A 57,671-nucleotide genomic window follows, 5' to 3' on the forward strand; every position below is an offset into this window, starting at 1 on the left:
CCATATCTGAACAATCCATTCTCATTTTTTCTGGACTTAATTCGGGTCAGCGACTGAAAATCCCCGGTGATAAACTTTCATCTGCAATCAAAAGACTTTGGAGTTCGAAACTGTTTTCGAACGTGGATGTTTTTGTAACAAAAATGGATGGTGATGCCGTATATCTTGAAATTGTTGTCCGCGAATTAGACAAAGTTGGCACGCTGACCATCACGGGACTTAAAAAATCAAAAATTGAAGACCTTAAAAAGGAAATTGAGTTCCAGGCTGGCTCAATGCTTACTGAAAACCTTATCACGACAACCGAAAACTTTATTAAAGAAAAATATCGTGAAAAAGGATATCTAAAAACCAAAGTAACAATCAATACCAAAAAAGATACCAGTTTCCCTAACACTCAAAACGCCCTGATTGCAATTGACAAGGGGAAAAAAATCAAAATAAAAAACATTAGGTTTTATGGCAATACAGCCTTGTCTGACAAGAAGCTGAAAAAAACCTTGAAGAAAACCAAGGAAAAAGGGATCACGAGACTTTTTTCACCTTCCAAATTTGTTGAAGATCTTTATGATGAAGACCTTGAAAAGGTAGTATCACTGTTCCAGGAAAAAGGATTCAGGGATGCTTTAATCGTAAAAGATTCACTTTCGTGGAACGATGACAATACAATCAATCTCGATATCTTTTTGACCCAGGGAGAACGCTATAAATTTGGCCAGATCGATTTTCTTGGAAACACTGTTTTTACAGATGAACAATTACAAACTATCCTAAGAATAGATAAGGGCGTTACATACAATGGCAAGGCTCTGAATGAAAGGGTATATGGAGACGGAACTCCTGATTCAAGGGATATCACCAACACTTATCTCGATAACGGATATCTGTTTTCGAGGGTCAATGCGGTTGAAACGAGTGCCGCCAACAATACCATCGATCTTGAAATCAGGATCATTGAAGACGAACCGGCTTCTATTAGAAAAGTGACCATCAAAGGAAATGATGTAACAAATGACCATGTACTTTACAGAGAGGTCAGAACAAAACCTGGTGATCTTTTTAGCAAAAGTGATATTGTAAGATCCATCAGAGAATTGGGACAATTAGGATTTATAGATCCCGAAAATATCGTCCCTGATGTTCAACCTAATTTTGCAGACAAAACTGCCGATATTGAATATTCTGTTTCTGAAAAAGGATCCAGTCAGATTGAATTACAGGGAGGATATGGAGGAGGGACCTTTGTAGGAACTTTAGGGCTTTCTTTCAACAACTTTTCGATAAAAAACATTTTCAATTTAGACGAATACAAGCCGGTTCCAAGGGGAGATGGCCAGAATATTGCCCTCAGGTTGCAAATCAGTAAATTTTACAGAACCTATAGTATTTCGTTTTCAGAGCCATGGATGGGCGGAAAGAAACCCAAAGGATTCAATTTTTCGATTTATAACTCCAGCCAGTTTGGTTATGATCCGTTCACAAATAGTGTTGATAAAGACCAGCTTCTTGATATTATTGGTGCCTCTGTAGGCCTGAGCCAGCGTTTGAAATGGCCTGATGATTTCTTTACCTTGTCAACGTCTTTAAACTATCAGCGTTATAAGCTTCAGAATTATAATATTTCATCCTTTGATTTTGACAACGGAATTTCAAATAACTTCAACTTTGCAGTGAATTTTGGAAGAAGCTCAGCAGGGCCTAACCCTGTGTTCCCTTCCGGGGGGTCGCAATTCAATGTGTTGCTAAAAGTTACACCGCCCTATTCTCTGTTTGACGACAAAGATTACACGGATCTCCCGGATGAAGAAAAATATAAATGGATAGAATTCTATAAGGTCGTTTTTACAGGTAAATGGTACAGTCCGGTTGTTGGGAAGATGGTATTAATGTCTAATGCCGAATTAGGGTTCCTCGGAGACTATAACGATGAGATTGGGGCACCTCCATTTGAAAGGTTTTATGTGGGGGGTGACGGATTACAACAAGGAAGGTTCGACGGAAGAACAACAATTGCCTTAAGGGGATATCCTAACTCCAGTTTATCATCTCAAACCGGTGGTACGATATACCAAAAAGTAGGATTTGAATTGAGGTACCCCATCACGTTAAAACCTTCAGCATCGATTTATGCGCTGACTTTTCTTGAAGGAGGTAACTCATGGAATGAATTTGACGAATACAGACCATTTACATTAAAAAGGTCTGCAGGTGGAGGTATAAGGGTTTTTATGCCAGCCTTTGGATTGCTTGGAGTTGATTTTGGTTACGGGTTCGATACGATCCCCGGATCCAATAATATTTCAGGGTGGCAAACACATTTTATCATAGGACAACAGTTTTAAGCTAAATTGTTATATTTGCCCAGATTTAAGAAATGGCACGATATTTTCTTGTAAACTAATAGAATGAGAGTGAACAGGGTTTTAATTATTGTCATCATAAGTGTAAACTTTATTGTGAATGCACAAAAGCCACAAAGAGTTGCATATGTAGACATGAACTATATACTGGAAAACGTTCCTGAATATGTAAATGCCCAGTCCCAGTTAGATGCTAAAGTAAAGACATGGCAACAAAAACTGGATTTACTTTCAAAGGAGATAGAGCAGATGAAAACCGATCTGAGCAATGAAAAAACGCTTCTTACAAAGGAATTAATCAATGAAAGAGAAGAAGATATTGTCATAAAGGAACAAGAATTAAGAAGATTGCAACAAGCATATTTTGGCCCGACTGGTGATTTGTTTCAAATGAGAAAGCAACTGGCAAAACCAGTTCAGGATCAAGTGTATAATGCAATTCAGGATATCGCCGGAAAAAAACGTTACGACTTTGTTCTTGACAAATCAAGTGACCTTATCCTGTTGTACAGCAACAGTAAGTATGACATAAGCGAACTCGTTTTAAATGCGATCGTAAAAAACAGAAAAAGACAGGCTGTACAGGATATGAAAACTGAACGTCTGGCCAAGGCAGGAGTGGTTAGCAGCCCTACTGTACTCGAAAACCAGGATGACGATCAAGTGTCAGAAGAAACTGTCGACGGGGATGAACCCGATGAAACAGGAGCCTTTGAAAACGTTCAGGCTGAAGAAGTAAAAACCGAGGAACAACTAAAACTGGAAGCGAGGAATGCAAAAAGAGAAGAACTCAAAGCCAGAATAAAAGCCCAGCAGGAATCCAGGGCAAGAATGAGAGATTCCCTAAAACAGGTGGCCGAAGAGAAAAGAAACGCCAAGTTGAAAGAAATAGAAGACAGAAAGAAACAGAGAGAAGCAGCAATAGATAAAAAGGATTAAAACAAAGTAAAAACAAAAAAATTATTAATAACAAATTATTTGAAAAATGAAATTATTTAGAAATTTATTCGTGGTAATTGCCCTTTTAACGGCTTTTAACACCGTGGAGGCTCAAAATGTGGCTCACATTGACAGTGAACAACTTTTAATGGCGATGCCAGAAACAAAGGCCATGGAGACAGAATTGAAAAAAGTTCAGCAGACTTATGCAGATGAATACAATGCGCAAGCGACTGCTTTACAAGCTAAATTGCAAAAATACGATCAGGAAGCTCCAACCCAAACTGATGCTAAAAATGAAGAGAGAAGGATCGAAGTTGAAGGATTGAAACAAAAAATTCAAAAATACGCACAAACTGCTGATCAGGAAATTCAAAAGAAAAGATTTGACCTTTTGAAACCTATCGTTGAAAAAGCTCAGAAAGCCGTAAGTGATGTGGCAACTGAAAAAGGCGTCAAATATGTTTTGGACTCTTCACCTGGTAAAGGATTGATCGTTTTTGAAGGCGAAGATCTTATGCCGTCTGTTAAATCTAAATTAGGTATTCAATAAAAAGAATAACACCTTTAAAAAAAACATCCTTGCTTCCAGGATGTTTTTTTTTGCCTTGTGTCCAAGACCCTAAAGCAAAGATTGAACTTACTTATAAATCGACCTGCCACTACTTATACCAACTGGCATATTTAATATAATTATTCGCAATTCTGTCGATCTCTCCTGAAATAAGTTCCTGATCAATATCCTTTATTTTTTTTGCAGGCGTACCTGCAAAAACCGTTCCTGAAGGAACAAGGCTCCCTTTTGTTACAACGGCCCCGGCCGCTATGATGCTATTACTTTCAATAACACAATCATCCATGATAATGGCACCCATACCAATAAGTACGTTGTCATAAATGGTACAGCCATGAACCAGTGCATTATGACCTATAGAAACGTTGTTTCCAATTTGAGTAGGCGACTTCTTATAAGTGGCATGAATTACGGCTCCATCCTGCACATTAACCTTATTTCCTAACCTGATATAATGTACATCCCCCCTGATAACGGCATTAAACCAAATACTGCATTGATCGCCCATGGTTACATCCCCGACAACAACAGAATTCTCGGCAAAAAAGCAATCTTTTCCGTAAACCGGTAACTTTCCGTTAAGTTCTCTTATGATCATGGCTCTTTTTTTGATTGATTTAACATATGCATCAAAAGTAAGAAAAAATACTTTCGTAAATTCGCAGCTAGAACCTTATAGATTTATGTCAAAAATTAAAATAGAATACACCCCGAACCCTGCGATCATTAAATTTGTTGCAGACAAAATGCTTACCGAAAGCAGCTTTGAATACAATTCTATCGATGATGCAAAGAATTCTGCCCTTGTGCAGCAATTATTCCATTTGCCTTTTGTCAAGAAAGTTTTTATCACGGCCAATTTTATCGCCTTGGAAAAGTTTGACATCCTTGAATGGAGTGAAGTTCAAAAAGAATTGCAAGAGATCCTTGAAGCCTATTTAGATCAAAATGATTCTCTTTTTTCAGAAGACAAAAAGGAGCAAATCGTTGAGGTTTATGCCGAAAGCACTCCTAATCCAAACGTTCAGAAATTCGTTACAAACAGGTTGCTCAGCAATCAGCACATCGAGCTTAGTGAACAAAAAGATGCCCATGAAGTCCCCTTGGCTTATGAACTCTTTGAATTTCCCTTTGTAAAGGAAGTATTTATTTCAGATAATTATGTATCCATTCAAAAATCTAATGAATTGGAATGGTTCGAAATAAACAACAGCCTTAGGGATTTCTTAAAGGAATACCTTCAAAGTGATAGGAGAATTGTAGCCGAAGGCTATTCACCGGTAAAAAAGGATTCACAGCAAAATAACATGAAATTTACCGCTACGGATGACGACATTTCCAAAGAGATCATTGCCGTTTTGGAAGAATATATAAAGCCAGCTGTCGCCGGAGATGGAGGCAACATACAATTCCTTTCGTATATAGCCGAAACTAAAGAGGTTAACGTGTTGCTACAGGGCGCCTGTAACGGATGTCCTTCATCAACGATAACCTTGAAAAACGGTATTGAAGCAACCCTTAAACAATTGCTTCCAGGTAAAATAGGAACCGTCAATGCCTTGAATTAGGACCTGGATAAATTTAATGAAACTTAGGGTGAGCATTCAACTATGTTTTCCATGTTTGGCCTTTTGGGTGGTAGCTACCCAATTCGTTCAAGCACAAAACTTAACTATGAAATTAAAATATCCCGAAACCAGAAAAGGGAAAGTATCTGAAAAATATTTTGGAACGGAGGTTAAGGACCCTTATCGGTGGCTGGAAGATGACAGGTCAAAAGAAACAGAAGCATGGGTCGGTTCCCAAAACGAAGTAACTTTTGATTATTTGAATCAAATTCCTTTCAGGGATGAGATCAAAGAAAGATTGACTCAACTTTCGGATTATGACAAATACTCTGCTCCAACCAGGCACGGAGACTGCAATTATTTCTACAAAAATGATGGCTTGCAAAACCAGTACGTACTCTACAGGGAAAAAAATGGTTCCCAAGAAGTATTTTTAGATCCTAATAAATTTTCGGAAGATGGGACAACTTCTCTGAGCCAGGTATCTTTTAGTAAAAATGGCAAAAGGGTGGCATATGCTATCTCAGAAGGAGGATCCGACTGGCAGAAGGTGATTCTCATGGATGCAGTTACCAAAGAAATTATGGAAGACACCCTGATTGATGTAAAATTCAGCGGCATTTCATGGTTTAAAAATGAAGGTTTCTATTATTCAAGCTATGACAAACCTGAAGGAAGTGAATTGTCGGCCAAGACCGATCAGCACAAACTGTATTATCACAAACTGGGTACGTCTCAGAAGGAGGATAAGATCGTATTTGGAGATACTGTCAAAAGAAGGTTCGTAGCAGGATCTGTAACGGAAGATCAAAAATACCTGGTTGTCAGCGCGGCCAATTCGACATCTGGTAACGAACTTTATATCAAAGATCTTGGTTCCCCAGAAAATAAATTGATCACAATTGTGGATAATTTCGAAAATGACCATGACGTCATTGATAGCGATGGACAGATGATTTTCATTGTCACTAACTTGAAAGCACCTAATAAAAAAGTGATCAAAACATCATTTGCAAACCTCCAGCAGGACCATTGGCAGGATTTTATCCCTGAAACGGATCATGTTTTAAGCTTGACAAAGGGTGGCGGATATTTTTTCGCTGAATATATGAAAGATGCCTTTTCGATGGTAATGCAATACGACAGAAAGGGAAGATTACTGCGAGAAATTGAACTTCCGGGCCTTGGTTCCTCGTCTGGATTCAGAGGTAAAAAGGATGATCAGTTACTTTATTATTCTTTTACCAATTATACCACACCCGGTACAATTTTTGAATTTGATCCTGATCAGGGTGCATCTAAGGTTTACAAGGTGCCAAAGGTTGGTTTTATATCAGATGATTACGAATCCAAACAGGTATTTTATTCCTCCAAGGACGGAACCGAGATACCCATGATAATTACTTATAAAAAGGGTACGGTCTGGAATGGCCAAAACCCGACAATACTTTACGGCTATGGTGGCTTTAACGTAAGCCTCATGCCTTCCTTCAATGTTGTAACAGCAACCTGGCTTGAAATGGGTGGTGTCTATGCCGTTGCGAACCTCAGGGGTGGTGGAGAATACGGTAAAAAATGGCATGATGCAGGTACTAAATTAAAAAAGCAAAATGTGTTTGATGATTTTATCGCCGCAGCTGAATACCTTATTAATAATAAATACACATCACGGGATTACCTCGCCATTAAAGGCGGATCCAATGGAGGATTACTCGTTGCCGCAACCATGACACAAAGACCTGATCTTGTGAAAGTTGCCTTACCGGACAAAGGTGTTCTCGATATGTTGCGCTATCATACTTTTACGGCTGGAGCCGGATGGTCCTATGATTACGGAACAGCAGAAGACAATAAAGAAATGTTTAATTATTTATATGACTATTCCCCCGTGCACAATTTAAAAAAAGGTGTGGCATACCCTGCAACCCTGATTACTGCAGGGGATCATGATGACAGGGTTGTTCCGGCGCATTCATTTAAATTTGCGGCTCAGTTACAGGAAAATCAAAGCAGCGACTCGCCGGTACTCATCAGAATTGAGACCAATGTAGGTCACGGAGCAGGTACCCCGGTTTCAAAAACCATTGATCAGTATGCAGATATTTTCAGTTTTACCCTGTATCATATGGGTATCACTAATCTGAATAAGTGGAACTAACTATTTCAGAATGTACAGTGTTATTCCACCGCTTGTATTCTAATTGTTTTTGAGCCAAATGATATTTGTGATCCCTGTTTCCTACCGAGAAGGCACGCCCCTATCGGTGAAGATAAAGACACGGCATAATAGCTTTTTCCTTCAGCGACGAGTGCACCTGCGCTTATGGAAAGAAAATAAATTCCTCTGTCAGTTGTGACCAGGCTACCCAATTTTATGCGTTCCGAAACTGAGTTAATCTGTATCTTCTTTAAAACATCCCTCATCTGTTTTACCGCTTCGAATTGCTGAGAAGCTTTTTCCATTTCAAGATGTAACATGGCCCTTCCCGTTTCGTGCTTGTCACCGGCCGAACTTTTTGATTCCTGCTCTAAAGCGATTTGATTGCTCCTCATTATACCTTCAATAATGGCAGATTTTTCGTTTACAAAAAGTTCGCATTGCTTAAATAAAGATTCTTTTAGCGTCATCGTTGGAAAGTTTGATCAAAAATAAGAGAAAATATATTCTGTTGCGTTTTTTTAATAAATTGATTTATCTTCGAAGTCATAAAATCAATAAATTGAAGAAATCAAGATGCAGCTGGTGTGGAGAAGACCCATTATATAGGGCATATCATGATAAAGAATGGGGCGTGCCGGTATTTTCGGATGATCAATTGTTTGAATTTCTAGTGCTTGAAACCTTTCAGGCTGGTTTAAGCTGGATCACAATTTTAAGAAAACGCGAAAATTTTAGGGCTGCATTTGATGGTTTCGATTACCAGATAATTTCCAAGTATGATGAAAAAAAGTACGAGGAACTTCTTCTGGATTCGGGTATAGTCAGAAATAAACTTAAAATAAAAGCCACCATAGGCAATGCCAAAGCTTTTATAGAGGTGCAAAAGGAATATGGAACCTTTTCCAAATACCTCTGGGAATTTACCAACGGCAAACCTGTTTGCAATCAATGGCAAAATCTCAAGCAGGTTCCTGCAACAACATCCACCTCTGATCTGATTTCAAAGGAGCTTAAAAAAAAGGGATTCAAATTTGTCGGTTCAACAGTGGTCTATGCTTATATGCAGGCGATTGGGATGGTCAATGACCATGTTCAGGAATGTTTCAGGTATCAGGAAGTAATGTATTCTTGATTTAATTGGATAATGCTTGAACTCGTAAAATCGAACCAGCCTTCTGCCAGGCAGGGATTCAGCCGAGTTAATTCTTCAAAAACCTTACAGCAACATTCTTCGGTCTACAATCAAATTTCCTGATATGATTTCAACGCAACAGGAATGTAGATTTCAGTAACTAACTCTGCCGGGTTTGGGGTGCTTTGAGCACTGTTAACATAGATTTCAAAAGGTTCGCCATTTTCCATCAGCCTGTAATCTTTCAAAGAAGATACATCAAACATTGCTTTTTCCCATGCTTCCTTTAAATTGCCATAATCACCAGTCAATACAGTTTTGAAATAAGTTCCCCGTTCCATATATCCTGTTAAAATATCTGCGTCCTGGCTAATGATACGTTCAGCAATAGGATAGGCCACAGAAAACATGGTAGTCCCATTCTCCTGATCAAACTTGTGATAAATGGTAAAAGGGCTGCCAGTCAATCGAATATGATTATCACTTACAAATTTCTCAATGGCTTCCATCATCGGTGTAAGTTTGGAATTCATATTGCTGATCTTGCTGGAAGTTGATTGATACAAATAAAATCCTCCGCTATAATCTACTACCCCAACCGAATCAATTGTGTAAACCTTCAATTTTCTCTGTAAGTTTTCATCAAATAATTCAAGACCACGCTTTTGCATTGGTCCCAATTGTTTTTCCATTCCAGACGCCATAAATCTTAAAAAAAAGGGGAATTCACCTCTCATGCCCCAGGTAAGGTCAGTTCCGGTATCGGTTTTTTCCAAGACCCAGTAAACGTCAGACATCATATCCCCAAATGGTGTTTCAAAAACAATCTCCTGATCCAGTCGCTCCGGTTTTTGAATCTTTACAGTTTTCATGCTACCGCCTCCTTCAATGTCTGAGGTCCAGGTATAGGCCCCTCCTTCTCCAATGGTATTGTCTGCATACTGAACTCTAATAGTGGAATCTTTCTCATACCATGGCCCCCATTCCTTCCAATTTTTAAAATCATTCAGATCGTTGAATACTACCATGCGATCTGCATTTATCGCTCTCGATTTTGAAACGTCATAGCTTCCGTCAAGTGTTGCCAGATAAATGGCTCCAACTACAAAAAGCACAAGTAACAGAAGAAAAATATTTTTTAAAAATCTCATTTGGAAGAAGTTTATTAAAACATGGTTTCAAATATAATAATTAAATCTTAATTAATTAGATATGAGATACTTAATTAATGCTTTTGATTTGGTCAAACTTTTGTTTTTCTATACATTTGAAAATAAAACATAACAAATACATATCTTATGAAATTTAAATATTTCCTCGTCATTCTTTTAGCTTCGACCCTGCTTTTTTCTTGTCAGAAGCAACAAAGAGAAACAGTCAAAACAGAAGTATCAAAAGTAAAGAAGGATTCATTTGAATACACTTCTGAACAATTTGCAGACGTCAAAATACTGAGGTATCAGGTCCCTGGATTTGATGAGTTGAGCAAACAACAAAAAAAGTATGTTTACTTCCTGAGCCAGGCAGGATTGGCCGGAAGGGATATCATTTATGATCAGAATTACAGGCACAATCTCAAAATCAGAAGAGCACTTGAAGGCGCATACTCAAAATTCGAAGGAGATAAAAATACAGATAACTGGAAGCATTTTGAAACCTATCTAAAACAAATATGGTTTGCCAATGGGATCCACCATCACTATGCCAATGATAAATTTGTTCCCCAATTTTCAAGGGAATATTTAGAAAGCTTAATTAAATCAACTGATACAAACCTTGAGGGGGAAGCTCTTGATATTATCTTTAATGAAGATGATGCAAAAAAAGTTAATTTAAATGCTGATAAGGGCCTTATTAAAGGATCGGCGAGCAATTTTTACGGAAAAGATATTTCTGCTGAAGAAGTAGATAGTTATTATGCCGCTATTAAAACTGATAAAAACCAGCCGATAGAGAAAGGCTTAAATTCAAAACTGATCAAAGAAAATGGCCGTTTAAAAGAAAATGTTTGGAAAAGTGGCGGTATGTACGGAGCAGCCATCGATCAAATTATCTTCTGGCTTGAAAAAGCAAAAGATGTAGCAGAAAATGAGGCTCAGGTCAAGGGATTGACTTTACTGATTAAATACTATCAGACCGGTGACCTTAAAACATGGGATGAATACAATGTCGTTTGGGCCAAGTCAACAGAAGGTGATATTGATTATATCAACGGATTCATTGAAGTCTATAACGATCCTAAAGGTTATAAAGGATCTTATGAATCTGTAGTTCAAATCAAGGATTTTGAAATGTCCGAAAAAATGGCTGCTTTGGCCGAAAACGCTCAATGGTTTGAAGATAATTCACCTTTGGATCCTGCCCACAAAAAGGAAAATGTTGTCGGTGTTTCGTACAAAACAGTAAACGTGGTGTCAGAATCCGGAGATGCATCACCTTCAACGCCTATTGGGATTAATCTTCCGAACAATAACTGGATCAGGGAACAACATGGCTCAAAATCAGTTTCTTTAGGTAATATCATTCACGCCTATAACAATGCAGGCGGAAGCGGACGTTTAAAAGAATTTGCCTTTGATGAGGAAGAAATCAAAACTGAAGAATCATACGGCCAACTTGCCGACAAACTTCACACTGCTTTACATGAGGTGATCGGACACGCGAGTGGAAAACTGAACGAAGGCGTGGGAACACCAAAAGAAACATTGAAAAACTATTCTTCAACGCTAGAAGAGGCCAGAGCCGATTTGGTTGGCCTTTATTATTTGCCTGATGAAAAATTGGTAGAAATAGGAATTTCCCCTAATGCGGACAGTATCGGGAAAGCAGCCTATGACGGATATATTCGAAATGGTTTAATGACGCAATTGATCCGGTTGAATTTGGGTGACGACATCGAAGAGGCTCATATGAGAAACAGACAATTGGTTGCCGCATGGGCCATGGAAAAAGGAAGTGCCGAAAATGTGGTTGAAAAGGTAAGCAAAGACGGCAAAACCTATTTTAAAGTGAATGACTATGAAAAATTAAGAGTCTTATTTGGAGAACTTCTCAAAGAAATTCAAAGAATCAAATCGGAAGGAGATTATGAGGCCGGGAAAGCTCTTGTTGAAACCTATGGCGTAAAGGTGAATCAGGAAATTCACAGGGAAGTACTTGAAAGAAATAGTCAGTTCAAGTCAGCCCCATATTCAGGTTTTATCAATCCGGTATTGGTTCCTGTGGAAGACGAAAAAGGTGAGATTGTTGATATAGAATTGATGCAGCCCGAAAGTTTTGCAGTTCAAATGCTAATGTATGCCAAAGACTATTCAACTTTACCCGACGAAAACTAACCTGATGTAAATCAAATAGTCAAAAGACCGTAAGGATCAATTACGGTCTTTTGCATTTTTAATAAGTATCTTTGCCTTTATGACAGGTGTTGTTATTAAATCTACTGGAAGTTGGTATTGGGTAAGAACAGAGGCCCATAAACAGGTTCAATGTCGTATCAGGGGTAAATTCAGGACCAAAGGAATTAAAAGTACCAACCCTGTAACCGTCGGGGATCATGTTGACTTTGACATGGAGTTAAATTCGAATACCGGCGTAATTACAGCCATCCACGACAGAAAAAATTATATTGTCAGAAAATCAGTCAACCTTTCAAAACAGACCCATATTATTGCTGCAAATATAGATTTGGCTTTCTTGCTTGTAACCCTCGACAACCCTCCTACCTTTACTTCTTTTATCGACAGGTTTTTAGCAACAGCAGAAGCCTACCATATCAGGGCCGTGCTTTTATTCAACAAAATGGATCTCAATGATGATGTTTTGGAAGAAAAGAAGAACAAGTTAGTAAAAACTTACACTGACATTGGCTATACCTGCCTTGAAATATCCGCCACATTACCCAGTAACATCGATGCCGTTAAAAAATTGATGTTAGGCAAGATAAGTATGTTCTCAGGGCATTCCGGGGTAGGGAAATCAACCCTTATCAACGCTATTTATCCGGGCTTGCAATTAAAAACTGCTGAAGTATCAACCCAGCACAAACAAGGCCAACATACCACTACTTTTGCTGAGATGTTTGCCATACCCACCGAACCTGAAAGTTATATCATTGATACCCCGGGTATCAAAGGATTTGGAGTGGTTGATTTTGAACCCAGTGAAATAACCGATTTTTATCCTGAATTCTTTGCTTTGAAACACCTGTGTAAGTTCAATAATTGCTTACATGTTAACGAACCAAAATGCGCGGTTAAAAAAGCTCTGGAAGAAGGAAAAATTGCAGCTTCGCGCTACAGGAGTTACTTACAAATACTTGAAGGCGAGGAAGAAAGCTACAGAACCAATACTTACGATTTTTAGAATATTTTAAAGAATATATGTATTAATTTTATTTTTTAAGAGATATTTTTGTTAATTTTTTATATTTTATTCAAATTTTTACGATAGTTATCATTTTTATTTTTAAAATAATTTGTTTTTATTTGTGAATCTGTTCATCAAAAATCATGAAATGAAAGCAGTGATTCAAAGAGTAAACCATGCCTCAGTAACAGTGGATGGTCAAGTAACAAGCAGCATAAGAAAAGGACTCCTTGTGCTATTGGGTATCACTGCGTCAGATACCAGGGAAGACTCAATTTGGCTCAGTAAAAAAATTTTAAATCTCAGAATTTTTAATGATGATAAAGGCATCATGAACCATTCCCTTTTAGACATAGACGGGGAAGTAATCATTGTGAGCCAATTTACACTTATGGCCAGCACAAAAAAAGGAAACCGACCCTCATATATCAAGGCTGCAAATGCGGAGATTGCCGTACCCCTGTATACACAGTTTATCGAAGATATTGAAATGGAATTAGGAAAAAAAGCGGGAACGGGAATCTTTGGTGCCGATATGAAAATAGACCTTCAGAATGATGGTCCTGTGACTATAGTTATTGATACAGAATTCAAGCAATAATTTTGATAAAACTTCTTAATAAATCAAATTGCATCTATGAAAAAGAACTTTTTCACGCTAACCCTATTTACACTTTTTAACCTTTTTACGTACGCGCAGAATCAAAATTTAAACATACTTCTCATTCCAGATAGCCTTAGCATTAATGCCAATGCAATCATCAGATACGACCATACTGATATTGAGGTTTTGAATTCTTCAAAAATGATCGTCAGTAAAAAAATGGCCGTGACTATTATGAACAAATAGGGAGATGAAGATGGTTATATTTATTTAAATTATGACAACCACTCCAAAATCAAAACGGTTGAAGCTAAAATATTTGACTCTACAGGCAAAGAAATCAAGAAAATAATTTGCTGAGCAAGGGACATAAGGAAAACCGGGTGACCAGGCACTTTTTTTTTTGTAATTTATCCTATTCCAAGGTAAACATATAACCCAAGGAAAATATCAGTCCGCCAACGTGGCTATCCCCAAAAACTTCATCTTTTTGAAGGCTTTTCGCACCCCATGATCCTCTGAATCCCACAAAGACTTCATGTTTATCAGCGATTTTCCTGATGAGGCCTGTGCCTGCGTGAAAACCAAAGTTTAAGGTGTTCAGCTCATCTTTTGTATCAGTTTCAGCATCAAAAGACTGAGGTGGAACGGGTACCCATAACGGACCTGATGATGGATTGGAAGGGTCGTAATTAGGATTCGCAACAATCAATGGATCCTGCCCCGCAGCATCCAGTGTTATAAGGCTTGTGCCGCTGGTGTTTTGAGAAGCGTTCACCAAAAAACCAATATACGGTCCTGCTTCTACATAAAATCTCCAGGTTTCACCCCAGCCCAGCTTACCCATAATTGGGATTTCAATGTAATTAAGATTCGAAATATTGTTGAAGTCAGCATACATTGGGTTTAAATCGTCAACCGGGCCCTTTCCCTGAAGGGAAAGCATATAATTAAGCTGATCCACTGATCCGAAATCCTCCAAGGCAGCAGTTGGTATCGGTTGCATTCCTGTTCGATCTCCTCCTCTTTGGGTATATAAAATTTCCGTTTGCAATGAAAATAAATCCGAAACAGGGAATTCGAACATGATCCCGACGTCGACACCCGACGTCGATTTATAATCTTCGGTATAGATATTATCAGAATTGTCGGTTATCCGCCCAACGCTATAGCCGACCTTAGCCCCGATTTTTACTTGAGCATAACTAAGCTCTCCCATCAGAAAAAAGGTAAGTAAAAGTAATTTTAGTGAAGTAGTTGATTTCATATATACTTGATTAAGATTTGATTTTGAATAATAATTGGAACCAGTGTTCCCTCTAACTTTGGAATAAATATAAATAAATTATGTAAATCTCCTTGATCCTTGCAAAGAAACTTCGTTAATTCTGGTCAGATAGCGCTAACAATTGCAGTCAGAATCACAATTGGAATCCTTTTTTTTTGGCTTAAAGAAGAATTTTTTAATCAAAAAAAGCAAAGCCAGCAAAACCAATAAATAAACCAGAATCTCCTGAAACATGTGTCTTAATTTAGAAGTGTAAAGGTAAGAAAAGATGCAAAATAGGCGATCAGCCCCATTCCAACTAACTGAATCATAGGCCATTTCCAACTATTGGTCTCTCTTTTTACAACCGCCAGTGTGCTAACGCATTGCATGGCAAATGCATAAAATACCAAAAGCGACATCCCAACGGGTACGTTAAAAAGTTTTTCTCCTGTATTCTCATTGATCTCTTCTGACATACGCTGTTTTATGGTCGTATTCTCTTCGTCATCATTTCCTACACTGTATATGGTGGCCAAAGTACCAACAAAAACTTCTCTCGCCGCAAAAGATGAAATCAAGGCTATTCCAATCTTCCAGTCATATCCCAAAGGCCTTATGGCAGGTTCAATTGCCTTGCCCATCACTCCAATATACGAATGTTTAAGTTTATAAGATGCAAGAGCTTCATTATAACCCACTTCCTGTCCAATTTCGGTGTCTCTTGATAAGGCGAAATCAGCCTCAGCCGAGTCAAACGAAGATGGACCGTTAGACGCCAGAAACCAAAGTATGATTGAGATGGCCAAAATAATTTTACCGGCACCGAAGACAAAAGCCTTTGTTTTTTCCACGACCGTGTAAAAAACATTTTTAATGGATGGAAGCTTGTAATCAGGCATTTCGATCAGGAAGAAACTTCTTCCTTCAACCTTAAGGGTTTTATGTAAAAGATACCCTGAAACTATGGCCATGCTAAAGCCCAGAAGATACAAGCCCAGCAAGGTTAATCCCTGAAGGCTAAATATCCCGAGTACACGGTTCTGCGGAATAATCAGGGCAATAATAATGGCATACACCGGGAGCCTGGCAGAACAGGTAACAAAGGGAACTACCAATATCGTAATAAGTCTTTCTTTCCAACCACTGATATTTCGTGCAGCCATTACTGCGGGTATGGCACAAGCCGTACCGGATATTAAGGGGACAACACTTTTACCACTCATGCCAAAGCGGCGCATGATCTTATCCATAAGAAATACTACACGACTCATATACCCCGTCTCTTCAAGGATTGAGACAAAGAGAAATAGAATGGCAATCTGAGGAATAAAGATCACAATTCCACCAATTCCAGGGATTACCCCCTGGCTAATCAAGTCAGTTATTCTTCCCTCAGGAAGTACTTGTTGAACAGCCTGGCTGAGTTCAGCAAAAAACGCATCTATATAATCCATTGGAATACTGGCCCAATCAAATATAGATTGAAAAATCATCATCAAAATGGCGGCAAAAATTATATATCCAAAGATTTTGTGAGTCAATACCCTGTCTAGCCTGCTCCTTAAGTCTCTTGCCTTTGACCGATCGACTTTATAGGCTTTTTTTAGAATAGAATTAATTTGCTGGTAGCGATAGATCGTTTCCTTATGCTGAAATTTTTTAAGTTTCGGTTTATCCTGCTTATAGCTTTTAATCAATGCTATTTCCTCTTCACTCAACCCATTGAATTCCTCTAGTTGGGTAATGCATAACCAGGTCTTGTATAGTGACATCCCGGGAAATTTCTCATCCAGTTCATCAAAATACTCTTTGTCGATCCTGGAGGATATATGGGCAATTGGCGAGGTATCAAGTTGCTTGTAATCAAGAATAACTTTCCTTAAGGCATCAATTCCAATATTTTTGCGGGCACTTACGAGAACCACTTCACTTTTCAATTCAATTTTCAGTTGTTCCAGATCGATCTCCACCCCTTTTCTGGATAATTGATCCGCCATGTTTATGGCGAGTATTGTCGGAATTTCAAGATCCTTAATCTGTGAATACAATAGAAGGTTTCTTTTGATATTTTCAATATCGGCGACAACAACAATCACATCCGGGTAATCTTCGTGTTCCTGATTGAGTAAGGTTTGTAAAACAATATTTTCATCAATTGTGGTCGGATTGATACTGTAAGTTCCGGGAAGATCAACTATTGATGCATAATATCCATCTGAAAGCTTGGCCCTCCCTACTTTTTTATCAACAGTAATACCAGGGTAATTACCCACTTTTTGTTTCAAACCGGTAAGTTGGTTGAACAGGGAAGTCTTTCCAGTATTAGGATTACCAACTAAAGCTACTTTTATGGCTTTATGTTCTGGCATGAATTACGCTTTGGTTATCAGAATTTGTGACGCAGTTTCTGTTCTGATGGCGAGATGACTGCCATTTACACGAATATACAAGGGGTCTTTCAATGGGGCCTTTTGGATCAATTCAACCGTCTCACCTGGCATGCAACCCATTTCAAGAAGTGACAAAGGAATACAATCAAGTGAGATCTCCTCAATGATCCCCGTTTCTCCAACACGTAAATTTGCGATACTGGTACTCAATTTTTATTTAGATTAAATATAAATACCATGCGAAATTACGTAAAAATATTTGTTTAAAACTGATAATTGTCACGAAACAGGAAAATATTTGAGCCTTTTCAAACTCGTGATCAATCTTCTGATTTAAGCACTTCAATATCTTTAATAATGCGTTCTATTTCTCTCGCATCTGTTCCGTCGTAAAATCCCCTGATCTGTTTTTGTTTATCCACGAGTACAAACTGTTCGGTATGAATAAAATCCTGTTCCCCGCCGTCACCTTCGTCCAAAACAGCAAAATAAGATTTTCGAGCCAGCTCATAAATATGTGTTTTCTTACCGGTGGTAATCTCCCATTTTCCATCAATGGCATTGTTTTTATCAGCATAGGCCCTGAGCACAGAGACACTGTCTATATCAGGGGTAACAGAATGGGAAAGAAATTTCAAATCATCATCTTCTTTATAATACTCCTGAAGTTCTGACATATTTATCGCCATAATCGGACAAATGGTTTGACACCTGGTAAAAAAGAAGTCAGCGATGTAAATTTTACCCTCAAAATCACTTTTACTTATCGAATCTCCATTCTGATTGATCAAATGAAAATCACCAATCCTATGGTCCCGGCTGATGTGTTTTACGGCATCATCCACCAATCTTGGGTTCACATCAACAGGGTTATAAACAGGAAGTTTACTTTTAGGTTTTACAAGAAAATAAAGAATAGGAAGAAAGATCAAAGTAAAGAAGAAAAGAAAGATAAACGTAGATTTTGACTTCTTGAAAAATTCGATTAAATACATATTTTGTATCTTTGAGATTCTTTAAAAATTGCTAACAGAAGTACAAAAGTAAGCTTTATGAAGTATTTAATGCTCCAGGGACTATTATTATTTTTCCTCTCAGGAATCGCCCAAGAGCAAGACTTTATGAATCTGGATTACCTCAAGGAGATCGCTGCTTCGGAAAAGGAAAATTCGGCCCAGAAAATTGCTTATAAAGCCAATCCAAACACCGTGAATTATGATGTGAGTTATCACAGGCTTCTTTGGGAAGTTGATCCTGCAATAGCTCAGATAAAAGGAGAAGTGACAACCTACTTTACCGCCCTGAACGATATGGAAGAAGTAGTTTTTGACCTCGCGGACAATATGACCGTATCACAGGTGATTCAGCGAGGAGAGGCCTTAACTTTTCTTCAAAACAGCAATGATGAATTAATCATCAGCCTACCTTCATCCCAGAAGCAAAATGTACTTGACTCGCTCACTGTATTTTATGCCGGCAATCCGGTTAGTTCTGGATTTGGATCATTTGAGATCAGTACACATGGTGCAGGAAACGTACCCGTATTGTGGACCCTGTCAGAACCTTATGGGGCCAAAGGATGGTGGCCGTGTAAACAGGATCTGATCGATAAAATTGATTCTATTGACGTCTTTATTAAACATCCCGAAGCTTACAAGGCTGCCTCAAATGGATTGTTGATTTCAGAAACGTCAAATGCTCAATCAACGCTTACGCATTGGCGCCATAAATACCCTATTCCGGCCTATTTGATCGCCATTGCCGTTACAAATTATTCGGTATACACTGACAATGTCCCAGGGTTGGATTTCGACATCGTCAATTATGTGTATCCTGAAGATTTAAATTCCATCAAAAATAGCACCTCCATTACACCAAGTATCATGCAACTCTATGGCGATCTGTTCGAGATATATCCTTTTGCCAGGGAAAAATACGGGCATGCGCAGTTTGGATGGGGTGGCGGCATGGAGCATACCACCATGACTTTTATGGGTGGCTGGAGCAGAGGATTGATCGCACATGAACTGGCGCACCAGTGGTTTGGCAATAAAGTTACTTGCGGGAGCTGGGAGGATATATGGTTAAACGAAGGTTTTGCAACCTATCTTGATGGTCTGGTCTATGAAAACTTTGACGGGGAAACAGCGTTTTCTCAATGGAGAAAAGCAGTCGTTATTGATGTTACATCAATATCGTCGGGATCAACTTTTGTAACTGATACGAGTTCTGTTTCCCGAATCTTCAACAGTCGCCTGAGCTATCGAAAAGGTGCCATGATACTTCATATGCTGCGCTACAAACTTGGTGATGAGGCCTTTTTTAGCGGGCTAAAAAACTATCTTTCGGATCCCCAACTCAGCTATTCATATGCGAGGACCTCTGATCTTCAAAGGCATTTGGAAACTGCAAGTGGCGAAGGACTTGATGAATTCTTTAAGGATTGGTATTACGGGCAGGGATACCCCATATATGAGGTAGTATGGAATCAGGATGCTTCTGACAAAACTGTACATTTTCAGGTGAATCAGCGGCAATCTCATACGTCTGTTTCTTTTTTCGAGATGCCCTTACCTGTGCTGGTTAACGGAACTTCGGGAGAAACAGAAAAATTGCGACTTGAAGTCTCTCAAGACAAGCAATTGTTTAGCGTTGAAGTTGATTTTCAGGTTGCGTCTATTCAAATAGACCCCGAAGCACATCTGATTTCAAGAAACAACCGAGCTGTATTAGGCCTGGATCAGGACAGCCTTAAGAATATTATTTCCATTTATCCCAATCCGGTTGCCGATGAATTGTATATTTCGGGAAATGGCGTCATTGAGATAAGAAAGATCACTATTTATAATGTGCTTGGGAAAAAAATTCTTGAACAAACTGATCCCCAAAACAGTATTGCCATGCAACAGCTTGAATTTGGCGTGCATTTAGTAGTTATTGATACTGACCAAGGCAGCCTTCACAAGACTATTCTCAAAAAATAAAACTTTTAACAACTATTTCAGAAGACTGATTTCCTAATATTGTTCATAAAGTGTACATTTGTCGTCCTTTAAAATTTGAATACTATCAATGGAAACCTATATAAAAATTACCCAGTTCTTATTGAGTTTATCACTACTCATTATTTTACATGAATTGGGCCACTTTATTCCCGCAAAATTATTTAAAACCAGAGTTGAAAAATTTTATCTTTTCTTCGACTATAAATTCTCCATATTCAAAAAGAAAATTGGGGAAACCGTGTATGGTATAGGATGGATCCCACTGGGTGGCTATGTAAAAATATCCGGTATGATCGATGAAAGTATGGATAAGGAACAAATGGCACAACCTCCTCAACCTTGGGAATTCAGATCAAAACCAGCATGGCAGAGACTGATCATTATGCTCGGAGGGGTTACTGTGAATTTTATTTTGGGGATATTCATTTATATCATGATGTTCACAGCATGGGGAGATAACTATGTGGCTGCTGAAGATGTAAAAGAAGGATTCTATGTGTCGGATCTGTTCAAAAGCCTTGGATTTCAGGATGGGGACAAAATTGTAAAAATCAATGATGAGGTTCCTTTTGATGTGCTTGACGTTAACAGGCACCTGTTTCTGAGGGATATAAAAAATATTGAAGTGAATCATCCGGATGGAAATGCGGAGATTATTGAATTACCTGAAGACATTGGTTTGCAAATGTGGCAAGCTGGAAATTTAGATCCTTTTAACCCTCGAATCCATTCTATCCTTGATAGCATTGTCCCTGGAACTCCCGCTTTTGAGGCAGGTTTAAAAAAAGGAGATATCATTACTGAAATTAATGATCAAAAAGTCAACTACTGGGATGAATTCACACATGTTGTCATAAATAACCCAAAGAATAAGGAAATCAAAGTCACTGTTGATCGAGACGGAACGAATGAAACTTTTATGATTGTTCCGGGAGATGATCAAAAACTAGGTGTCTATCCAAAAGGCTACACCGAGGATGTTATTACTTTAAGCCATAAGGATTACTCATTTGGAGAAAGTATCCGTCCTGGTTTTGCTAAGGCATATTGGACTTTAAAAGATTATATGGGTCAGTTCAAGTATGTATTCACAAAGAAAGGTGCAACACAACTTGGAGGTTTTATCACTATAGGCAATATCTTCCCTTCTAAATGGAACTGGCAGGCTTTTTGGAACATAACTGCTTTACTTTCGATCATGCTCGGGTTTATGAATTTATTACCTATACCTGCCCTCGATGGCGGGCATGTGGTTTTTACGATGTTTGAAATTATAAGCGGGAGAAAACCAAGTGATAAATTCTTGGAATATGCGCAGATCATAGGTTTTATCATTCTGATATCATTGTTGTTGTTTGCCAATGGAAATGATATTTATAAATGGCTAACCGGCCAGCTCTAAATCCGGCATTCAGTGTTTTAGACACACTTTATTTTTGAATTTTGTAAGCTGCTGTTATCATCAGCGTCTATTATAAAAACTCAAGGATGAAGAAAATAATACTGCTAATATCTTTAGTTTACTTTGCTGTTTCCTGTGCTGATTCAGACGATATGGGTCAAAATGTCAATGATGCTCCCCAACTTGACAATTTTGATTGGACCATTCCGTCGGGGTTGATCAATGGCTCCGACAACCCCTTTCCCCTTGCCAAAGATCCCAAACTTTTTAAGGTTTCGGAGGTTCAATTCCTATCCGATGAATCCCTTGCGGCAGTAGCATATATAGAAGGTGAAATCAGGGTATATCCTTATCTTTATTTGAATTCCTTTGAATCTGTGAATGACCAGGTTAACGGAATTTCATATGCCTTAACGTATTGCCCTCAAACGCAAAGTGCCCTTTTGATCAACAATAGATTCAAAACTGATAATTTTGTTTTACGGGCCTCCGGATATCTGTTGTATGATAATGTGATTCTTAAAGATGAAAGCAGTGAGACGTATTGGTCCCAAATGCTGGGGCAATGCATCAAAGGCCGGTATGCAGGGGAGTTCAGCGGCACTTTTAATTTTGTTGAAATGACCTGGAAAACAGTCAGGACAAATTTTCCTGATGCCAAGGTATTTACCATTTCAAGTATAAGCCAATCGAGCAATAATACACAGGCCAATAAAGCTGATGTAAAAGTCGGAGATTTGGTCTACGGAATAATAGGCAGGACGACAAGTCAACAATTTGCAAGTGCCGAGGCTGTTAAAAACACCGAGGTTTTTATTTATCATTACGATGATTTCGGTGATCAGACAGAGCTTTTAACTGACAATATTGCCAATAAACAGACCCTCATTATAGGCAATCGGAATGACCATTATATTACTTCATATATCAATGACGGTACTGCTGTGTTCCAGGCTGTTCAAAATAAGTTCCCCATCGTGATGAAGGATAGTGAAGACAATTACTGGAATGTGTTTGGAGTAGCGGTGGAGGGTCCTAGAACTGGACAGCAATTAGCATCACCTGTTGGTTTTTTTGCACTGTTCTGGGCCTGGGACGAATTTTACGATGATTTCAATTTTGTTGACTGATCACTGATGAAAACAAAACAATTATTTTTACTGTTATTTCTTTTCTGTTCATTGGTTCAAGCCCAAAAAAGGCTGCCAAAAATAAGTGTAAAAAGCTTCAATGAAAATAACCTTGACCTGAATTTACAGAGCATGGAACAGGTCCTTATCATTAGTTTTTGGGCAACCTGGTGTGAACCATGCATCAAAGAGTTAAACGCTTTTAATAAAAACCTGAGCTATTTGGAAGAAGAACTGAATTCAAAACTGATAGCCATTTCTACAGATGATTCGCGTACAGTTTCGAGAATTATCCCCATGGTAAGCGGCAACTCCTGGGATTTTGAGGTTTACCTCGATACAAATCAAAAAATAAAAAGGGCATTGAACATTATCGACATCCCACATACGCTTGTTGTTTTTCAAAATAAGATCGTTTATGAACATACGGGTTATTTAAACGGTGATGAGGACGAACTGTTTAAGAAGATCGTGGAAATAAACAATAATGAATTTTGAAAAGACTTGTTATTATTTTTGTTCTTTTTCTTGCAGCAACTACGGCCAGTGCACAATTTCTCGATGATTTTTCTGCAGGTCTCGAATCAATGATCACCTATTACAACGATGATCAGAAAGTTGTGAATCCAGGTGAAACTGATGTCAGGTCTAACAATTATCTTCGTTTTAATTATTTTAAAAGCAGTTTCAGCGCCTCCCTGCAACTGGAATCCTATATAGAAGAAGCCTTGCTTGGTTATGCTCCGGAATTTAATAAAAAGCTTGGTGTATCGATGTTCTCATTTGCCTATACACATAATAAACTGGAATTGTCTGCGGGGTATCTTTTTGATCAATTTAGCAGTGGCTTGAGTTTTCGAACATGGGAAGACAGACAATTAGGACTCAATAACGCTCTTGTAGGTGTTCATCTAAAATACAAAGTGCTTAGAAAGGTGAATATTAAAGGATTTCTCGGTAAACAAAAGATTGGTTTTGATATCTCCAAAGGCACTCTAATGGGGCTGAATACTGAAATTGGTCTAGGTAAAGAATTCAATATGGATTTGGGAATTGTAAGTCGTTATGAAACCTATGATTCCGAGAATCCCACTTTTAATGAGTTTACGAATCTATATTCCTCAAAATTAATCTATTCGGGCAAAAAGATTTACGGGCATGTGGAATATGTTTATAAAAGTAAAGATGCTTTGGTTGAATTCGGCAATATCATCGACAGCCGCTTGTTCTCAGGTAATGCCCTTTCATTTAACCTGGGCTATTTTAAATCAGGATTCGGATTTGATGCTACTTTCAGAAGGTTAGAGAATATGGCCTTCTATACTGATAGAGACACATATGGAAACATATACAACCAACTCATCGTGAATTACCTTCCGGTGCTTACCAAGCAACACAATGCAGGTCTATCAAACATATATGTCTATCAGGCACAAACGCAGTTGAATTTCTTAACAGGTGGAAAGGCCGGAGAAATTGGTCAGCAAATAGATGTCTTTTACAAATTTTCTAAAAAAAACAGTTTAGCTGAAAAATACAAAACGGTATTGGCATTTAACTACGCTTCATGGTATGGATTAAACACCGATTTCGATCTTGAAAACCGAAAGTATACCTCTGAATTTTTAAAATACGGTGACAGATATTACAGGGATATAAATCTTGAACTTAAAAACCAATGGACCGATCAGTGGAGCACCTCTTTGTACTGGATCAACCAGTTTTACAATATGGAATTGCTTGAAGCAGCGACAGGAACAGTAAACGCCAATATTGTCTCAGCAGATATTTATTACACAGTTAATGGCAAAAATGAATTCAGGATTCAGGCCGAGCATCTTTGGACCCGGGACGACAAAAAGAATTGGGTTGGCGGGCTCATTGAATATCGTTTTTTAAGAAAATTCTCAATTTATGCAACTGACCAGTACAACTATGGAAATGACAATTCCCTGGAAAAAATACATTACTATAATTTTGGAGGCACTTACAGGCGGGGAAAAACTAAAATCTCTCTCAATTACGGACGTCAAAGAGGAGGGTTAATCTGTGTTGGAGGTGTATGCCGATTCGTTCCAAAATCCAACGGACTCAGCCTGGCCATGAACCTGTATCTATAAAAAATCCCCACGCTAAGCGTGAGGATTTATGCATTTCGTTATCAATTATAAAATCAGTCTACAAGTATAATGATCTTATTATCATTCATTTCTATGGTTCCACCATTAATCTCCAAAACTTTATAACCATTATCACCATTTGAGAATTTCTCTTCATAGGCCTCTTCCAGAGTGAAATTTCCCTGAATCCTGACTTTGCCTTGTTGAAGCAAAGATACTATAGGAGCATGATTATTGAGAATCTGAAACTGGCCCACAACTCCCGGGACAATCACTGATTCAACTTCGTCCTGAAAGATACTGGCCTCAGGTGTTACAATTTCTAAAAACATAGTTTATGCGTTTATGCTTCGGTCAACATTTTTTCTCCAGCCTCAATAGCTTCCTCGATGGTTCCCCTAAGGTTAAAGGCGGATTCAGGATACTTATCCAATTCACCGTCCATAATCATGTTGAAACCTTTAATGGTATCTTTAATATCTACCAAACATCCTGGGATTCCCGTAAACTGCTCAGCTACGTGGAATGGCTGAGACAAGAATCTTTGTACACGTCTTGCTCTGTGAACGATTAATTTATCCTCTTCACTCAATTCCTCCATTCCAAGAATAGCAATGATATCCTGTAATTCTTTATATTTCTGCAAAGTCTCCTTTACTCTTTGTGCCGTATCATAGTGCTCATCACCTAAGATTTCCCTGCTTAAAATCCTTGAAGTTGAATCCAATGGATCCACTGCAGGGTAAATTCCCAATTCTGATATTTTCCTTGAAAGTACGGTTGTTGCATCCAAGTGGGCAAAAGTTGTTGCCGGTGCAGGGTCAGTCAAGTCATCCGCAGGCACATAAACTGCCTGCACAGATGTAATAGATCCATTTTTTGTAGATGTAATCCTCTCCTGCATAGCTCCCATCTCCGTGGCCAATGTTGGTTGGTATCCTACTGCAGAAGGCATACGTCCTAAAAGGGCAGATACCTCAGAACCAGCCTGGGTAAATCTAAAGATATTATCGATAAAGAATAGAATATCTTTCCCTTGTCCGTCCCCGGCTCCGTCTCTAAAATATTCTGCAATGGTCAATCCTGAAAGGGCCACACGTGCACGTGCTCCCGGAGGCTCATTCATCTGGCCAAATACAAAAGTAAGCTTAGAATCTTTTAACCCATCTGCATCAACCTTATCGAGGTCCCATCCTCCTGCTTCCATGGATTTATCAAACTCCTCACCATATTTGATAATGCCTGATTCAAGCATCTCTCTTAACAAGTCATTTCCTTCACGAGTTCTTTCACCTACTCCTGCGAACACAGATAAACCACCATGGCTCTTTGCAATGTTATTGATCAATTCTTGAATAAGTACTGTTTTTCCAACTCCTGCTCCACCAAACAAACCAATCTTACCACCCTTAGAATAAGGTTCAATAAGGTCAATCACTTTAATTCCGGTGAACAAAACCTCAGTAGAAGTTGAAAGATCTTCAAAGTTTGGCGCTGATCTGTGTATCGGAAAGCCATTCTTCCCGTCTTTTGGAAGTGCTTTTAACCCATCAATTGGATCTCCATTCACATTAAACAGTCTTCCGTAAATTTCTTCTCCAACCGGAACCTTGATAGGATTGCCTGTTGAAACAACTTCAACCCCTCTGCTTAAACCATCTGTAGAATCCATTGCGATACATCTTACCACATCTTCACCAACATGTTGTTCTACTTCAAGAATCAATATCGAGCCATCCTTTCTGGTGATTTCCAACGAATCAAATATTTTTGGAAGTTGATTATCATTTGAAAACTCAACATCGACTACTGCTCCTAAAATTTGAGAAACTTTACCTGTGATCTTTGCCATTCTTATTAATTATTTATTAATCTTTAACGCATTCTGTTACGATTCAGAATCAATTCAAATGCATTTTTGTTTTGCGGTGCAAAGATATGTTTTTAATACAAAAATTAAAGTTTTTTTCGATTATTTTTTTCCAGACTGAATATCCTCAACCACAGTCTTTTTAGCCACTTCTCAAAGGTAATCCGGACGATCATTTCAGGCCAATCTCTGTGCAGATTCTCGGGCTTAAAAATAAAATCCATAATACATACGGATTATCTTTATAAAGCAATTGATCTGCATTGGCAGAAACCCGGTCAACCTGATACTATAAACTCAACATCAAAAAGCCTATAAAGCAATAAGTCATTTCACCAAGATCCTTATGTTAGGAAAAATTGGATCCCTTTAAAATAAAAGATCCGTCTGAAACGGATCTTTATCTTGTATTTACTTTATTTGACTACCTGAGAGCAGGAGAATAGATCGTTGGAAAGTCTCCTATATCGTATAAGGCTCCGGCTTCTTCAAAATTAGAATCATATGATTCATCAATAAGTTTCAACATTTCATTAGCCAAAACGGCATTTCCTCTGGCTGTTAAATGAATCCCATCAAGTGAAAAAAGCCCGCCAAAAATAAACTCAGCAGTCACTGTGAATCCGTCACTTGCATAACCATTTACAACGATATCATCAAGCAGCGAATAAGCGTCAAAAACAGGTAATCCTGCATTGGATGCAAGTTGTTCAATGGTTTGATTAAATGCGATGTTGGCCTCACTAATTTCCGTTTGCTCCGATGGAACAAGAACATAGGTATCCCCTAATGGATATGTTAAACCGTTTACAGATAATCGTCCTGCCAATTCAAGTGGCACACCTTTCCCAGATAAATATTCAAAATAATCTGTATTTATCTCAGAAATAGCAAATTGGCTCGTTAACAAAATCAGGTCATCTTCATTGGCCTGTCTTGCTTGACCATACTGAGAAGACAATATGGTTGCTGTAAGTTCATCCAATCCTCCAACAAACATAAGCGCTTGTTTTAGAGGCCCTGAAATATTAACCAGGGATTCATCGAATATCACGATAGGGCTGGGTTCAGTTTCAGAAAAAACTACTGAACGTTCAGGGAAACCTATTCCTGTGAAGGCCTTGTTTAAATCGGAATAAAATCCGTTTAGCAAAGGAATCTGTTCAGCATATTCCGGAATTGAAGGATCTAATGGATTAAAGGGAACATAGGTGAAAAAAGGATGTTTCAACACATTGGATATATTGGCAACGATTCCTTTGGCTCCGCCAGAGGCCAGGGTTCCTATCACTGCAGCCATCGAACCATCAAATACATTTTTATCGGTTATTTCACTTGATCCATCTCCACCGGACGATGCATAACCCAATACATCATTGGCCCCTATCCTGAGGCTAAAAAAAGTAGGATTCGCTGCCATTGCATCATCAAGCACACGTACGTCAGGACTTGAAGCCATTCTAACAAAATAGGGGTTTGCAAGGCCCAACTCAAGGTTTGCAACATTACCATAGCCGGGGGCCAGTAAATGAAAACTCCTTGCTCCCGGCACACCCATGTTATTATAGGGTCCTGGTTGTATATTAGTCACCTCTGTAGTAGGCGGTCCGGGCAGGTTGCCAAGGCCAGTACCATTAAAAAACAACCTGGGTCCGAATGGGCCTTCAGGCTGGGTACCCCCTAAAAGTAATCCACCAACATTATCATTCATATATGGCTGGGAAAATTCCCCGCCGCCGGCAAGTGCCATTTTCTGCGCAAGCAAATTCGGGTATGAATTATCCTGACTAGCTATAAACAAAGCGCCATCGGCTAATCCTGCCGTAGATGAATTTCCAAGCGCCACGTAATTCGTAAAATCAGCTTCTCCCGAAACAACCTCAACCGGGGGCTTAATTTCTCTGTCAAACTTACCTTGTTCGCATGAAGCCAGGGCAACAACCATTAAAAGAGCCCATATATAATTTATTCTCAACATTGTTTTCCTTTTATATTTGATTATTGATTGAATACCCATGACACAAAGAATTGTGATCCAATAAATGGCGAACCAGGAGCACTTTGATACTCATGACCTCCAAGATTAGCCCCACCCATTTTAAACATGGATTTGATCTTTGGTACAAAATAATTGATCTGAGCATCTCCGACTGTTCTTTGAGGAATGACGGCATTGGCAATAGTAGATTGCCATAAGTATTCATCACTCCATCTTACATTTATATTAAATCCAAGGTTGCCTACGATGTTCTGGCTTCCCAAGGAGATTTTAAATTTGTGCTCCGGGGTATTGAAACCCGCAGAAAAATTAGGATCAGATGCCTGGTCGAAATCAAATTTCGCCAAAGTATAACTCAGGCCTAAATCCAGTTTATCAAGTACCCGAGCATTTAAACCGATACTACCCCCGTATGACGAGATATCCGCCTGGGAATTTGTGTACGTTTGAAAAGCAGTGACATTTCCGCTAATAAGATCTGCAATACCTGATGCATCCCCAGTTGTTCCCGTGTTTGGAGTTACTACAAAAGTATTGCTTATAAAGTCTTCATAATTGCTGTAATAACCTGAAATATCAACGTATATTTTCCCGAAAACACCTCTGTAACCTAAGTCATATGACTGTATCCTTTCGGGTTGAACCAATTCTGTTTCAATAGATTCAAGCAATGCCGGATTGCCAGTAGCCTGAAAGGCCTGTACGGAAGATAGAGAATAGGAGTCACTATACACTTTTCTACCGGTAAGATCTGTATTAGGTAAGTCTCTGTCTAAATTTGCAGGAGAAGATCCTACTAAGATAGCACGACTGGCGTCAAGGCCAATAAAAAGATCCTGCGTTGTCGGATACCTGAAACCTGTTTGAAATGACGTCCGCAGATTGTGGTTCCTGGCTTCGTCAACCGCAAACGTGACAGAGGCCCTGGGTGAAAAATTACCATCGTAGAATTCATTCTTATCATATCGGATAGAAGCCTGAAGTTTAAGCCTGTCATCCATCAATTTTTTAATAGCCTGCGCATAGATACCATATTCGCCGTACTTGATTGGACCATCATAATCTGTAAATATAGTTCCCTGGGAATTCAGGGAATATTGACGGTAAGACCCTCCAACCTGAAGATCCCATTTGTCATCAAGCAGATGGGCAAAATTATAATTTCCTTCACCAACGTACATTGAAGTTTTGTCAATAAATTTTGAACCTGTAGTTAAATCACCATCTGAAACAATTCCATCAAACAATTCTTTGAATAATGGAGAACCCGGTTTAGGCGTAGTAAGTTCATTGGAATCTGCAAAAATTCTGGCCTGGGCATGTGCCTGATCATTATTGGCGCCTCCAAGAGCTGCATTAAGATATCCTTCCAAATACTCCCCAAACCAATCCTGAGCTCCATATTTTGCTATATTAAGACCGGTAAAAAGCATGTCATATGAATCTCCGGCATCTTCGGTAGTCATATATCCCCTCACAAAAAAGTTCTTGTTTCTGACCTCTATTTTATGTTGTTGAATCAAGAAGTTTTTGATATTATATCTGTTTGTTCCCTGATAGATAGTAGAACCATAACCGCCTCTTGTATTTAAGATGATCTCAAGGTCATCGCCGTTTGGTCTGTAATGAAACGAGGCATCGTACTTAATGCTCTCGGCATTATAATCTGTAAATGCCTGTTCCAGGTATCCGGTTCTAGACACATTATCGGCAGGAACCAAAGCGCTCACTCCAGCAGGAATAGCCCCGGTTGCCTCTCCCAGTTGGGCCAGTTTTTTTAAATCTAATCCTAATGCACCCAGAGAAAGTTCGTCTCCATATATATTAATTCCGTCATGTGCCGGGCTCGATCTGAAAGGCAATACCTCATCAGGTTCTCCCACTGCAGTATTTGCATTTGAATATTGGCTTTGATCATTGGCATACCAATCAGTCCCTTTTAAATATGATACAGTAGCCTTAATGGCGAATTTGTCGTTAAATGCATGACCATACCTCACTGCTATATCATAATAAGCGCCATCACCTGCCGCCTTTTGCATGGTCAGCCCTGTTTTTACATAAGAACTCACGCCCTGGTTGTCAAAAGGGTTTCTTGTTGTCATGAATAAAATTCCATTGAACGCATTTGCACCGTATAAAGCAGAAGCGGCTCCGGGTATAATCTCAACGCTTTGAAGGTCAAGTTCATTTACGCCAACCAAATTCCCAATAACAAAGTTCAAAGCGGGAGAGGCTGTATCCATACCATCCACCAATTGCACAAACCTTGTATTGGAAAAGGTTGCAAAACCTCTGGTATTAATTGAGTTAAATGTCAAACTACCTCTGTTTAAATCAACTCCTTTTAAATTTTCCAACCCATCATAAAAACTGGGGGATGTACTGCTTTTCAATTCCTTTATACCAATTCGCTCAATCGTAACTGGCGATTCCCTTATGCTTTCGGGAGTTCTCGAAGCGGAGACCACTACTTCATCCAATGAGGTTTCATTTTCTGTAAGCGTGATTTCCATTTGCTCATCATCGGCAGTGATTTCAATAGTTTGACTTTGATATCCTACAAATGTTATTTCAATTTCAAAAGGAACTTCCTCACTAACTTTCATGCTAAACTTTCCATCAAAATCTGTGGAGGCTCCAATCGATGTCCCTACTACTCTGATATTGACACCAGGTAGAGGTTCTTCAGTGCTTGAATCAGTTACCGTTCCGGTAATCGAAGTTTGTCCAAACATTATCGAACCGCAAAAAAATGCGAGAACGGCTAAAATCTTGTTCATAAAATAAATTTGTGTAAGTTAAGAATGTCGAAAAATACAATTTTTTTCGAATTTCACTTAATTTTTAGCGAAAAATATGTTAAATGATAAAAATTAACCCTCTAAATTTTCAAATACGGATTATTTGATTCTGATTTTATGCGAAGACATCTTATTTCCCCGCTTTACACTGAGTATATAAATTCCACCGGCAACGTCTTGCAAATTCATTTCCTGCTCAAAATTATTTGACAGGTTTTTATAGGTCTTCTGAACGATCTTTCTACCCAGCACATCATAAACAAAAACATCTACATCTCCGGCATCTTCAGATTGAAATTTGATCATAAATTTCCCATTCGAAGGGTTAGGAAAAACCGTAAAATCATCAAAAACATAATTGTTCACACCCAAAACAGCCTCTGAACTGCAAATTTCCAAACTCCAGGCCTGTAGAAATCCCGAGTCTACTTCCTGATTGTCAACAACTTTTAAGATCCAGTTTCCCTGAGCATTTTCACCGTTAAACGCTGTAAACTCCTCACTGGGTTTAATTGTTCCTGAGATACCCGGACTTCTATCACTGCAGTTCGCAGAACTCAAGGGATCTCCCGAATCTGAAAATATCACCTGAATATCTTCACTGGCATCACAGGCCTTGTTGATCAATTCTATCACAGTTCCTTCAGGGCTTTCAAGACTAAGGATTAAATCTCCAACATAGGAATGGGTAATCCCGGGCAAATTGTCTGTCGTGATCAGACTGACCTTAAGATCTTCCACGTTTACATTCTCTGAGATTGTTATCACCGACGAAACTCCTTCTCTGTTATTATCGGTAATCTCCAGTGGCGTATCTTCCGAATTATAAATTTTACAAATTTCATTGAACTCTCCAATGGAAAAGCTTTTTGAATTCATAGAAAAGAAATTATTTCCTACTGCTTCAATCATAATATAACATTGTGAAGCCTTGATTTCAGGAACTATAACAATTTGCGACCCGTCATTAGGCACATTTGCCGCCAAGGTTGTAGTAAATGATTTTCCCCAGTCTGTCGATAATAAAATATTAACCTGTGACACATTGAGTCCATTTGCATCGGTGCCGGCTACATCCCAGGTGATCACTTCCTCAGTATTTGCAGTCCATACAAGGCCATCGGTATTTTGAGAAGTCACCAAAAAAGGACCGGCCGCATCAGTCACAGTTACCTTTAAATCATCCGAAACCACCTGACCGGCTTCAATATTATTATCCCTAACGGTTAGTAAAAAATTTATTTCTCTTGCTACATTGGGCGTCACTTCCCAGGTAGATGAGATCAACCCTGCAGACAGGGTACTCAAACTAGGTAAATATCTCACCGGGCTTAGAGTTGGAAGATGCGACCTGTATAAAGCTCCTGAGGTTGAGGATTCGCTGGGTGGTGCTATAGTAATTTCGTTGTCCACCTGTTCCCAGGAAAAAGTAAGCAGGTCACCATCAGCGTCAGATCCTGAGCCAACTAACCTGAAAGGTGTTCCTTTAGGTACTGTAAAATCCTGCCCGGCATCGACCAGAGGGACGTTAAGATTTAAAAGGAGGTCCAACTCTTCCGCACAGCTACCACCTGTAACTCCCGTAACATAGGCACGAATTTCTTCAATGCTGATGATGTGAAAATAGGGATCAACACTTCCTTGCACATTTTGTAAACCGCAAAGGCCTGCATACGACATTAAGGTTGAACCGCTCCCGCCTTCCACAGCAGTTCCCGGATTTCTTTGACCATTAAAACCACAGGCCTCCTGATCTCCGTTAAAAGTATGATTCGCCCCGAACTGGTGTCCCATTTCGTGAGCCACGTAGTCAAAATAAAAATAATCGCCAATAGGCTCCGGTAATCCTGTAACACCCCTTGCTTTTTGTCCATCCCGACAAACAACAGATAAACCGGCAACAGCTAACGCTCCGGTTCCGAAAACATGGCCAATATCATAATTTCCCGACCCGATAACAGCGTCGCAATTAGTCTGGTTTTCACCTAGCATGGTTTCTGCTTCAAAATTTGTATAAGGATCGGTATCCGGATCAAGATAAATAAGATCATCATTGTTTGACACGAGCTGCATGGTAAGGGCAAGATCATTTTCAAAAATCGCATTGACCCTGGTCATAGCGGTAGTCATGGCAGCCAAAACCACAGCCTTCTGTTCTGCTTCGGTTCCATTTCCGGCATTTTGATCCTGAATATGATATTGAGCATATTCACCGGTAGTGGCCAATGCAAGCTTGTAGGTTCTTAATTTTAGATCATCAGTGATCTTGACCAAGCTCGATTTAAAAGCCTCTTTGCTACTTCCCGTTAAACATTCAAAATCACGTTCAACTTCGAGGTCGGTTCTGTAAAAAATTCTGTATTTCTTTTTATCCTTGGTCAGTGGTTCAATATATTGAATACCTCCTTTTAGACTCATTATAACCGCATGCAAACCGAGTTCATTGATACTAAAATGTATTCTTTTCAAAGCATCCTTTTCAGAAACACCCACATAAGATTTGTTTTGCGGATACTTTCTTTCCAAATCCGGATGCATCACCGAGGCCTCTTTTACCAAATAGGTAACCATTTGCCCGCTCCCATCAGGAAAAACTATTTTCGTATTAGATGGACCGGCATAAAGCTTTCTTTTTGGAGCACCTTTTAACGCGGCTTTAAAAGAAGTCAATTCCAAGGCAAAAGGTTTGTATTCTTTGAGGTTCACTTTCTTGTTCACTTCTGAACTACTGAAGCTTGTTTCGTTTATTCTAGACCATAAATTTCTTTGCTGAGCAACTAAAACATTCGTAAAGAAAAAGAGACAGATTAAGAAAAATCTTAGGTGATTTTTGATCATTGTTATACCTATTATAATCGGGGAATACAAAACTATGAATTTTTTAAATAGTATTAAGGTATATTTTTTTGCTTCCTTAAACATGTTCACAAATAACTGACGCCCGGCTATTGCAAGAGCAGGGGAATGAAAAAGTATACCTATTGAATTGAACCCTTGTGATTATTTCGCATGTATTTTTTATAAAGAATCTTTCTTCCAAGCTTTGAAAAAGCTATTTTTGCTGTTACAATAGGAGATCATTCCTGTACATAAAAGTAAAGATTGTAACAGTTTTTCATGAGACATTGTATTATTTTATTTTTCTTTTTTGTCATTTCTTCTTGTGCGACCAATAAAGTACAGGAGAATGAAAAAAAACAACTCATTCCTCCACCACATATTAATTGCCCTGGAGATGGTAATTGCTCTTTTGAAGTCCTGGAAAATTCCAGTCTCAATCTGGCTTATGACAGCACTGGCAAACTGTATCCTGAGGTTAAAGAAGGAACAAAAATTGTAATAAAATATACTTACAAAAGAAAGGCTGTTGAAAATGTAATGGACAGCGGTTATGCTGAGTACGTATATCTTGAATTTGATCCGGATGATAAACAAATCATTCTCAAAGATAAAGAGCTTAAAAAAGTAAATATGATTTTTGGAAGAATTTGTTATTGTAAAGGAGCCATGGGATATTTTCCTGTACAACAGGGAAACTTATTTTTGTTCAACAGAGAAGGGAATTTACAGATCAGGACCTCTTTCAAGGTGAACAAGGTGCCTCAGATCATCCAGCAAATAGACGAAAACATAAAATATTAATATTCATCTGAGTGAGAGTTCATCAATCCATTGAAAATTACGATCATAAAGATCAGTCATCGGTCCTTACCATAGGAACCTTTGACGGGGTACATATTGGTCATCAAAAGATCATCGCGAGATTGAATGAGATTAAAAATAAGCCCTCTGAAAGATCGATGATACTTACTTTTTATCCTCATCCAAGAAGAGTGCTTGATCAGAGCAATGATATTAAGATGCTCACCACTATGGAGGAGAAAACCCAGCTGCTGGAAAAATTTGGCCTGGATGACCTTATCATCGAACCCTTTACCAAAGAATTTTCCAGACTTTCGGCACTTGATTTTGTAAGAAATATACTTGTTCACAAATTGCACCTTACACGATTGGTGATAGGTTATGACCATCATTTTGGAAAGAACAGAGAAGGGAATTTTGAGCAACTCACAGAATATGGAGAACTTTACGGTTTTACCGTTGAAAAAATACCGGCCCAGGAAATCGAACATGTTTCGGTTAGTTCGACCAAGATAAGAAAAGCACTGGAAAGTGGAGATATCATGACGGCCAACAAATATCTCGGTTACAACTATTTGCTAACCGGAAATATTGTTAAAGGTCAAGGTATTGGTAGGAAAATAAATTTTCCTACCGTAAATTTAGACATAGAGGAAGATTTTAAATTGATCCCAAAAAGAGGGGTTTATGTCGTTCGGGCCCTTTTCAAAGACAAACATGTATTCGGGATCATGAATATAGGTTTTCGACCTACCGTGGGTGGTAATGGTCAAACCATTGAAATCCACCTTCTCGATTTTCAGGGAGATCTTTACGGCAGTAAAATGCAAATTGAGGTGCTGCATCGCGTAAGAGATGAACAAAAATTTGAAACCATCGAAGAATTGGCTTTACAAATATCCAAAGATGAAAAATCGGCCAGGATTTGGCTAATGAATTCCAAATAAGCCTTAGTTCTTCCAAACTCATTACTTATCTTTGCATGTCAAAAAATATTGCATATGTTATCATTACCCTACATTCGTGAAAATAAAGATCTGATCATTAAAGGTCTTGCTGTCAGGAATTTTAAAAATGCCGAAATGATGGTCGATAAAGTTCTTGAAACAGACGCTAAACGACGTTCTGCCCAGACCGAGTTGGACAATATTTTATCCGAAAGCAATAAAATTTCAAAAGAAATAGGGAAACTGTTTAAATCGGGAGAAGTTCAAAAAGCAAATATCGCCAAGGAAAAAACAGTACAATTAAAAGAGAAGTCCAAGGTTTTGTCTGAGCTGCTTAGCGAAATTGAAAGCGAACTGAACGAATTGCTGTATCAGATTCCTAATATTCCAAATGTACTGGTTTCTTCAGGAAGTTCAGAAGAAGATAATGAAGTAGTATACGAAAAAGGTAAAATTCCTCAGCTGCATGACGGTGCCATGCCTCATTGGGATCTGTGTAAAAAATATGACATCATTGATTTCGAACTTGGAAACAAGATCACCGGAGCGGGTTTTCCTGTGTATAAAGGAAAAGGAGCAAAGCTACAACGTGCCCTGATTGCCTATTTTCTTGATAAAAATTCTGCTGCGGGCTATACCGAAGTACAACCGCCTTTGCTGATCAACGAAGCCTCCGGATATGGAACCGGACAGCTACCTGATAAAGAGGGGCAAATGTATCATGTTGGCGTCGATAATCTTTACCTCATACCTACTGCGGAAGTGCCCGTAACCAATTTTTACAGGGATGTGTTGTTGAAAGAAAGTGATTTCCCAATTTGCAACACAGCCTATACGCCTTGCTTTAGAAGAGAAGCAGGGTCTTATGGAGCCCATGTCAGGGGATTGAATCGATTACATCAGTTTGACAAGGTTGAAATTGTAAGGATAGAACATCCGGAGAGGTCTTATGAAGCTCTTAATGAAATGGTTGAACACGTTAAAGGAATTTTACAGGAATTAAAACTACCCTATAGAATTTTGCGCCTCTGTGGAGGGGATTTGGGATTCACATCAGCGCTAACATATGACTTTGAAGTTTTTTCAACCGCACAAGACAGATGGCTTGAAATTAGTTCTGTTTCTAATTTCGAGACATTTCAGGCAAATCGATTAAAACTGCGTTTTAAAAATAAAGATGGGAAAAGTCAATTGGCACATACCCTCAATGGTAGTTCCCTCGCTTTACCGAGAGTTTTAGCCGGACTTTTAGAGAATTGTCAAACCGAAAAGGGTATTGTGATACCAGAAGTATTGCAGGCCTATACCGGTTTTAACATGATCGATTAAAATACGTGATACTATTCGATCTAAAAGCACAGGCTTAAGCAGCATCCATTAATTTCTTGTAGTGATTCATGATTAATAAATCATTCAAGTAATCATTGATTTGACCATTTTTCATGTGGTTCTTTGCACTTTGCTTAGCTCTTTCGTAGAATGTTTTAACTTCGTTCATAACTTTAAGATTTTTGTTACTGTTGACTTATACTATTAAGACTGTTATTTTCAAATAACGTTACATTTTGTAATTTATTTTATTAAAACTTTAACATTGTTCAGAAATTCTAATGAGAATGCATTATTTATTAAGGCTTTAGTAATAATTTTCACGAAAATTATGAATTAGATAATTCGCGAAAATGAAAGTAAAAGCATACTTTTAACCACTGGAATCATGAAGTTCGCAATCATTGTCATATGTATACTTTTCTCCTTAAAGGGACACGCCCAGAGCGCAGAACTGGCGAATGCCTATTTTAGAAAAGGAGAATACGAAAAAGCCATCCTGTTATATCAGCCTCTTTTCGAAAGCAACCCCATAAGGCAGGATTATTTTAAATCCCTATTGACTTGTTACCAGCAGGTCGATTCATTTACAGATGCACAGACACTTATTGAAGGCCAAATTCAGAGATTCCCCGAACAGGTCTATCTCTTTGTTGAATTGGGCTATAATTATCAATTACAAGGGAATTTAAAGCTGGCAGAGCAATATTATGAACAGTCTTTAAATTATGTTAAACAAAGGCCCAATTACGGTTTTATGATAGGCAGATCCTTTAGGCAGAACCACCTTCTGGATCAGGCTTTGCAATCGTATCAAATTGCAAAAGAACTCAATCCAAAGTTAAACACTGAGATCAGCGAGGCGCAAATTTATGGGGAAAAAGGCGACCTGGATAAAATGTTTGATCTCTATCTCGATCTTGTCGATAAAAATGAGAACTACTTTTCAACTGTTCAGCGCTACGTAGCGAGTTTTATCAGTGGGGATAAATACGATCCTAATAATATCCTTTTTAAAAAACTACTGCTGAAAAGGGCACAGACGAATCAAAAAGATGCATGGAATATCCTGCTGAGTTGGTTGTTTATGCAACAGCAAGAATATAAAAAAGCACTTACCCAGGAGAAATCTTTATTCAATAGAAAGCCCGGAAGTTTGGAAAGGATCCAAGAAATAGGGTATATATCTTTTGAGAATAAAGACTACGAAACATCGGCAAATGCCTTTGAATTTATGCTATCCAAGGAAGAAGAAGTGATTATTGATGCCCAGGCTACATTATTTGCCGAAATTTACCTGTTAAAAATTGAGAATAATACGCTTAAAAAAGGTGAAAATCGAGAAAGGATTGACGGAAAATTCGAGGAACTCATTCACGAGTATGGCTATCGTGAAGAGACTTTGGAACTGCATCTTGCTTATGCTGATTTCTTAACCTTTGATTTCAATAAGCCCGAAAAAGCGATCCAACATCTCGAAAAAATTTCAGAAAGGGCAGAAACTCCTTTTCAAAAGGGGCTAATTGACATGAAAACCGCAGACATCCTCGTATTTACAAACCAATTCAATCAAGCCTTGATCAAGTATACCAAGATACAATATGACCTTAAGAATAGTGAGCTCGCCCAGGAGGCCCGATTTAAGGTTGCACGTACTTCGTATTTTAAGGGTGACTTTCAATGGGCTCAAAATCAATTAAAAGTGTTGAAATCTTCCACTTCTCAACTTATTGCAAACGATGCCTTGGGATTAAGTTTGAAAATTGGCAATAATATTGACAAAGATAGTTTGAACGAAGGTCTTCAAATTTATGCAAGGGCCGAATTATTAGGGTTTCAGCAAAAATACAAACAGGCGATAGATACCTTATCTTATGTTCTGACCCAGTTCAAAGGCCAGCAGATTGAGGATGATGCTCTTTTTAGCCAGGCTGTCTATTATCAAAATACAGGAGATTATAAAGCCGCAGAGCTGAACTTGCTCAGCCTTTTAGATTTTCATCCCGAAAGTTTATTAATTGATGACAGCATCTTTACGCTCGGAGAACTATACAGAGATCATCTCAACGAGCCGGAAAAGGCGAAATCAATGTTTGAACGTATCATTTTTGAGTTCCCTTCCAGTATTTATCTGGTAGATGCAAGAGCGTCTTTTAGAAAATTGAGAGGAGATGAATTGTAGTTTTGCCAAAAGACCTGATTTCAAACTATAACTTTCAAAAAAGATTTATTGACCGAATAATACTACCTTTAATTTTTTAAAAATATGTCATGTATATTTATAATGTAACTTTAAATGTTGACGAAAGCATTCATGATGACTGGATCATTTGGATGCAAGATGTCCATATCCCAGAAGTTCTGGCTACCGGGAAATTTACAAAAGCCCTCATGAGTGAGGTACTTGTTCAGGAAGAGCTGGGAGGTATTACATATTCGATTCAATTTACATGTTCGTCTAAAAAGCTCCTGCTCGAATATTACACAAAAGACGCTCCGCGACTCAGGGAAGACAGCTATAAAAAGTTTGGCGACAAATTCGGAGCTTTTAGGACAGAAATGAAAATCATCAAGGAATTTTATAGTTAACCTTCTTTTAAAAACATGACAGTTAGAGCCAAAAAACATTTGGGGCAGCATTTCCTTAAAGACGAAGCAATTGCGGCTAAAATTGCCGACAGCTTGTCGTTTGAAGGATATCGAAATGTCTTGGAAATAGGTCCGGGCATGGGTGTATTGACCAAGTATCTTCTCAAAAAAGATATCATCGTTTGGGTCGTCGAAATAGATTCAGAGTCAATAGAATACCTAAAAACACATTACCTGCATCTTTCAGATAGAATCATAAATGCCGATTTCTTAAAAATGGACCTCGCTACTTATTTTAAAGGTGATCCTTTGGCTATTATTGGTAACTTTCCCTATAATATTTCCTCTCAGATCGTTTTTAAAGCAATTGAATACCGGGATTACATCCCTGAATTCAGCGGTATGTTTCAAAAAGAAGTCGCACAAAGAATCACGGCAGGGCCGGGAAGCAAAATTTATGGAATCCTTTCGGTACTCACCCAGGCTTTTTTCGAAGTTGAGTATTTGTTTACGGTACCTCCAAATGTTTTTAATCCTCCACCCAGAGTAGATTCGGGGGTTATAAAACTGGTGAGAAAAAAAAACCACACGCTGCCTGTTGATGTTCCATTTTTCTTCAGGGTGGTTAAAACAGCTTTTAACCAGCGGCGTAAAACCTTACGGAACAGTTTAAAATCTTTCCAGATATCAGATAAATTGAAGGAAGATGTTATATTTGCCCTGCGACCTGAACAATTGAGTGTTGATCAGTTCATCAAATTAACAAAAAGCATTGCCGAAGATGGGATCAGAGATCACTAAAGAATTTCTTGAGAAAATTGAATCGCTTATAAGCGACAATAAGGACAAGACTTTGCTGACATTACTTTCGGAAGAGCACCCGGCAGATATTGCTGAAATATTAGAAGGCCTAGGTCCCGACGATGCTACCTATCTATTTAAACTTCTAGACAGCGAACTTTCGGCTGAAGCCTTGCTGGAAATAAATGAAGACGACAGGGAGAAAATTCTGAAAAACCTTTCCGCTGAGGAAATTGCCTTTGAAATTGACGAACTGGACACCGATGATGCTGCTGATATAATTTCAGAACTTCCACAGGAGCGGGTGACTGAAGTTATTTCGGAAATTGATGATGATGATCACGCCAAAGATATCGTTGAGCTTTTGCGCTACGAAGAAGGAACCGCCGGAAGTTTAATGGCAAAGGAATTAGTCAAGGTTAAAGAAACCTGGATGGTACCCACCTGTGTAAGAAAAATGAGGTCACAGGCTCAAGAAGTAAGAAGGGTACATTCTATTTATGTGGTAGATCAGGACAACCACCTTATCGGCAGATTGTCGCTTAAAGATTTATTGGTAGCCTCGCCCAAAGATAAAATTTCCAGTATCTATATTCCAAAGGTAGATTCGGTGCATGTCAATGACAAGGGAGAAGATGTTGCCAGACTTATGCAAAAATATGACCTGGAAGCGATTCCTGTGGTAGATGACAATAACGTACTTATTGGAAGAATTACTATTGATGATATTGTTGACCTGATTATAGAAGAAGCTGAAAAAGATTATCAAATGGCTGCCGGTATCACCGAAGATATAGACGCTGACGATAGTATATTTGATAAAACCAAGGCGAGATTACCCTGGCTGATCCTGGGTTTGGTAGGTGGTTTGGCGGCCGCAGCCATAATGGGAGGGTTTGAAGATGCTTTGACGCGTTTTCCCGAACTGTTCTTTTTCACTCCCTTGATTGCCGCCATGGCTGGAAACGTAGGTGTGCAATCTTCTGCCATCATAGTTCAGGGTCTGGCTAATGACAATATTAAAGGAAGTATGGTGAACAGAATGTTCAAAGAGATTGGCCTGAGTATGGTTAACGGAATCATTCTTGCAGCGCTGATCTTTGTTTTTGGTTTTTTTCTTGACTACAACACAAATATTAGTATTACCATATCTATCTCATTGATTATTGTTATTATTATGGCCTCTCTCGTGGGTACTTTTGTGCCTTTGATCCTGGATAAAAACGGAATTGACCCGGCTGTGGCGACAGGGCCGTTTATCACAACCAGTAATGATATTTTCGGGATCTTTATTTTCTTTTATATTGCAAAGGTCATTCTTGGCTTTTGAAAAGTTTTGAAGCCTATTTAACTGCGCTTAACTTTATCTATTTTCACCTTTTTTAATTAGCAATTTTGCTTAATTTTGGCGTTCATCAAATGAAAGTATGTCGGAAATTAAAAAATCTCTCAATTTTTTAGAACAAATCATTGAGGAGGACCTTACAAAAGGTATGAAAAGGTCTCAACTAAAATTCAGGTTCCCACCAGAACCCAATGGATATTTACATATAGGGCACGCAGCATCTATCTGTCTGAATTTCGGACTGGGGATCAAATACGATGCACCTGTTAATCTTCGATTTGACGATACTAACCCTGAAAAAGAAGAACAGGAATATGTTGATGCCATAAAAAAAGACATCAAATGGCTTGGTTTTGAATGGGCTGAGGTATTGTTTTCTTCTGACTATTTTCAACAGTTATATGATTGGGCAGTAAAGATGATTGAACAAGGCAATGCTTATGTTGATGATCAGACCTCTGAAGAAATAGCAGAACAAAAGGGAACCCCGACACAAGCAGGAACAAACAGCCCGTTCAGGGATCGAAGTGCGGAAGAGAACCTTGCCCTGTTTGAAAAAATGAAAAATGGAGATTTCGAAGAAGGAACACATGTATTGCGTGCCAAGATCGACATGTCATCTTCAAATATGCTCATGAGGGATCCTGTCATGTACAGGATATTGAAAAGGGCACATCACCGAACAGGGGAAAAATGGAAAATCTATCCTATGTACGACTGGACGCATGGGGAGTCAGACTATATTGAACAGATTTCCCATTCACTTTGTACCCTGGAATTCAAACACCATAGAGAATTATACGACTGGTTCCTCGATCAGGTTTATGATCACAAGAGCTTAAGGCCAAAACAAAGGGAATTTGCCAGGAGGAACCTCAGCTACACGGTAATGAGTAAAAGGAAATTACTTCAACTGGTTGAAGAAGGCTATGTAAACGGCTGGGATGATCCTAGAATGCCTACAATATCCGGTCTTAGAAGACGTGGTTATACACCTAAATCTATTCGCGATTTTAGTGAAAAGGCAGGTATTGCAAAAAGAGAAAACGTTACAGATCTGGCTTTGCTTGAATTTCACATTCGAACAGAACTGAACAAAACAGCTCCAAGGGTTATGGCGGTGCTCAACCCGGTGAAGTTGGTTATTACAAATTATCCCGAAGGAAAGGAAGAAATGCTGACAGCTGAAAATAATCCGGAAGATGAAGATGCAGGAATCAGAACGGTACCTTTTTCAAGAGAATTATATATAGAACAGGAAGATTTTAGGGAAGAAGCAAATAAAAAATTCTTCCGATTGAAACTGGGAAAAGAGGTGCGTTTAAAGAATGCCTATATCATCAAGGCTAATTCTGTGATCAAAGATGAAAACGGGACTGTTACTGAAATCCACTGTACTTACGATGTTGATTCCAAGAGTGGCAGCGGTAGTGAAGCGAGTATGAGAAAGGTAAAAGGCACGATCCACTGGGTATCCATTCAACACGGTTTAGAAGCAGAGGTGAGGTTATACGACAGATTGTTCACCGATGAGGCCCCTGATTCACATAAAGAGAAAGACTTTAAGGAATTCATCAACCCTGATTCTCTTAAAATTATTGAAAAAGCCTATGTAGAGCCCAGTCTGGCAACAGTTTCAGCAGGTGATAGTTTTCAGTTCCAACGATTGGGGTATTTTAACGTAGATCCTGATTCTACCAATGATAAACTTGTTTTTAACCGAACAGTTGCCTTAAGGGATTCCTGGGCGAAAATTGAACAAAATAAATAATTTATTTATTGTAAATTGTTCGACCCTTGAAAACTGTAGAACAAATAAAGCTTCCCATCCTGAAGGAAATGGAATTCTTTGAAACAAAATTCAAAGCTTCCATGATTTCCAACGTTTCCCTGCTCAACAGAATCACTCATTATATCGTGAGGCGAAAAGGAAAACAAATGCGTCCGATGTTTGTTTTTTTAGTAGCCAAAATGGTTTCTAACGGCCAATTCAAGGAAAGAACTTACCGGGGGGCATCAATCATAGAATTGATCCATACCGCTACTTTGGTTCACGATGACGTTGTGGATGACAGTAACACCCGCCGTGGTTTTTTCTCTTTAAATGCTTTGTGGAAGAATAAAATTGCTGTCTTGGTCGGTGATTACCTTCTTTCCAAGGGACTGTTATTATCCATTGACAATGATGATTTTGACATCCTAAAGCATATATCAATTGCAGTAAGGGAAATGAGTGAAGGAGAACTCCTGCAAATAGAAAAAGCCAGACAGCTGAATATTACCGAAGATGTGTATTTTGAAATCATCAGAAAAAAAACAGCAACGCTTATTGCGGCCTGTACTGCTATTGGCGCCACTTCTGTAGATGCCCCAAAGAGTGAGGTCGAAAAAATGAGAAAATTCGGTGAATTGATCGGTATTGCCTTTCAGATCAAAGATGACCTTTTCGATTATTCCGAAGAAAAAATAGGAAAACCCACTGGAATTGACATCAAGGAACAAAAAATGACGCTGCCTTTGATCTACACCCTGAACCACTGTTCAAGAAAAGAACGTAAATGGCTTATAAATTCGGTAAAAAACCACAATAAAGATAAAAACAGGGTTAAAGAAGTCATTGAATTCGTAAAGCAAAACGGTGGTATTGAGTATACCATTGATAAAATGAAAGAGTATCAGCATTTGGCCGTTGAGATCTTAAATGACTACCCCGATTCTTCCTATAAAGAATCCTTAATGACCATGGTGAACTATGTGATTGAAAGAGAAAAATAATCTTAACAATTCATGGCATAGCTTTTGAGAAGTTTAAAGATACCCTTATCAGACCTGATTTATGAAAAAACTCTCTCTTCTTACTTTCGCTATTTTATTTTATAGCTGCAGCAGTAATTTTGATTTTGAATTAGATAACAGGGTTATTTATACCACTGATGAAGAGGGCGATCCGGTTATTGAAAACATCAAGGATAACGAAGAGGTTCAGGAGGACTATCAATTTGGATTAGGTGGTGGATTCTGCTATGGTTACGAGACACCTGATGCCACAGTTGCAGAGATTGATATCGACATCCAAATGCCAGGTTCATATGATATTTCGGAATATTTACCCGAAGTCGGGTCCCAGGGCAGACAGGGGTCGTGTGTAGCATGGGCAACCGGATACTACCTGAAAAGCTACCAGGAAAATTATGAGGATTTCCAAAATGGTATTCTCAACAAAGACAATGTAATGAGCCCGGCTTTTATATACAATCAAATTAAAGTTAGTGACTGCAGCGCCGGTTCTGTGATTCAAGATGCACTGGATACGATTTCGAGGCAGGGGATTACTGATTGGGCGATTATGCCTTATAATGAAAATGACTGTGATACTCAGCCCAATGACCTTCAAAAATCATTAGCGGAGCCAAATAGAATCATTGAGTATTTCTATCTGGATGAAAATCTAGCCTTGGAGCAAACCAAGGCCTCCTTGCTCAAAGACCAGCCGGTTGTCATTGCTGTAACCATTGACAGAAGTTATTTTGGAGCCAGAGACGAGAACGGAATTCATGTATATCGAAAATTCGAATCCGGAGATGGAGGACATGCCATGCTGGTTGTGGGATACGACGATGACATGAATGCCTTTAAGGTGGTGAATTCCTGGGGTAAAGGTTGGGGAAATCAGGGCTTCGTCTGGATAGACTATCAGGCATGGGATGAGGCGGCAGATGTGAATTCTGATTTTAAAGTTTTATGTGAAGCCTGGGTCACAGATGACATTGTTGTAAATCAACCTGCTTCACTTTGATAAAGACCGAGAAGTTCATCAAGATAATCCCTTGTATTGCTCAATCTTGGCACCTTATACTGACCTCCGAGTTTATCTTTACTTTTTAGCCATTGATAAAAAATGTCTTTGGGAGCAATATGAACTACTGGCATGCTAATGGTCATGTTGAGGTATCGTTTTGCCTCATAATCTGAATTCAATTCTTTGAGAGCATCATCAAGATAACGTGTAAAGGCCTCTAAATTGTCTGGAGGTTCTTTAAATTCAATGAGCCATTCATGACCACCGCTTTTATCACCATTCATAAAAACAGGAGCCACGGTAAATTCTATGACCAATGCATTCGATTTTGAGCAGGCTACTTCCAGTGCATCCACTGCATTTTCAATAACCAATTCTTCTCCAAATACATTAATAAAATGCTTTGTTCTTCCCGTGATCTTAATTCTGTATGGCTTAAGGTTGGTAAACTTAACGGTATCCCCAATCAAATAACGCCATAATCCTGAATTGGTTGAAATGACAATCGCATAATTAGTGCCTTCCTCAACCTCTTGTAATGGAATCGCAACAGAATCTTCACCTTTGAACTTATCCATTGGGATAAATTCATAAAAAATCCCATAATCAAGCATTAACAAAAGCTCATCAGAATCATTCCGATCCTGAATGGCAAAAAAACCTTCTGAAGCATTATACGTTTCGTAGTAGCGAAAATTTTTCTTAGGGATCAATTTTTCATATTGCTCTTTATACGGTTTAAAATTCACCCCTCCGTGAAAATAAACCTCAAGGTTTGGCCAAACCTCCAGGATATTATCCTTTCCGGTTACCTCAAGCACCCTGTTCAACAGCACCAGCATCCAGGAGGGCACTCCGCTCAAGCTGGTAATATCTTCCTCGATTGTTTCATTAATAATGGCATCCATTTTGGCTTCCCATTCGGTCATCAGCGCTGTTTTCTGACTCGGAGCACTGCTAAAATCGGCCCAGAACGGCATGTTTTCAATAATGATCGCAGACAGATCGCCAAAATAGGTATCATTGTCTTCATAAATATCTGAACTCCCTCCTAACCGAAGGCCTTTGCCTTTAAAGATCTCCGTATCTTCATTATTGTTGATAAATAAACAAAGCATGTCTTTACCTGCCTTCATGTGACAATAATCTATTGCTTCATCACTCACCGGGATAAATTTGCTTTTAGCATTGGTGGTACCACTTGATTTTGCGAACCACTGAATTTTTGACGGCCAGAAAACATTTTGCTCTCCTCTCCTGTTCCTTTCGATCAAAGGTTCTATACTCTCATATTGCTGAATGGGAACATTTTCGGTAAAAGAAGCGTAACTCTTTATGTCTTTAAAACAATATTTTTTACCCAGATAAGTGTGCTTGGCTTCAGAAAGTAATTCATACAACACTTCGTTCTGAACCTCTACGGGATGATGTAAAAACATATCAACCTGATACTTTCGCTTTTTTAAAATCCACGACAAAACGGTATTAAATAATGGAATTTGCATTGTTATGAAAACACTTTTTTATCTTACCTTTAGCCTCTAAAAATACAATTTTTATCAGTCGAATTCAATAAGTTTTTTTAAATAAATTAAATTATGGCCAAGGTTGGAATAATCATGGGTAGCGATTCAGATCTACCGATTATGCAGGAAGCAATTGATGTACTTAGAAGTTTTGGAATAGATTCGGAGGTAGACATCGTCTCTGCCCATCGCACTCCTGAAAAATTGTTTAGTTATGCGACCGAGGCCCACAAAAGAGGTCTAAAAGTTATTATAGCCGGGGCCGGTGGAGCGGCACATCTTCCCGGAATGGTTGCTTCCATGAGCCCTTTGCCGGTAATAGGTGTACCGGTAAAATCGAGGAACTCCATAGACGGATGGGATTCTGTGCTGTCGATACTGCAAATGCCGGGAGGCGTTCCAGTGGCAACAGTAGCTCTTGACGGCGCCAAAAATGCCGGAATTCTTGCTGCTCAGATCTTAGGCTCATCTGATATTGAAATCTTACATAAGATCATTTCATTCAAGGAAGATCTTAAACAAAAAGTCATCAAAGCATCTGATAAGCTGAAACATTGAATCTCATAAGCCACAACCTGGGCTAAACCCAAGCACAAATTATTTAAACAATATCAAATGCCTTTCCAAGGCTTCAACATTATATATCCATGAACAATCCTTTATTAAAAGTATTTACGGCACCCCACGGATCAGCTCCGTTTTCGAGTATTAAAAATGAACATTTCAAACCAGCCTTTGAAACTGCTATCGACGAAGCCAAAAAGGAAATTGATAAAATTGTGGAAAATCCAGAACCTCCAAGTTTTGAAAATACCGTTGTCGCTCTTGAATTTTCCGCTAACAGACTCAACAGAATATCAAGTATTTTTTTTAATTTGAATGCCGCAGAAACTAACGAAGAGATCCAGAAGATTGCCCAGGAGGTTTCACCCCTTCTCAGTGAATTTTCAAATGACGTCAGGCTGAATGAAGCATTGTTTAAAAAAATAAAATCGGTTTTTCTCAATAAAGATCATTTGAATCTGAATCCGGAAGAAAGCATGCTTCTTGAGAAAAATTATAAGGCTTTTGTAAGAAACGGATCAAATTTAAATGAGGACGACAAAAAGATTCTGCGGGATATCGACATAAAGAAATCTAAATTAGGTTTGAAGTTTGGTGAAAATGTTTTGGCCGAAACAAATGCTTTCGAATTGCTTATAACTGATCAGGAGGATCTGTCTGGTTTGCCTGAGGGTGTCATTGAAGCCGCGCGCATGCTGGCTGATGAAAAGAAAAAAGATGGATGGGTATTTACGCTGGATTATCCAAGCTATATCCCATTTATGACCTATGCCGACAACAGGGCTCTGAGGGAAAAAATGGCAAAAGCCTTTGGAGCAAGAGGGATGCAAAATAATGAATATGACAATCAGCAAAATGTATTGGACATTGTAAACCTGAGGTATCAGCGCGCCAAATTACTGGGATATGCCTCACATGCCCATTATGTTTTGGAGGAGCGTATGGCAGAGGACCCTGATAAGGTTCAAAGTTTTCTTGAAAAACTGCTTAAAAAAGCAAAACCTGCTGCAAAAAAAGAATTCAAAATGCTTGAGGCACTCGCCAAAAAAGACGGTATTGATATCATGCAAAAATGGGATGGAGCTTATTATTCAGAAAAGTTAAAGAAAGACATGTTCGACCTTGATGATGAAAAACTTAAGCCTTATTTTAAACTGGAAAATGTCATAGACGGAGTGTTTCAAATTGCAGGTAAACTTTACGATCTTCATTTTGAAGAAGTATCGAATATAGATACTTACCACGAAGAAGTTAAAACTTATGAAGTCAAGGATTCAAAAGGTGAATTTATCGCCTTGTTTTATGCCGATTTCTTTCCACGCAAAGGAAAAAGAAACGGTGCGTGGATGACCAGTTATAAAGCCCAATGGAAAGAAGGAAAAACCAATTCCAGGCCCCATATTTCAATTGTATGTAACTTCACAAAACCAACCAATTCAAAACCTTCCTTGCTTACTTTTAATGAGGTCACCACCTTGTTTCATGAATTCGGTCATGCTTTGCACGGCATGTTGGCCAACACCACTTTTCCTAATCTGTCCGGCACAAGTGTTTATTGGGATTTTGTAGAGTTACCCAGCCAGATTCTTGAAAACTGGTGCTACGAAAAAGAAGCCCTTGAATTGTTTGCAAGGCATTACGAAAACAAGGAACTTATCCCGATGGAATTGGTCGGGAAAATCAAAGATTCTTCAAACTTTCTTGAAGGAATAGCCACCCTGAGACAATTGAGCTTTGCCATGCTCGATATGTCTTATCATGCCCATGACCCGGCATCCATAAAGAATGTAAAAGAATTCGAAAATGATGCTTTTCGCGAGACTCGGTTGTACCCTGATGTTGACATAAATTGCATGAGTACGGCTTTCTCCCATATTTTTCAGGGTGGATATTCTGCAGGGTATTACAGTTATAAATGGGCCGAGGTACTTGATGCCGATGCCTTCGAGGCATTTAAAGAAGCCGGTATTTTTAACAAGGAGGTCGCTTCTAAGTTTAAAGAAAATATATTGAGTAAAGGAGGAACTGAAAAACCAATGGTTTTGTACAAAAGATTCAGGGGCAAGGAACCAAATGTCAATGCACTTTTAAAAAGAGCAGGACTTCTGGCTTAAATTTCCTTTTTCCTTATAATTAATATGGCAGCAGACATTGTTAAGCTCTCCGTAAACGAGAAAAATCAGGAAAATCAATTTCTCAATAGCTTCTTATATAAATTGAAATAACTTATTTTTACTGCATAAAAAAATAGAACAGAATTTATGAAATCATACGATGTTACCGTAATTGGATCTGGTCCCGGAGGATATGTTGCTGCCATAAGATCGGCGCAACTAGGTTTAAAAACTGCTATTGTTGAAAAATACAGTACCCTTGGAGGCACTTGCCTCAATGTAGGTTGCATTCCAAGTAAGGCCCTTCTTGATTCTTCTCATCATTATGAGGATGCCGTAAAGCATTTTGAAACTCATGGGATAGAAATTCCGGGAGAGATCAAAGTAAATCTGGAAAAAATGATTGCCAGAAAGCAAGCTGTTGTTGACCAGACTACGGGTGGTATCGATTTCTTAATGAAAAAAAACAATATTGATGTCTACCATGGAACAGGGAGTTTTAAGGATAAGACGCATATTCTTGTTAACGGAGATGGTAAAAGTGCAGAAGAAATTGAATCAAAAAATACAATTATAGCTACCGGAAGCAAACCTGCGAACCTTCCATTTATCAAACTTGATAAAGAACGTATTATTACTTCAACTGAAGCCTTGAAATTGAAAGAGGTTCCCAAGCACCTTGTCGTGATTGGGGGAGGCGTTATTGGTCTTGAACTTGGTCAGGTTTACAAAAGATTAGGAGCCGAGGTTACTGTTGTTGAATATATGGACCGTATTATTCCGACTATGGATGCCGGGCTTTCAAAAGAACTTACCAAGGTCTTGAAAAAGCAAAAATTTAAGATCAATGTTTCTCATAAGGTAAAAGCAGTGAACAGAAAAGGAAATGAGGTCGTTGTTTTGGCTGATGATAAAAAAGGAAACGAAGTTGAGATAAAAGGTGATTATTGCCTGGTTTCGGTGGGTAGAAAGGCTTTTACCGATGGCCTTGGGCTTGAAGCTGCAGGTATCGTTGCAAACGATCGGGGTCAGATTGAGGTGAATGATCGTCTTCAGACAAATGTTCAGAATATTTATGCAGTAGGAGATGTAATCAGAGGGGCCATGCTCGCCCATAAAGCAGAAGAAGAAGGTACCATGGCTGCTGAAATTATTGCCGGCCAAAAATCCCATATAGATTATAACTTAATTCCGGGAGTTGTTTATACATGGCCGGAAGTGGCTTCAGTGGGTAAAACGGAAGCGGAGCTAAAAGAAGCAGGTGTTGATTATAAAACGGGGAGCTTTCCTATGAGAGCCTTAGGCAGAGCCCGGGCCAGTATGGATATTGATGGCTTGATCAAAGTTTTGGCGGATGCCAGGACAGATGAAATTCTGGGCGTTCATATGATAGGTGCAAGAGCTGCTGATTTGATCGCCGAAGCCGTAGTTGCCATGGAATTCAGAGCTTCCAGCGAGGATGTTGCGCGAATGAGTCATGCACATCCTACTTTTACGGAAGCCATGAAAGAGGCTTGCCTTGCTGTTGATGGCAGGGCATTACATAGTTGATTTCTGACATACATAAAATCTGTACACCTGTATTTATATTTGTCAGTACTTTTTTAAATAAGCCATTACCCCCAAAAAATGAAAAGATTGCCCTTCCTTCTGCTACTGGTTTCTTCCTGGATTTGGGCTCAGGATAATTATACGATTAGCGGAACTGTAAAAGACTTGGGAAGCGGTGAAACCTTATTCGGAGCCACTGTTTTTATAAAAGATTCTTCTGTCGGTACAAACACAAATGAATACGGATTTTTTTCCATTAGTGCTTCTGAAGGAAATTATACGCTTATTGTATCTTATTTGGGTTTTGAAGATATTTCTAAAGAAATTATTCTAAATGAGGACCAAAATATACAAATTGAGCTTTCTGAAATCAGTAATCAGTTAAATGAGGTAGTCATCAATGCAGATGATTCGGAAGATATCAGTCTTCGAAAGCCACAAATGAGTGTCTCAAAACTCAATGTAGCCACCATTAAGCAAATGCCCTCCGTGCTTGGGGAAGTGGATATCATCAAATCTATCCAGTTATTGCCTGGTGTAACGAACAACGGTGAAGGATCAAGCGGCTTCAATGTTCGCGGTGGTTCCGTAGATCAAAACCTTGTATTGCTGGACGAAACCATCATATACAACACCTCTCACCTGTTGGGGTTTTTCTCGATTTTCAATTCAGATGCCATAAAGGATGTTAAATTATACAAGGGAAATATCCCTGCAAGATTTGGAGGTCGTGCTTCGTCGGTCCTGGATGTTAGGCAAAAAGACGGAAACAACAGAATTTTCATGCTCACAGGCGGTATAGGTTCGGTGTCGAGCAGATTAGCCATTGAAGGCCCCATCGTAAAAGAAAGAAGTTCTTTTTTGGTGGCAGGCCGGGGATCTTACGCCCATTTGTTCCTGAAATTGGATGACGATTTGAAAGAAAACAGTGCTTATTTTTACGATCTGAATTTAAAAACCAACTTTGAAATCAATGAAAGCAACCAACTTTTCCTTTCCGGCTATTTCGGGAGGGATGTTTTTAAATTGAATGAAAACTTTAACAGCTCTTACGGGAATTTCTCCGGTAATTTAAGGTGGAATCATGTATTCAATGATAAAATTTTCTCTAATCTCTCTTTGAATTACAGTAAATACGACTATGAACTGGAAATCAAAGCCTTTGAATTTGACTGGTTATCACAGATAGATAATTACAACCTCAAATATGCTTTGAGTTATTATATCAATAATGACATTCAATTGGATTTTGGTATTAACGGTATACAGTATCTTTTTAATCCTGGAATCATTAGTCCGACATCAGAAACTTCAGGGATCAATTATCTGAAACTTGACCAGAAAAGGGCTTTGGAGGGAGGTATTTATGTAGGAACCGAACACCGAATAACTCCAAAATTATCATTACAATACGGAATCCGGTACAGCGATTTTGCGAGGTTGGGTGGCCAGTCACTAATAACCTATAGAAATGATCAACCGGTTGTCTATAATGAAGTTTTAGACATTTATGAACGTGGTACCCCTACAGGAAGTGTCGACTATAAAAAAGGTGAGCTTATGGAAGGATTTGGAAACCTGGAACCACGACTGGCCTTTTCTTATCAATTCAATGAGAAAACAGCTGTAAAAGGAGGTTATTCAAGAGTGGCTCAATACATTCATTTGATTTCAAACACAACATCAGTAACGCCTTTGGACGTATGGGCACCCAGTGGTCCATATATCGAACCTCAGTTGTCAAATCAATATGCCCTGGGCTATTTTAAAAAATTCAAAGAAAATAATTTTTCCCTTGAGGTCGAAGTGTACTACAAGGATATTGAGAACAGGATCGACTATATCGATGGATCAGACCTCATTGGGAATAATACGATAGAAACAGAAATTTTAAACGGTGAATCCAAGGCTTATGGATTAGAATTTTTACTGAGGAAAACCAAAGGAAGTTTTACGGGCTGGCTGGCCTATACCCTTTCTAAATCTGAACAGAGAACTCCTGGTGGAAAAGCCGGAGGTCCTGGAATAAATAATGGCAACTGGTATTATACGCCGTTTGACAGAACTCATGATTTATCTTTTACCGGAAGCTACAGATTAAATAAAAAATGGAGGTTAAATGCTAATATTATTTACCAAACGGGAAGGCCTGTAACTTACCCAACCGGTCAATACACCTATGAGGGACTGTCTATTGCAAGTTATTCAGACAGGAATTCAGACAGGTTACCGGCGTATCACAGAATAGATGTTTCAGCTATACTTGTTCCCGGGAAACCAAATCGAAAATGGAAAGGTGAATGGGTTTTCGGCATCTATAATATTTATAATCGCAGGAATGCAGCTTCTATTTCCTTTTCCCAGAATCGGGAAACCGGGTTAAACGAGGCGACAAGAACGGCCATTTTCGGGATTGTTCCTTCTGTAACATATAATTTTAAATTTTAGCCAAATGAAAAGTTATAGATTAAAATTGAGTTTTGCAGTTTGTCTTCTTTTTATATCCTGCACCGATGTCATTGATGTGGAGGTTCCCGAAGCTGAGCCAAGGCTAGTCATAGAGGCCTCAATGGATTGGGAAAAAGGATCTGAAGGAAATGAACAAATGATTAAACTAAGCTTGTCAACACCCTATTTTGACAATCTCAGTGAAACAGCTGTCACAGGTGCGAGTGTTAAAGTAATTAAAGATGACGATCAAACCGAGATTGTTTTTATAGATCAGAACGACGGAACGTACACAACAGATGAATTTGTAGCCGTTATGGACCAGTCTTATACCCTTGAAGTCATTTATGAAAATGAGGTCTATGGGGCTTCAGGAAAGATTACACCGGTTACAAAAATTACTGCATTATTCCAATCAAAAGAGAACGGGTTTGACAAAAACGCCCTCGAAGTCAATATAGAGTACATTGATCCTAAGGATATAAAAAATTTCTATCTTGTCAAGTTCCAAAGAAGAGGTGACCTCTTACCTGCACTTTTTGATATGAAAGATGAATTTACCGATGGAAATCTAATGACCATTTTCTATGAAAAACTTGAAGATGAGGATTCGGGTGAAACCGAATTTCAACCGGGTGATATTGTAGACATTTCTCTATTGGGCGTTTCTGAACAATATTACAACTATATAAGGTTGCTGATTGCACAATCCGGAGGACCCGGAGGGCCTTTTACAACAATCCCGGCTGAAATAAAGGGCAATTGCTTTAACGTTTCAAATCCTGAAAAATATCCCTTTGGTTATTTCAGGTTATCAGAAGTAGATTCAAAAGGTTTCCTTTTTAAATAAAAAATTAGTATTAAATTTTTGTTTTTGCCGTGATCCGGATATCCAAAACCATATCGAATGAATTAGCAAAAATCTCTAAGGAACAAGCCTTAGGGTGGGCACAACAATTTGACGAAATCATCTTTCTGGAATCTAATAAAGACGGTCAGGCAGTTCAAGAGAAATACGGTGAAATTGAAGCTGTTTTGGCTGTTGGAGCCCATCAAATTCTTTCTGCAGCATCACATGGAGCCTTTGAAAAACTAAAACACTTCAGGCAAAAGCATAAAGATTATCTTTTTGGATACCTAAGTTATGATCTAAAAAACGATATTGAAGATCTTAGTTCAAAGAACCCTGATCATTTAAATTTCCCTGAATTGTTTTTCTTTCAGCCAAAAAAGGTGATTTTATGGAAAAATGACTCGGTTGAATTCCTGTATATGGAGGAATATAAGGCTGAGATCGAAAAAGATGTACAAGAAATCAGACAGGTTAAACTTAAGTCTGAAACACCTTCAGGTAATTGTCAAATTTCTTCAAGACTCTCTAAGGAGGACTATTTTGAAAAAGTAAGCAATGTTCTCAAACACATATACAGGGGAGATATATACGAGGTTAATTATTGTCAGGAATTTTATGCTGAAGACTGTGACATCAATACCATTGGGGTCTATCAAAAATTAAATCAGATTTCTCAGGCACCTTTTGCCAGTTATATCAAACTAAGCGATAAGTTTTTACTTTGTGCATCTCCCGAAAGGTTTGTGAAAAAACAAAATAACAAAATCATTGTACAGCCCATTAAAGGAACAGCACGAAGATTAAGCGATCTTGCCGAAGACAAAAAACTTGCTGAATCCCTGGTAAACGACCCAAAAGAAAGAGCTGAGAATATCATGATCGTCGACCTGATAAGAAATGATCTTTCAAAAAATGCAGTCAAAGGCAGCGTTCATGTTGAAGAACTATGTAAGGTATATTCGTTTAAACAGGTTCATCAACTTATTTCGACCGTGGTTTGCACAGTAGACAGGGATGACAACGACGTCGACATCATCAGGAACCTTTTTCCGATGGGCAGCATGACAGGCGCTCCTAAAATTTCGGCGATGAAGATTATTGAAGAAGAAGAAGAAACCAAAAGAGGGCTTTATTCTGGTGCGGTTGGCTATTTTAACCCTGAAGGTGATTTTGATTTTAATGTGGTGATCAGAAGCATTCTATACAATGCTACTAAAAAATATGTATCCTTTTCGGTGGGAAGTGCCATCACTTCTCTTTCGGTTATTGAAAATGAATACGAGGAATGTTTACTCAAGGCGAAAGCATTGAAAGAAGCATTGACAAATTAATCTTCTTTTTTTGAACGATACAACCGTCAGTCGGAGTTAATCCCCATTCCATTGTCCATCTTTATAGCCTGTTGATATTCCAGTATCTTGCCCTGGGCACATCGCTTAGATAAAAAATAAGAGCCAACTTTTAAAGATCTTTACTCCAATGCATCCTTTTAGCTCAATTACGAATGAATCAGGCCATTTGCCTTTTCCATTTTAGCCTTGATCCTGTCTAAGCCCAAATTTCCTATACTACCGATGTGGCTATGCACAACTTCTTTATCAGGCATAAAATTGCCCTCAACCACTTTTTCTCCAACAATCTTATACGCATCTCTAAAGGGGGTTCCTTCTTGAACCAGTTTATTCACCTCCTCTACGGTAAACAGATAATCATAAATCTTTTGATCAGTAATATTCCTGTTCACTTGTATAGAACTCAATGAAAAAGTAAACATTTCCAGGCATGATTTCAAGGCCTGAATACCGGGTATTAAGCCCTCTTTTAACAATTGCAGGTCCCTGTGATAACCGCTTGGAAGATTATTGATGATCAAGGTAAGCTCATAGGGTAATGATTGCACTTTGTTGCATTTACCCCTTATCAATTCAAACACATCCGGATTTTTTTTATGAGGCATAATGCTTGAACCGGTGGTCAGTTCATCAGGAAATGAAACAAAACCAAAATTTTGACTCATATACAGGCATATATCCATGGCAAATTTTGATAGTGTTCCTGCCACCGAACTCATGGCAAAAGCTGTACTTCGTTCTGTTTTACCCCTGCTCATCTGAGCCGCAACAGAATTTACCTTTAAATCACTAAATCCCATTTCTGCAGTTGTATGATCACGGTCTATTGGAAATGAGCTCCCGTAGCCGGCTGCCGAGCCCAAGGGGTTTTGATCCACTATCTGATAAGCAGCATTTAGCATATATACATCATCAATCAAACTCTCCGCATAAGCAGAGAACCACATCCCAAAGGAGGAAGGCATTGCCACCTGAAAATGGGTATAGCCCGGGAGCAGCGTTTCTTTGTGAGTTTCAGCTAATTCTATCAACAGATCAAAAAAACCTTGCATCATAGCACTGATTTCTTTGATTTCCGCTCTTAAATACAAATGAACATCCACCAAGACCTGATCATT

The 57,671-nt window shown here is 38.7% G+C and carries 46 protein-coding genes (2 of these 46 running past the window's edge); 31 read left to right on the top strand and 15 right to left on the bottom strand.

What is annotated here, in order from left to right:
* From bamA to AABB81_RS09490, 3 genes are all read left to right on the top strand, one after another.
* On the top strand, positions 1-2,342 hold the 3' portion of the coding sequence (gene bamA / locus AABB81_RS09480; RefSeq protein WP_342160170.1) for an outer membrane protein assembly factor BamA. Its footprint begins 352 nt before the window's first position; 2,342 of the gene's 2,694 nt are visible here — the last part of the coding sequence; the start codon falls outside the window, past its left edge; it ends in the stop codon at positions 2,340-2,342.
* A gap of 63 nt (positions 2,343-2,405) precedes the next feature.
* On the top strand, positions 2,406-3,299 hold the full coding sequence (locus AABB81_RS09485) for an OmpH/Skp family outer membrane protein (RefSeq protein WP_342160171.1): 894 nt from the start codon (positions 2,406-2,408) through the stop codon (positions 3,297-3,299).
* A 46-nt stretch (positions 3,300-3,345) separates the two neighbouring features.
* On the top strand, positions 3,346-3,852 hold the full coding sequence (locus AABB81_RS09490; RefSeq protein ID WP_342160173.1) for an OmpH/Skp family outer membrane protein: 507 nt from the start codon (positions 3,346-3,348) through the stop codon (positions 3,850-3,852).
* 109 nt (positions 3,853-3,961) lie between these two features.
* Here the strand turns inward: AABB81_RS09490 and AABB81_RS09495 are convergent, their stop codons facing one another.
* Entirely contained in the window at positions 3,962-4,471 is a 510-nt protein-coding gene (locus AABB81_RS09495) for a gamma carbonic anhydrase family protein (RefSeq protein ID WP_342160175.1), read from the bottom strand.
* Positions 4,472-4,556: 85 nt separating this feature from the next.
* Here AABB81_RS09495 and AABB81_RS09500 point away from each other — a divergent pair, with 85 nt between their 5' ends.
* Together AABB81_RS09500 and AABB81_RS09505 are read left to right on the top strand one after the other, a co-directional pair.
* Positions 4,557-5,441: a NifU family protein gene (locus AABB81_RS09500; RefSeq protein ID WP_342160177.1), complete on the top strand. Its 885-nt coding sequence runs from the start codon at positions 4,557-4,559 to the stop codon at positions 5,439-5,441.
* Between the two features lie 106 nt (positions 5,442-5,547).
* Entirely contained in the window at positions 5,548-7,599 is a 2,052-nt protein-coding gene (locus AABB81_RS09505; protein ID WP_342160178.1) for a prolyl oligopeptidase family serine peptidase, read from the top strand.
* A 20-nt stretch (positions 7,600-7,619) separates the two neighbouring features.
* On the opposite strand, the gene AABB81_RS09510 is transcribed toward AABB81_RS09505, so the two are convergent.
* Positions 7,620-8,069 (bottom strand): 3-oxoacyl-ACP synthase, encoded by a 450-nt coding sequence (locus AABB81_RS09510; protein ID WP_342160180.1) that lies wholly within the window; start codon positions 8,067-8,069, stop codon positions 7,620-7,622.
* 92 nt (positions 8,070-8,161) lie between these two features.
* Between AABB81_RS09510 and AABB81_RS09515 the strand changes: the two genes are divergently transcribed.
* Positions 8,162-8,734, top strand: coding sequence for a DNA-3-methyladenine glycosylase I (locus AABB81_RS09515; protein ID WP_342160182.1), 573 nt, complete (start codon positions 8,162-8,164; stop codon positions 8,732-8,734).
* Between the two features lie 110 nt (positions 8,735-8,844).
* On the opposite strand, the gene AABB81_RS09520 is transcribed toward AABB81_RS09515, so the two are convergent.
* Entirely contained in the window at positions 8,845-9,885 is a 1,041-nt protein-coding gene (locus tag AABB81_RS09520) for an SRPBCC family protein (RefSeq protein WP_342160183.1), read from the bottom strand.
* A 147-nt stretch (positions 9,886-10,032) separates the two neighbouring features.
* Here AABB81_RS09520 and AABB81_RS09525 point away from each other — a divergent pair, with 147 nt between their 5' ends.
* The 4 genes from AABB81_RS09525 to AABB81_RS09540 all read left to right on the top strand — a co-directional run bounded on the left by AABB81_RS09525 (position 10,033) and on the right by AABB81_RS09540 (position 13,949).
* A complete protein-coding gene (locus AABB81_RS09525) occupies positions 10,033-12,069 on the top strand; it encodes a dipeptidyl-peptidase 3 family protein (RefSeq protein ID WP_342160184.1) in 2,037 nt (678 codons plus the stop codon).
* Positions 12,070-12,148: 79 nt separating this feature from the next.
* Positions 12,149-13,096 carry a ribosome small subunit-dependent GTPase A gene (rsgA, locus tag AABB81_RS09530; RefSeq protein ID WP_342160185.1) on the top strand — a complete coding sequence of 316 codons (948 nt, stop codon included), beginning with the start codon at positions 12,149-12,151 and terminating at the stop codon, positions 13,094-13,096.
* A 151-nt stretch (positions 13,097-13,247) separates the two neighbouring features.
* Positions 13,248-13,700, top strand: a complete 453-nt coding sequence (dtd, locus tag AABB81_RS09535) for a D-aminoacyl-tRNA deacylase (protein ID WP_342160186.1) — start codon at positions 13,248-13,250, stop codon at positions 13,698-13,700.
* A gap of 36 nt (positions 13,701-13,736) precedes the next feature.
* Complete coding sequence (locus AABB81_RS09540; RefSeq protein WP_342160187.1) at positions 13,737-13,949, top strand: hypothetical protein; 213 nt, start codon at positions 13,737-13,739, stop codon at positions 13,947-13,949.
* Positions 13,950-14,118: 169 nt separating this feature from the next.
* On the opposite strand, the gene AABB81_RS09545 is transcribed toward AABB81_RS09540, so the two are convergent.
* From AABB81_RS09545 to AABB81_RS09565, 4 genes are all read right to left on the bottom strand, one after another.
* Positions 14,119-14,970: a porin family protein gene (locus AABB81_RS09545; protein WP_342160188.1), complete on the bottom strand. Its 852-nt coding sequence runs from the start codon at positions 14,968-14,970 to the stop codon at positions 14,119-14,121.
* 260 nt (positions 14,971-15,230) lie between these two features.
* Complete coding sequence (feoB, locus tag AABB81_RS09555) at positions 15,231-17,342, bottom strand: ferrous iron transport protein B (protein ID WP_342160191.1); 2,112 nt, start codon at positions 17,340-17,342, stop codon at positions 15,231-15,233.
* Positions 17,343-17,345: 3 nt separating this feature from the next.
* A complete protein-coding gene (locus AABB81_RS09560; protein WP_342160193.1) occupies positions 17,346-17,573 on the bottom strand; it encodes a FeoA family protein in 228 nt (75 codons plus the stop codon).
* Between the two features lie 110 nt (positions 17,574-17,683).
* Entirely contained in the window at positions 17,684-18,358 is a 675-nt protein-coding gene (locus tag AABB81_RS09565; RefSeq protein ID WP_342160194.1) for an SCO family protein, read from the bottom strand.
* Between the two features lie 57 nt (positions 18,359-18,415).
* On the opposite strand from AABB81_RS09565, the gene AABB81_RS09570 reads away from it, so the two are divergent.
* From AABB81_RS09570 to AABB81_RS09590, 5 genes are all read left to right on the top strand, one after another.
* A complete protein-coding gene (locus AABB81_RS09570) occupies positions 18,416-20,347 on the top strand; it encodes a M1 family metallopeptidase (RefSeq protein ID WP_342160195.1) in 1,932 nt (643 codons plus the stop codon).
* Positions 20,348-20,435: 88 nt separating this feature from the next.
* Complete coding sequence (gene rseP / locus AABB81_RS09575; RefSeq protein WP_342160196.1) at positions 20,436-21,770, top strand: RIP metalloprotease RseP; 1,335 nt, start codon at positions 20,436-20,438, stop codon at positions 21,768-21,770.
* Between the two features lie 86 nt (positions 21,771-21,856).
* Positions 21,857-22,900 carry a DUF3179 domain-containing (seleno)protein gene (locus tag AABB81_RS09580; RefSeq protein ID WP_342160197.1) on the top strand — a complete coding sequence of 348 codons (1,044 nt, stop codon included), beginning with the start codon at positions 21,857-21,859 and terminating at the stop codon, positions 22,898-22,900.
* Positions 22,901-22,906: 6 nt separating this feature from the next.
* Positions 22,907-23,398, top strand: a complete 492-nt coding sequence (locus AABB81_RS09585; protein ID WP_342160198.1) for a TlpA family protein disulfide reductase — start codon at positions 22,907-22,909, stop codon at positions 23,396-23,398.
* Positions 23,395-25,020: a DUF6029 family protein gene (locus AABB81_RS09590; protein ID WP_342160199.1), complete on the top strand. Its 1,626-nt coding sequence runs from the start codon at positions 23,395-23,397 to the stop codon at positions 25,018-25,020. The genes AABB81_RS09585 and AABB81_RS09590 overlap by 4 nt, the downstream gene beginning before the upstream one ends.
* 53 nt (positions 25,021-25,073) lie before the next feature.
* On the opposite strand, the gene AABB81_RS09595 is transcribed toward AABB81_RS09590, so the two are convergent.
* The 5 genes from AABB81_RS09595 to AABB81_RS09615 form a co-directional block, all read right to left on the bottom strand.
* Positions 25,074-25,352, bottom strand: a complete 279-nt coding sequence (locus AABB81_RS09595; protein WP_342160200.1) for a F0F1 ATP synthase subunit delta/epsilon — start codon at positions 25,350-25,352, stop codon at positions 25,074-25,076.
* An 11-nt stretch (positions 25,353-25,363) separates the two neighbouring features.
* Entirely contained in the window at positions 25,364-26,872 is a 1,509-nt protein-coding gene (atpD, locus tag AABB81_RS09600; protein ID WP_342160201.1) for a F0F1 ATP synthase subunit beta, read from the bottom strand.
* 442 nt (positions 26,873-27,314) lie between these two features.
* Positions 27,315-28,868, bottom strand: a complete 1,554-nt coding sequence (locus AABB81_RS09605) for an SGNH/GDSL hydrolase family protein (protein WP_342160203.1) — start codon at positions 28,866-28,868, stop codon at positions 27,315-27,317.
* A 20-nt stretch (positions 28,869-28,888) separates the two neighbouring features.
* Positions 28,889-31,672 (bottom strand): TonB-dependent receptor, encoded by a 2,784-nt coding sequence (locus AABB81_RS09610; protein WP_342160204.1) that lies wholly within the window; start codon positions 31,670-31,672, stop codon positions 28,889-28,891.
* Positions 31,673-31,792: 120 nt separating this feature from the next.
* Complete coding sequence (locus tag AABB81_RS09615) at positions 31,793-34,411, bottom strand: T9SS type A sorting domain-containing protein (RefSeq protein ID WP_342160206.1); 2,619 nt, start codon at positions 34,409-34,411, stop codon at positions 31,793-31,795.
* A 399-nt stretch (positions 34,412-34,810) separates the two neighbouring features.
* Here AABB81_RS09615 and AABB81_RS09620 point away from each other — a divergent pair, with 399 nt between their 5' ends.
* Genes AABB81_RS09620 through serS form a run of 3 tightly spaced genes read left to right on the top strand, consistent with a single transcriptional unit; the run spans position 34,811 to position 37,611 of the window.
* On the top strand, positions 34,811-35,335 hold the full coding sequence (locus AABB81_RS09620) for a hypothetical protein (protein ID WP_342160207.1): 525 nt from the start codon (positions 34,811-34,813) through the stop codon (positions 35,333-35,335).
* Positions 35,336-35,346: 11 nt separating this feature from the next.
* Entirely contained in the window at positions 35,347-36,282 is a 936-nt protein-coding gene (locus AABB81_RS09625; RefSeq protein WP_342160208.1) for a bifunctional riboflavin kinase/FAD synthetase, read from the top strand.
* Positions 36,283-36,336: 54 nt separating this feature from the next.
* Positions 36,337-37,611 carry a serine--tRNA ligase gene (gene serS / locus AABB81_RS09630; protein ID WP_342160210.1) on the top strand — a complete coding sequence of 425 codons (1,275 nt, stop codon included), beginning with the start codon at positions 36,337-36,339 and terminating at the stop codon, positions 37,609-37,611.
* A gap of 34 nt (positions 37,612-37,645) precedes the next feature.
* On the opposite strand, the gene AABB81_RS09635 is transcribed toward serS, so the two are convergent.
* Positions 37,646-37,780, bottom strand: a complete 135-nt coding sequence (locus AABB81_RS09635; protein WP_342160211.1) for a hypothetical protein — start codon at positions 37,778-37,780, stop codon at positions 37,646-37,648.
* Between the two features lie 219 nt (positions 37,781-37,999).
* Here AABB81_RS09635 and AABB81_RS09640 point away from each other — a divergent pair, with 219 nt between their 5' ends.
* The 7 genes from AABB81_RS09640 to AABB81_RS09670 all read left to right on the top strand — a co-directional run bounded on the left by AABB81_RS09640 (position 38,000) and on the right by AABB81_RS09670 (position 46,142).
* The gene (locus tag AABB81_RS09640; RefSeq protein ID WP_342160212.1) at positions 38,000-39,793 is read left to right on the top strand and encodes a tetratricopeptide repeat protein; all 1,794 of its coding nucleotides are present in this window, start codon (positions 38,000-38,002) and stop codon (positions 39,791-39,793) included.
* An 89-nt stretch (positions 39,794-39,882) separates the two neighbouring features.
* Entirely contained in the window at positions 39,883-40,200 is a 318-nt protein-coding gene (locus AABB81_RS09645; protein ID WP_342160214.1) for a DUF4286 family protein, read from the top strand.
* A gap of 15 nt (positions 40,201-40,215) precedes the next feature.
* On the top strand, positions 40,216-41,001 hold the full coding sequence (gene rsmA, locus AABB81_RS09650) for a 16S rRNA (adenine(1518)-N(6)/adenine(1519)-N(6))-dimethyltransferase RsmA (protein WP_342160215.1): 786 nt from the start codon (positions 40,216-40,218) through the stop codon (positions 40,999-41,001).
* Positions 40,982-42,331 (top strand): magnesium transporter, encoded by a 1,350-nt coding sequence (mgtE, locus tag AABB81_RS09655; RefSeq protein ID WP_342160217.1) that lies wholly within the window; start codon positions 40,982-40,984, stop codon positions 42,329-42,331. Before rsmA ends, mgtE begins: the two co-directional genes overlap by 20 nt.
* 97 nt (positions 42,332-42,428) lie before the next feature.
* The gene (locus AABB81_RS09660) at positions 42,429-44,117 is read left to right on the top strand and encodes a glutamine--tRNA ligase/YqeY domain fusion protein (RefSeq protein ID WP_342160218.1); all 1,689 of its coding nucleotides are present in this window, start codon (positions 42,429-42,431) and stop codon (positions 44,115-44,117) included.
* Positions 44,118-44,143: 26 nt separating this feature from the next.
* Positions 44,144-45,121 carry a polyprenyl synthetase family protein gene (locus tag AABB81_RS09665; RefSeq protein WP_342160219.1) on the top strand — a complete coding sequence of 326 codons (978 nt, stop codon included), beginning with the start codon at positions 44,144-44,146 and terminating at the stop codon, positions 45,119-45,121.
* Between the two features lie 61 nt (positions 45,122-45,182).
* The gene (locus AABB81_RS09670) at positions 45,183-46,142 is read left to right on the top strand and encodes a C1 family peptidase (protein ID WP_342160220.1); all 960 of its coding nucleotides are present in this window, start codon (positions 45,183-45,185) and stop codon (positions 46,140-46,142) included.
* On the opposite strand, the gene AABB81_RS09675 is transcribed toward AABB81_RS09670, so the two are convergent.
* Positions 46,124-47,650 carry a GH3 auxin-responsive promoter family protein gene (locus AABB81_RS09675; RefSeq protein ID WP_342160221.1) on the bottom strand — a complete coding sequence of 509 codons (1,527 nt, stop codon included), beginning with the start codon at positions 47,648-47,650 and terminating at the stop codon, positions 46,124-46,126. The genes AABB81_RS09670 and AABB81_RS09675 overlap by 19 nt on opposite strands.
* Before the next feature lie 93 nt (positions 47,651-47,743).
* On the opposite strand from AABB81_RS09675, the gene purE reads away from it, so the two are divergent.
* The 6 genes from purE to AABB81_RS09705 all read left to right on the top strand — a co-directional run bounded on the left by purE (position 47,744) and on the right by AABB81_RS09705 (position 56,532).
* Entirely contained in the window at positions 47,744-48,229 is a 486-nt protein-coding gene (purE, locus tag AABB81_RS09680; RefSeq protein ID WP_342160222.1) for a 5-(carboxyamino)imidazole ribonucleotide mutase, read from the top strand.
* An 89-nt stretch (positions 48,230-48,318) separates the two neighbouring features.
* Positions 48,319-50,349: a M3 family metallopeptidase gene (locus AABB81_RS09685; protein WP_342160223.1), complete on the top strand. Its 2,031-nt coding sequence runs from the start codon at positions 48,319-48,321 to the stop codon at positions 50,347-50,349.
* Between the two features lie 147 nt (positions 50,350-50,496).
* A complete protein-coding gene (gene lpdA / locus AABB81_RS09690; RefSeq protein WP_342160224.1) occupies positions 50,497-51,900 on the top strand; it encodes a dihydrolipoyl dehydrogenase in 1,404 nt (467 codons plus the stop codon).
* 78 nt (positions 51,901-51,978) lie between these two features.
* Entirely contained in the window at positions 51,979-54,348 is a 2,370-nt protein-coding gene (locus AABB81_RS09695) for a TonB-dependent receptor (RefSeq protein WP_342160225.1), read from the top strand.
* Between the two features lie 4 nt (positions 54,349-54,352).
* Complete coding sequence (locus tag AABB81_RS09700) at positions 54,353-55,198, top strand: DUF4249 domain-containing protein (protein WP_342160226.1); 846 nt, start codon at positions 54,353-54,355, stop codon at positions 55,196-55,198.
* A 29-nt stretch (positions 55,199-55,227) separates the two neighbouring features.
* The gene (locus AABB81_RS09705) at positions 55,228-56,532 is read left to right on the top strand and encodes an anthranilate synthase component I family protein (protein ID WP_342160228.1); all 1,305 of its coding nucleotides are present in this window, start codon (positions 55,228-55,230) and stop codon (positions 56,530-56,532) included.
* Between the two features lie 167 nt (positions 56,533-56,699).
* Here the strand turns inward: AABB81_RS09705 and argH are convergent, their stop codons facing one another.
* Positions 56,700-57,671, bottom strand: partial view of an argininosuccinate lyase gene (argH, locus tag AABB81_RS09710; protein ID WP_342160229.1) — the 3' portion only. 324 nt of this gene lie beyond the right edge of the window; 972 of the gene's 1,296 nt are visible here — the last part of the coding sequence; its start codon lies off the right edge, out of view; the stop codon is at positions 56,700-56,702.

The sequence above is a fragment of the Lutimonas vermicola genome, assembly GCF_038433205.1.
Lineage (GTDB): Bacteria > Bacteroidota > Bacteroidia > Flavobacteriales > Flavobacteriaceae > Lutimonas > Lutimonas vermicola.

Bases quoted from the DNA above. Each gene is read 5' to 3' on its own strand.
- AABB81_RS09485 (WP_342160171.1), top strand. From the start codon at position 2,406: ATGAGAGTGAACAGGGTTTTAATTATTGTCATCATAAGTGTAAACTTT.
- AABB81_RS09490 (WP_342160173.1), top strand. From the start codon at position 3,346: ATGAAATTATTTAGAAATTTATTCGTGGTAATTGCCCTTTTAACGGCT.
- AABB81_RS09495 (WP_342160175.1), bottom strand. From the start codon at position 4,471: ATGATCATAAGAGAACTTAACGGAAAGTTACCGGTTTACGGAAAAGAT.
- AABB81_RS09500 (WP_342160177.1), top strand. From the start codon at position 4,557: ATGTCAAAAATTAAAATAGAATACACCCCGAACCCTGCGATCATTAAA.
- AABB81_RS09505 (WP_342160178.1), top strand. From the start codon at position 5,548: ATGAAATTAAAATATCCCGAAACCAGAAAAGGGAAAGTATCTGAAAAA.
- AABB81_RS09510 (WP_342160180.1), bottom strand. From the start codon at position 8,069: ATGACGCTAAAAGAATCTTTATTTAAGCAATGCGAACTTTTTGTAAAC.
- AABB81_RS09520 (WP_342160183.1), bottom strand. From the start codon at position 9,885: ATGAGATTTTTAAAAAATATTTTTCTTCTGTTACTTGTGCTTTTTGTA.
- AABB81_RS09525 (WP_342160184.1), top strand. From the start codon at position 10,033: ATGAAATTTAAATATTTCCTCGTCATTCTTTTAGCTTCGACCCTGCTT.
- rsgA (WP_342160185.1), top strand. From the start codon at position 12,149: ATGACAGGTGTTGTTATTAAATCTACTGGAAGTTGGTATTGGGTAAGA.
- dtd (WP_342160186.1), top strand. From the start codon at position 13,248: ATGAAAGCAGTGATTCAAAGAGTAAACCATGCCTCAGTAACAGTGGAT.
- AABB81_RS09540 (WP_342160187.1), top strand. From the start codon at position 13,737: ATGAAAAAGAACTTTTTCACGCTAACCCTATTTACACTTTTTAACCTT.
- AABB81_RS09545 (WP_342160188.1), bottom strand. From the start codon at position 14,970: ATGAAATCAACTACTTCACTAAAATTACTTTTACTTACCTTTTTTCTG.
- feoB (WP_342160191.1), bottom strand. From the start codon at position 17,342: ATGCCAGAACATAAAGCCATAAAAGTAGCTTTAGTTGGTAATCCTAAT.
- AABB81_RS09565 (WP_342160194.1), bottom strand. From the start codon at position 18,358: ATGTATTTAATCGAATTTTTCAAGAAGTCAAAATCTACGTTTATCTTT.
- AABB81_RS09570 (WP_342160195.1), top strand. From the start codon at position 18,416: ATGAAGTATTTAATGCTCCAGGGACTATTATTATTTTTCCTCTCAGGA.
- rseP (WP_342160196.1), top strand. From the start codon at position 20,436: ATGGAAACCTATATAAAAATTACCCAGTTCTTATTGAGTTTATCACTA.
- AABB81_RS09580 (WP_342160197.1), top strand. From the start codon at position 21,857: ATGAAGAAAATAATACTGCTAATATCTTTAGTTTACTTTGCTGTTTCC.
- AABB81_RS09585 (WP_342160198.1), top strand. From the start codon at position 22,907: ATGAAAACAAAACAATTATTTTTACTGTTATTTCTTTTCTGTTCATTG.
- AABB81_RS09595 (WP_342160200.1), bottom strand. From the start codon at position 25,352: ATGTTTTTAGAAATTGTAACACCTGAGGCCAGTATCTTTCAGGACGAA.
- atpD (WP_342160201.1), bottom strand. From the start codon at position 26,872: ATGGCAAAGATCACAGGTAAAGTTTCTCAAATTTTAGGAGCAGTAGTC.
- AABB81_RS09605 (WP_342160203.1), bottom strand. From the start codon at position 28,868: ATGTTGAGAATAAATTATATATGGGCTCTTTTAATGGTTGTTGCCCTG.
- AABB81_RS09610 (WP_342160204.1), bottom strand. From the start codon at position 31,672: ATGAACAAGATTTTAGCCGTTCTCGCATTTTTTTGCGGTTCGATAATG.
- AABB81_RS09620 (WP_342160207.1), top strand. From the start codon at position 34,811: ATGAGACATTGTATTATTTTATTTTTCTTTTTTGTCATTTCTTCTTGT.
- serS (WP_342160210.1), top strand. From the start codon at position 36,337: ATGTTATCATTACCCTACATTCGTGAAAATAAAGATCTGATCATTAAA.
- AABB81_RS09635 (WP_342160211.1), bottom strand. From the start codon at position 37,780: ATGAACGAAGTTAAAACATTCTACGAAAGAGCTAAGCAAAGTGCAAAG.
- AABB81_RS09640 (WP_342160212.1), top strand. From the start codon at position 38,000: ATGAAGTTCGCAATCATTGTCATATGTATACTTTTCTCCTTAAAGGGA.
- AABB81_RS09645 (WP_342160214.1), top strand. From the start codon at position 39,883: ATGTATATTTATAATGTAACTTTAAATGTTGACGAAAGCATTCATGAT.
- rsmA (WP_342160215.1), top strand. From the start codon at position 40,216: ATGACAGTTAGAGCCAAAAAACATTTGGGGCAGCATTTCCTTAAAGAC.
- mgtE (WP_342160217.1), top strand. From the start codon at position 40,982: ATGGGATCAGAGATCACTAAAGAATTTCTTGAGAAAATTGAATCGCTT.
- AABB81_RS09660 (WP_342160218.1), top strand. From the start codon at position 42,429: ATGTCGGAAATTAAAAAATCTCTCAATTTTTTAGAACAAATCATTGAG.
- AABB81_RS09670 (WP_342160220.1), top strand. From the start codon at position 45,183: ATGAAAAAACTCTCTCTTCTTACTTTCGCTATTTTATTTTATAGCTGC.
- AABB81_RS09675 (WP_342160221.1), bottom strand. From the start codon at position 47,650: ATGCAAATTCCATTATTTAATACCGTTTTGTCGTGGATTTTAAAAAAG.
- purE (WP_342160222.1), top strand. From the start codon at position 47,744: ATGGCCAAGGTTGGAATAATCATGGGTAGCGATTCAGATCTACCGATT.
- AABB81_RS09685 (WP_342160223.1), top strand. From the start codon at position 48,319: ATGAACAATCCTTTATTAAAAGTATTTACGGCACCCCACGGATCAGCT.
- lpdA (WP_342160224.1), top strand. From the start codon at position 50,497: ATGAAATCATACGATGTTACCGTAATTGGATCTGGTCCCGGAGGATAT.
- AABB81_RS09695 (WP_342160225.1), top strand. From the start codon at position 51,979: ATGAAAAGATTGCCCTTCCTTCTGCTACTGGTTTCTTCCTGGATTTGG.
- AABB81_RS09700 (WP_342160226.1), top strand. From the start codon at position 54,353: ATGAAAAGTTATAGATTAAAATTGAGTTTTGCAGTTTGTCTTCTTTTT.